At 48.9% G+C, this 57,671-nt stretch carries 59 protein-coding genes and 1 pseudogene (1 of these 60 running past the window's edge); 58 read left to right on the plus strand and 2 right to left on the minus strand.

What is annotated here, in order from left to right; all coding sequences use genetic code 11:
- From M4D81_RS06150 to M4D81_RS06160, 3 genes and pseudogenes are all read left to right on the plus strand, one after another.
- Window positions 1-837 (plus strand): annotated as a pseudogene (locus M4D81_RS06150) (hypothetical protein); the annotation flags it as partial.
- Window positions 834-1,145 (plus strand): EscU/YscU/HrcU family type III secretion system export apparatus switch protein, encoded by a 312-nt coding sequence (locus tag M4D81_RS06155; RefSeq protein ID WP_260065120.1) that lies wholly within the window; start codon window positions 834-836, stop codon window positions 1,143-1,145. The pseudogene M4D81_RS06150 and the gene M4D81_RS06155, both read left to right, overlap by 4 nt.
- Entirely contained in the window at window positions 1,145-1,528 is a 384-nt protein-coding gene (locus M4D81_RS06160; RefSeq protein WP_071220066.1) for a YraN family protein, read from the plus strand. The genes M4D81_RS06155 and M4D81_RS06160 overlap by 1 nt, the downstream gene beginning before the upstream one ends.
- A gap of 153 nt (window positions 1,529-1,681) precedes the next feature.
- Here the strand turns inward: M4D81_RS06160 and M4D81_RS06165 are convergent, their stop codons facing one another.
- Complete coding sequence (locus tag M4D81_RS06165) at window positions 1,682-3,295, minus strand: YifB family Mg chelatase-like AAA ATPase (protein ID WP_260065123.1); 1,614 nt, start codon at window positions 3,293-3,295, stop codon at window positions 1,682-1,684.
- Between the two features lie 378 nt (window positions 3,296-3,673).
- Between M4D81_RS06165 and M4D81_RS06170 the strand changes: the two genes are divergently transcribed.
- The 3 genes from M4D81_RS06170 to M4D81_RS06180 all read left to right on the plus strand — a co-directional run bounded on the left by M4D81_RS06170 (window position 3,674) and on the right by M4D81_RS06180 (window position 7,156).
- A complete protein-coding gene (locus M4D81_RS06170; protein WP_260065124.1) occupies window positions 3,674-5,209 on the plus strand; it encodes an ABC transporter substrate-binding protein in 1,536 nt (511 codons plus the stop codon).
- A gap of 111 nt (window positions 5,210-5,320) precedes the next feature.
- Window positions 5,321-6,280 carry an ABC transporter permease gene (locus tag M4D81_RS06175; protein ID WP_397376663.1) on the plus strand — a complete coding sequence of 320 codons (960 nt, stop codon included), beginning with the start codon at window positions 5,321-5,323 and terminating at the stop codon, window positions 6,278-6,280.
- A 12-nt stretch (window positions 6,281-6,292) separates the two neighbouring features.
- Window positions 6,293-7,156 (plus strand): carbohydrate ABC transporter permease, encoded by an 864-nt coding sequence (locus M4D81_RS06180; protein ID WP_260065708.1) that lies wholly within the window; start codon window positions 6,293-6,295, stop codon window positions 7,154-7,156.
- A 36-nt stretch (window positions 7,157-7,192) separates the two neighbouring features.
- Here the strand turns inward: M4D81_RS06180 and M4D81_RS06185 are convergent, their stop codons facing one another.
- Complete coding sequence (locus M4D81_RS06185; protein WP_260065126.1) at window positions 7,193-9,433, minus strand: helix-turn-helix domain-containing protein; 2,241 nt, start codon at window positions 9,431-9,433, stop codon at window positions 7,193-7,195.
- Between the two features lie 493 nt (window positions 9,434-9,926).
- Between M4D81_RS06185 and sucC the strand changes: the two genes are divergently transcribed.
- The 52 genes from sucC to rseP all read left to right on the plus strand — a co-directional run.
- Window positions 9,927-11,087: an ADP-forming succinate--CoA ligase subunit beta gene (gene sucC / locus M4D81_RS06190; RefSeq protein WP_006211339.1), complete on the plus strand. Its 1,161-nt coding sequence runs from the start codon at window positions 9,927-9,929 to the stop codon at window positions 11,085-11,087.
- Window positions 11,088-11,184: 97 nt separating this feature from the next.
- Window positions 11,185-12,114: a succinate--CoA ligase subunit alpha gene (gene sucD, locus M4D81_RS06195; protein ID WP_071220478.1), complete on the plus strand. Its 930-nt coding sequence runs from the start codon at window positions 11,185-11,187 to the stop codon at window positions 12,112-12,114.
- 122 nt (window positions 12,115-12,236) lie between these two features.
- Window positions 12,237-13,412 carry a DNA-processing protein DprA gene (gene dprA, locus M4D81_RS06200; RefSeq protein WP_260065127.1) on the plus strand — a complete coding sequence of 392 codons (1,176 nt, stop codon included), beginning with the start codon at window positions 12,237-12,239 and terminating at the stop codon, window positions 13,410-13,412.
- A gap of 36 nt (window positions 13,413-13,448) precedes the next feature.
- A complete protein-coding gene (gene topA / locus M4D81_RS06205; RefSeq protein WP_216531861.1) occupies window positions 13,449-15,548 on the plus strand; it encodes a type I DNA topoisomerase in 2,100 nt (699 codons plus the stop codon).
- A 15-nt stretch (window positions 15,549-15,563) separates the two neighbouring features.
- Window positions 15,564-16,898, plus strand: coding sequence for an FADH(2)-oxidizing methylenetetrahydrofolate--tRNA-(uracil(54)-C(5))-methyltransferase TrmFO (gene trmFO, locus M4D81_RS06210; protein ID WP_397376664.1), 1,335 nt, complete (start codon window positions 15,564-15,566; stop codon window positions 16,896-16,898).
- A 29-nt stretch (window positions 16,899-16,927) separates the two neighbouring features.
- A complete protein-coding gene (gene hslV, locus M4D81_RS06215; protein ID WP_006211334.1) occupies window positions 16,928-17,470 on the plus strand; it encodes an ATP-dependent protease subunit HslV in 543 nt (180 codons plus the stop codon).
- Window positions 17,471-17,519: 49 nt separating this feature from the next.
- Window positions 17,520-18,926 (plus strand): ATP-dependent protease ATPase subunit HslU, encoded by a 1,407-nt coding sequence (hslU, locus tag M4D81_RS06220; RefSeq protein ID WP_071220074.1) that lies wholly within the window; start codon window positions 17,520-17,522, stop codon window positions 18,924-18,926.
- Window positions 18,927-19,383: 457 nt separating this feature from the next.
- Entirely contained in the window at window positions 19,384-19,791 is a 408-nt protein-coding gene (flgB, locus tag M4D81_RS06225; RefSeq protein ID WP_071220075.1) for a flagellar basal body rod protein FlgB, read from the plus strand.
- A gap of 5 nt (window positions 19,792-19,796) precedes the next feature.
- On the plus strand, window positions 19,797-20,246 hold the full coding sequence (gene flgC, locus M4D81_RS06230) for a flagellar basal body rod protein FlgC (RefSeq protein ID WP_194543577.1): 450 nt from the start codon (window positions 19,797-19,799) through the stop codon (window positions 20,244-20,246).
- 45 nt (window positions 20,247-20,291) lie between these two features.
- Window positions 20,292-20,600: a flagellar hook-basal body complex protein FliE gene (gene fliE, locus M4D81_RS06235; protein WP_071220077.1), complete on the plus strand. Its 309-nt coding sequence runs from the start codon at window positions 20,292-20,294 to the stop codon at window positions 20,598-20,600.
- Window positions 20,601-20,634: 34 nt separating this feature from the next.
- A complete protein-coding gene (gene fliF / locus M4D81_RS06240) occupies window positions 20,635-22,215 on the plus strand; it encodes a flagellar basal-body MS-ring/collar protein FliF (RefSeq protein WP_071220078.1) in 1,581 nt (526 codons plus the stop codon).
- 11 nt (window positions 22,216-22,226) lie between these two features.
- Window positions 22,227-23,243, plus strand: coding sequence for a flagellar motor switch protein FliG (gene fliG, locus M4D81_RS06245; RefSeq protein WP_071220479.1), 1,017 nt, complete (start codon window positions 22,227-22,229; stop codon window positions 23,241-23,243).
- Complete coding sequence (locus M4D81_RS06250; protein ID WP_260065133.1) at window positions 23,236-24,090, plus strand: FliH/SctL family protein; 855 nt, start codon at window positions 23,236-23,238, stop codon at window positions 24,088-24,090. The genes fliG and M4D81_RS06250 overlap by 8 nt, the downstream gene beginning before the upstream one ends.
- Window positions 24,074-25,393: a flagellar protein export ATPase FliI gene (fliI, locus tag M4D81_RS06255; RefSeq protein ID WP_260065134.1), complete on the plus strand. Its 1,320-nt coding sequence runs from the start codon at window positions 24,074-24,076 to the stop codon at window positions 25,391-25,393. Before M4D81_RS06250 ends, fliI begins: the two co-directional genes overlap by 17 nt.
- 9 nt (window positions 25,394-25,402) lie before the next feature.
- A complete protein-coding gene (fliJ, locus tag M4D81_RS06260; protein ID WP_260065135.1) occupies window positions 25,403-25,846 on the plus strand; it encodes a flagellar export protein FliJ in 444 nt (147 codons plus the stop codon).
- A gap of 39 nt (window positions 25,847-25,885) precedes the next feature.
- Complete coding sequence (locus tag M4D81_RS06265; RefSeq protein WP_071220082.1) at window positions 25,886-26,818, plus strand: MotE family protein; 933 nt, start codon at window positions 25,886-25,888, stop codon at window positions 26,816-26,818.
- Between the two features lie 47 nt (window positions 26,819-26,865).
- Entirely contained in the window at window positions 26,866-28,209 is a 1,344-nt protein-coding gene (locus M4D81_RS06270; RefSeq protein ID WP_260065137.1) for a flagellar hook-length control protein FliK, read from the plus strand.
- A gap of 19 nt (window positions 28,210-28,228) precedes the next feature.
- Window positions 28,229-28,852 (plus strand): flagellar hook capping FlgD N-terminal domain-containing protein, encoded by a 624-nt coding sequence (locus tag M4D81_RS06275; protein WP_071220084.1) that lies wholly within the window; start codon window positions 28,229-28,231, stop codon window positions 28,850-28,852.
- Window positions 28,849-29,235 (plus strand): TIGR02530 family flagellar biosynthesis protein, encoded by a 387-nt coding sequence (locus M4D81_RS06280; protein ID WP_216531869.1) that lies wholly within the window; start codon window positions 28,849-28,851, stop codon window positions 29,233-29,235. Before M4D81_RS06275 ends, M4D81_RS06280 begins: the two co-directional genes overlap by 4 nt.
- A gap of 74 nt (window positions 29,236-29,309) precedes the next feature.
- Window positions 29,310-30,134 (plus strand): flagellar basal body rod protein FlgG, encoded by an 825-nt coding sequence (flgG, locus tag M4D81_RS06285; RefSeq protein WP_260065140.1) that lies wholly within the window; start codon window positions 29,310-29,312, stop codon window positions 30,132-30,134.
- A 51-nt stretch (window positions 30,135-30,185) separates the two neighbouring features.
- Window positions 30,186-30,410 (plus strand): flagellar FlbD family protein, encoded by a 225-nt coding sequence (locus tag M4D81_RS06290; RefSeq protein ID WP_009594749.1) that lies wholly within the window; start codon window positions 30,186-30,188, stop codon window positions 30,408-30,410.
- Window positions 30,407-30,871: a flagellar basal body-associated FliL family protein gene (locus M4D81_RS06295; protein WP_260065141.1), complete on the plus strand. Its 465-nt coding sequence runs from the start codon at window positions 30,407-30,409 to the stop codon at window positions 30,869-30,871. The genes M4D81_RS06290 and M4D81_RS06295 overlap by 4 nt, the downstream gene beginning before the upstream one ends.
- Window positions 30,872-30,906: 35 nt before the next feature.
- Window positions 30,907-31,905 carry a flagellar motor switch protein FliM gene (gene fliM / locus M4D81_RS06300; protein WP_071220088.1) on the plus strand — a complete coding sequence of 333 codons (999 nt, stop codon included), beginning with the start codon at window positions 30,907-30,909 and terminating at the stop codon, window positions 31,903-31,905.
- Window positions 31,895-33,154 carry a flagellar motor switch phosphatase FliY gene (gene fliY, locus M4D81_RS06305; protein WP_260065143.1) on the plus strand — a complete coding sequence of 420 codons (1,260 nt, stop codon included), beginning with the start codon at window positions 31,895-31,897 and terminating at the stop codon, window positions 33,152-33,154. The genes fliM and fliY overlap by 11 nt, the downstream gene beginning before the upstream one ends.
- A gap of 29 nt (window positions 33,155-33,183) precedes the next feature.
- A complete protein-coding gene (locus M4D81_RS06310; RefSeq protein ID WP_006211317.1) occupies window positions 33,184-33,549 on the plus strand; it encodes a response regulator in 366 nt (121 codons plus the stop codon).
- Window positions 33,550-33,560: 11 nt separating this feature from the next.
- Window positions 33,561-34,085, plus strand: coding sequence for a FliO/MopB family protein (locus M4D81_RS06315; RefSeq protein WP_071220090.1), 525 nt, complete (start codon window positions 33,561-33,563; stop codon window positions 34,083-34,085).
- On the plus strand, window positions 34,082-34,834 hold the full coding sequence (gene fliP / locus M4D81_RS06320; protein ID WP_076324981.1) for a flagellar type III secretion system pore protein FliP: 753 nt from the start codon (window positions 34,082-34,084) through the stop codon (window positions 34,832-34,834). Before M4D81_RS06315 ends, fliP begins: the two co-directional genes overlap by 4 nt.
- 40 nt (window positions 34,835-34,874) lie before the next feature.
- Window positions 34,875-35,144, plus strand: coding sequence for a flagellar biosynthesis protein FliQ (fliQ, locus tag M4D81_RS06325; RefSeq protein WP_071220092.1), 270 nt, complete (start codon window positions 34,875-34,877; stop codon window positions 35,142-35,144).
- Between the two features lie 11 nt (window positions 35,145-35,155).
- Window positions 35,156-35,944: a flagellar biosynthetic protein FliR gene (gene fliR, locus M4D81_RS06330; protein ID WP_071220093.1), complete on the plus strand. Its 789-nt coding sequence runs from the start codon at window positions 35,156-35,158 to the stop codon at window positions 35,942-35,944.
- 20 nt (window positions 35,945-35,964) lie between these two features.
- Window positions 35,965-37,053, plus strand: coding sequence for a flagellar biosynthesis protein FlhB (gene flhB / locus M4D81_RS06335; protein WP_260065709.1), 1,089 nt, complete (start codon window positions 35,965-35,967; stop codon window positions 37,051-37,053).
- 24 nt (window positions 37,054-37,077) lie between these two features.
- Entirely contained in the window at window positions 37,078-39,111 is a 2,034-nt protein-coding gene (gene flhA, locus M4D81_RS06340; protein WP_260065145.1) for a flagellar biosynthesis protein FlhA, read from the plus strand.
- Window positions 39,108-40,556: a flagellar biosynthesis GTPase FlhF gene (flhF, locus tag M4D81_RS06345; RefSeq protein WP_260065146.1), complete on the plus strand. Its 1,449-nt coding sequence runs from the start codon at window positions 39,108-39,110 to the stop codon at window positions 40,554-40,556. Before flhA ends, flhF begins: the two co-directional genes overlap by 4 nt.
- A complete protein-coding gene (locus M4D81_RS06350; protein ID WP_260065148.1) occupies window positions 40,553-41,443 on the plus strand; it encodes a MinD/ParA family protein in 891 nt (296 codons plus the stop codon). Before flhF ends, M4D81_RS06350 begins: the two co-directional genes overlap by 4 nt.
- Before the next feature lie 38 nt (window positions 41,444-41,481).
- Window positions 41,482-42,819, plus strand: a complete 1,338-nt coding sequence (locus M4D81_RS06355; RefSeq protein WP_071220097.1) for a protein-glutamate methylesterase/protein-glutamine glutaminase — start codon at window positions 41,482-41,484, stop codon at window positions 42,817-42,819.
- A 23-nt stretch (window positions 42,820-42,842) separates the two neighbouring features.
- Entirely contained in the window at window positions 42,843-44,912 is a 2,070-nt protein-coding gene (locus M4D81_RS06360; protein WP_260065150.1) for a chemotaxis protein CheA, read from the plus strand.
- A gap of 51 nt (window positions 44,913-44,963) precedes the next feature.
- Window positions 44,964-45,425: a chemotaxis protein CheW gene (locus M4D81_RS06365; protein WP_071220099.1), complete on the plus strand. Its 462-nt coding sequence runs from the start codon at window positions 44,964-44,966 to the stop codon at window positions 45,423-45,425.
- 36 nt (window positions 45,426-45,461) lie between these two features.
- Window positions 45,462-46,055, plus strand: a complete 594-nt coding sequence (locus M4D81_RS06370) for a chemotaxis protein CheC (protein ID WP_251035541.1) — start codon at window positions 45,462-45,464, stop codon at window positions 46,053-46,055.
- Entirely contained in the window at window positions 46,048-46,545 is a 498-nt protein-coding gene (locus M4D81_RS06375; RefSeq protein WP_260065151.1) for a chemotaxis protein CheD, read from the plus strand. The genes M4D81_RS06370 and M4D81_RS06375 overlap by 8 nt, the downstream gene beginning before the upstream one ends.
- Window positions 46,546-46,548: 3 nt before the next feature.
- Complete coding sequence (locus M4D81_RS06380; protein WP_071220102.1) at window positions 46,549-46,950, plus strand: hypothetical protein; 402 nt, start codon at window positions 46,549-46,551, stop codon at window positions 46,948-46,950.
- 15 nt (window positions 46,951-46,965) lie between these two features.
- Entirely contained in the window at window positions 46,966-47,754 is a 789-nt protein-coding gene (locus M4D81_RS06385; protein ID WP_071220103.1) for a FliA/WhiG family RNA polymerase sigma factor, read from the plus strand.
- Window positions 47,755-47,784: 30 nt separating this feature from the next.
- The gene (locus tag M4D81_RS06390; protein ID WP_071220104.1) at window positions 47,785-49,194 is read left to right on the plus strand and encodes a flagellar assembly protein A; all 1,410 of its coding nucleotides are present in this window, start codon (window positions 47,785-47,787) and stop codon (window positions 49,192-49,194) included.
- A gap of 58 nt (window positions 49,195-49,252) precedes the next feature.
- Window positions 49,253-49,564 (plus strand): hypothetical protein, encoded by a 312-nt coding sequence (locus tag M4D81_RS06395; protein ID WP_260065154.1) that lies wholly within the window; start codon window positions 49,253-49,255, stop codon window positions 49,562-49,564.
- A gap of 25 nt (window positions 49,565-49,589) precedes the next feature.
- Window positions 49,590-50,135 (plus strand): DUF6115 domain-containing protein, encoded by a 546-nt coding sequence (locus M4D81_RS06400; RefSeq protein ID WP_260065155.1) that lies wholly within the window; start codon window positions 49,590-49,592, stop codon window positions 50,133-50,135.
- Window positions 50,132-50,731, plus strand: coding sequence for a hypothetical protein (locus M4D81_RS06405; protein WP_260065156.1), 600 nt, complete (start codon window positions 50,132-50,134; stop codon window positions 50,729-50,731). The genes M4D81_RS06400 and M4D81_RS06405 overlap by 4 nt, the downstream gene beginning before the upstream one ends.
- 238 nt (window positions 50,732-50,969) lie before the next feature.
- Window positions 50,970-51,668 carry a 30S ribosomal protein S2 gene (rpsB, locus tag M4D81_RS06410; RefSeq protein ID WP_071220108.1) on the plus strand — a complete coding sequence of 233 codons (699 nt, stop codon included), beginning with the start codon at window positions 50,970-50,972 and terminating at the stop codon, window positions 51,666-51,668.
- A gap of 247 nt (window positions 51,669-51,915) precedes the next feature.
- A complete protein-coding gene (gene tsf, locus M4D81_RS06415) occupies window positions 51,916-52,566 on the plus strand; it encodes a translation elongation factor Ts (protein ID WP_071220109.1) in 651 nt (216 codons plus the stop codon).
- A 294-nt stretch (window positions 52,567-52,860) separates the two neighbouring features.
- A complete protein-coding gene (gene pyrH, locus M4D81_RS06420) occupies window positions 52,861-53,589 on the plus strand; it encodes a UMP kinase (protein WP_006211297.1) in 729 nt (242 codons plus the stop codon).
- A complete protein-coding gene (gene frr, locus M4D81_RS06425; RefSeq protein ID WP_071220110.1) occupies window positions 53,589-54,143 on the plus strand; it encodes a ribosome recycling factor in 555 nt (184 codons plus the stop codon). Before pyrH ends, frr begins: the two co-directional genes overlap by 1 nt.
- A gap of 73 nt (window positions 54,144-54,216) precedes the next feature.
- On the plus strand, window positions 54,217-54,984 hold the full coding sequence (locus M4D81_RS06430) for an undecaprenyl pyrophosphate synthase (protein ID WP_071220111.1): 768 nt from the start codon (window positions 54,217-54,219) through the stop codon (window positions 54,982-54,984).
- A 20-nt stretch (window positions 54,985-55,004) separates the two neighbouring features.
- Window positions 55,005-55,805, plus strand: a complete 801-nt coding sequence (locus M4D81_RS06435; RefSeq protein WP_071220112.1) for a phosphatidate cytidylyltransferase — start codon at window positions 55,005-55,007, stop codon at window positions 55,803-55,805.
- A gap of 18 nt (window positions 55,806-55,823) precedes the next feature.
- A complete protein-coding gene (locus tag M4D81_RS06440) occupies window positions 55,824-56,963 on the plus strand; it encodes a 1-deoxy-D-xylulose-5-phosphate reductoisomerase (protein ID WP_260065160.1) in 1,140 nt (379 codons plus the stop codon).
- Window positions 56,964-57,100: 137 nt separating this feature from the next.
- Window positions 57,101-57,671, plus strand: the 5' end (the start) of a protein-coding gene (gene rseP, locus M4D81_RS06445; protein ID WP_397376666.1) for an RIP metalloprotease RseP. Its footprint extends 698 nt past the window's final position; only the first 571 of its 1,269 coding nucleotides appear in the window; the start codon lies at window positions 57,101-57,103; the stop codon falls past the right edge of the window.

Raw genomic sequence — 57,671 nt, forward strand, 5'->3', positions numbered from 1 at the left:
GCTGCAGCGCAGCCAACCGCTGCTGCGGCAGCCCAAGCATCCCTGCCCGCCACTCCTGCCCCTGGGGGCAGTGGCACAGCAGCGAGTATGCCAGGGACCCTCGCTACGCCGGGGAATGCGGCGAATACGGCGAATGCGAATCAGCAAGCTGTCCCGAATGCTCAGGCCGGTGCCGTGAATCAGCAGGGCTTGACGCAGCCGGTTGTGCCATCCGGCCAGCAGAATTCTGTCCAAGGCGTACAACAGGCTGTCATGGCCTCAACGCAAACGGGTGAATCGGCGCTTGCCCTGCAAGACACACTGAAGGGAGTATTGCTACAGGTGCTATCCAGCCAAGAAACGCCGCCTGCACTAAAGGAAGCGGCACAGCAACTCGTTCAGCATTTGACGGGCCAGCAGCTCTTGCTAAACACCGATCGCACGGCACCGTTTGCGCAGGTCACGATGTTCATACCTCTGCATGGGGTCGATGGGGAACAGACGGCATCCGTACATATTCAATCCCGCAGAGGTCGCAAAGGCGAGCTGGATGCGACCAACTGCAGGCTTTTGTTTGACTTGGACATGAAATTTCTGGGCCCGACCTTGATCGATGTGCAGGTTGTTGACCGGATCGTCAGCCTCAGCTTTCGGAATGATCAAAGTTACGCCGCGGAGCTGTTTGAAGGAAAAAAAGAAGAGTTGGCTCAAGCTGTTTCGTCTATCGGCTACCAATTGCTCAGCGTAAAAACAGAACCGCTGCCCCTAGTTGCCCCGCCTAATTCAGATATGTCCGTGCAGGGAACGGCAGCAGAATACACCCCGCAAACCTATAAAGGGGTGGACATGCGGATATGACCAAGCAAGAGAAAGAGCAAGGGCAAATAACAGCCATGAAAAAGGCAGTCGCCCTGAAATATACGCCCGGCGAGAGCGAGGCGCCGGTTGTGGTTGCCAAAGGGCAAGGGAAATTGGCGGAGTCTATATTAGACAAAGCTAAAGAGCATGGCGTCCCTGTCCAGGAAGATGCAGCTTTGGTGGGGATTCTCTCCAAGCTGGATCTGGATCAGCAGATTCCCGAGGAGCTGTACCAGCTTGTAGCGGAAGTGCTGACATATGTTTATCGTGCGGATCGTCAAGCGAAAGATGGAGGGATGATGCCATAATGAACTCGCCTTCCGGCAAAAAGGACAGCCGCAAGCAAAAAGGAGCCGCTGCCGAAGAGCTGGCGGCTGCTGCCCTTATTGAAAAAGGATACCGGGTGCTGGACCGGAATTGGCGCTGCCGGTTTGGAGAACTGGACATCGTTGCCGAAACAGGGGGGACCCTTGTGGTGATTGAGGTCAGAAGCCGAAGCGGTACGACCAGCTTCGGCACGCCTTCCGAGTCCGTGAACGCCCGCAAAGTGATGCAGGTCCGAAACACAGCCCAGCAGTACGTTCATCATAAGCGTTATTATGAACGGCCGATCCGGTTTGATGTTATCTCCATTATTCTTCGCCCAGATCTGACGCCCGTCTCGATGGAACATATCGAGAATGCATTTTAGATGGATATGATCCAAAGCATCTATAGGAATACCAAAAAGAAGGTGATAGGAGCCGAGCTCCATCACCTTCTTTGCGTAGGACAGATTATTTATTCAATAGGAGCGAACTTCCATTCCGTTGTTATCCAGATCATATCACTCTCCGGCTCCATTTCACAAATGAGTGGTTTCATCGGCGGTGATATATTGGCGATCCAGCTGACGGTATTGAATTGCCTCTGCGACATGCTGGCTCTGTATCCTATCGGATGCTTCCAAATCGGCGATGGTCCTGGCCAGCTTCAGGATTCGGTCATAAGCGCGCATGCTCAGGCCCAGCGTATCGATCGTCGCTTGCAGAAGCTCAGCCGAGTCCTTGTCGAGCACCGCATGTTTCCTCAGGAAGCTGCCGAACAGTTCGCTGTTCCAGCTGAACGGTAGCCTGCTGTAACGTTCCAATTGAATCCTTTGTGCCGCATAAACTTGATCCCGCATTTGCTTGGAGGATACAGGTGTTGTGCTTCCAGGCCATTCCCTTGGCCGAGGCACGTCCACCTGAAGGTCGATCCGATCCATCAAGGGCCCCGATATTCTAGCGCGATATTGAGCAATTCGTGTAACGCTGCACGTGCAGCGTTGATGAGGGTGATCACTGCCGTAATAACCGCACGGACAGGGATTCATCGAACAAGCGAGCATGAAGTGCGCAGGGAAGGTAAATACCGCTCGTGCCCGGCTGATGGTTACTTCGCGATCCTCCAGGGGCTGTCGCAGCACCTCCAGCACATGCCTCGAGAACTCAGGAAGCTCATCCAGGAAGAGAATGCCTTTATGGGCCAGACTGACTTCTCCCGGCTTCGGAATGGTACCGCCTCCGATGAGCCCGCCGGCTGATATGGTATGGTGAGGGGACCGAAAGGGACGTCTGGTCATTAACCCATCGGATGGCTTTAGCTTTCCGGCAGCACTGAAGATTTTCGTTGTGGTCAACGCTTCTTGGTCCGTCAGCGGCGGCAGTATGGTGGGGAGGCGCTTCATGAGCATCGTTTTACCCGTGCCCGGGGGCCCAATGAGCAGAATATTGTGCATGCCTGCGGCGGCAATGGTCAGGGCGCGTTTGATATGCTGCTGACCGATCACATCTCTATAGTCTTCCAACTGCTTGTCCTGCAGGCCGTCCGTTTGTGTTCTGCTTGGATGCGTGGCCCGATCGTATCTGAGCTTTGCCAGCGAAACGGCAGCGATGGTTGCTCCTCCAGTTTCACGGTTATCGATAACTCCATCTGATCCATCCTCGACGAGCTCATTCAAGTGCCTGAGCCCATAAACTTCGATCCCCCCGATCAATGCAGCTTCCGGGGCATTTTCGCTCGGAAGAAGGACTCCGGCATATCCTTCCTTTTTCGCTTGCTCCACCATTGGTAGCACCCCGGTGATGGGTCTGAGCGTACCATCCAGTGCGAGTTCGCCTAGGATCAATATTTGCCCGGCATTCGAAAAGGTCCATTGTTCGCTTGTCAGCAATATGCCGACAGCGATCGCCAAATCGAAGGAAGAGCCCTCTTTTCGGAGATCCGCCGGTGCTAGATTGACGGTTACCCGTTTTAAGGGATAGGTAAAACCGCAGTTTTTAATCGCTGCCCGAACCCGCTCAATGGATTCGCGAATGGAGGAATCGGGCAGACCGATGATGGAGGTTTGGGGCAGTCCGTTCGCCAAGTCTACCTCGACTTGGATGACAACGCCGTCAATGCCGTGCAAGCAAGCGCTATGAAGTTTTCCGTACATAAATAAAAGCACCTCATTTCTGATATCAGTGGATTGAATTGCAAAAGAACATCCAAGATTCGAAATGGGTGCTTCCTCATTTTCGCTGGGTGACTCTAGTCCGTATTGTAAAAGTTTACCTCCTGGCTGTCAATTCGCACTCCTCTTCAAGATATTCCATTCAAGGGACAAGGACCCAACCGCGGTGCGGGATCTGAGCGGTGAATGTACCATAATTCAGAAAGTTGTCACTTCTTCAGAATCGTAGCTACAGGCAATAACGGGAAGGAATGTGAATAGTCAATACACGGTTCCGGCAAGTAGAATCAAAATCATAAACGACATGCTGCTGTAAACAGTAGCTGGCGTTACATCATCATACATAAGGGAGAGGGTTGCGTGAACATTTGGAACCGAAAGCTCGGGTTGGTGGCATTGGCCGCCGTTATAACCGGCACATTATTGAGCGGATGCTCAAAAGAAAACGTTGCAAAAGAGGAGAATCCCGAAAACGCCGCCTTAGGCAAAGAAGTCACACTAGAAATGATGACCTTCTCTCATACGAATTGGCCCTATAAGGAAAACTGGCCGATTTACAAGTACTTAAAAGAAGAGACCGGCATCTCCTTCAAGGTACAACCCGTGATGAGCGATTACACCACAACGATGAACCTGGCGATATCCTCGGGCGAAATACCGGATCTTATGATGGTCAACAGCTTGAACGCCGCCAATACTCACGGGGAGAGCGGAGCGTTTGTCGACTATTTCGAGCATTTGGAACAGATGCCGAACTACAAGAAGTTTCTCGAGGACCATCCCGAAGTGAAGGCGGCTATTCTGTCTCCAGAGGGAAAGAACTATTTTATGCCGTTGTATGGACTTGAGCAGCAATCCAGGCGGTCATGGCTTTACAGAGACGATATATTCAAAAAACACAATCTGACGCCGCCGACGACATACGACGAACTGTACACCGTCGCCAAAAAATTAAAGGGATTGTACCCGGACAGCTTCCCGATTGCCGTTTTCAACGGTTTGAGTCCACTGGTCAATATGGCACCTGCGTTTAATACCAACAGCAGCTACTATTATGATTTCGAGAAGAATGAATGGCGCTATGGTCCGACAGAGGACAACTACAAGAAACTGGTTGAGTATATGAATAAATTTTATATGGAGGGCTTGGTTGCGCCTGACTTCATGGCACATAAACGCAAGCAATTTAACGACCTGCTGCTTCAGAACAAATCGTTTATCGCCAGCGATTATATCGGCATCATGGATGAACTTCCGTTAATGCTTGGGGATAAGGCAGCTGAGTTCAGTCTCGATTATATGGTTCCTCCTGTTGGAACGCCGGATGGCAAATCCCACAATGTATTTGCCGGATTGCAGTCCGACGGCTTTGCGGTGGCGGCAAATTCCAAAGAGCGGGATCGGCTGCTGAAGTATCTTGATTTCTTGTTCTCTCCCGAAGGAATGGAGCTGGCAACCTGGGGCAGGGAAGGCGAGACGTTCACAACTGAGAACGGGGCTCGCAAATTCAAACCGGATTACAAAGAGTTCGGCGACTTGAGAACCAAGACGGGCATCGCAACAATCGGAGCGCATACGGTATTGGATATGACGGCTTACGAGTCCATGTATTCCCCAAAAATGCGGGAAGCGATGAAAATCGCGCCAAACCATGAAACGAAACCCCAGCCAAGGCTTGCGTATACGAATGAAGAAAATGAAGTGCTCAGCATGGTCGGCGAAACGGTGAAAAAATTCCATGAGGAGCAGATCGCCAAGTTCATTCTAGGACAGAAACCGATGGATGATTGGGATGCTTACGTTACTGAAGTGAACAAGCTTGGCGTGCAGCAGGTGCTGGATGTGCATAAAAGTGCTTATGAGCGGACGCAAAAGTTCTTAAACGAAACCAAGTAATGGATATCTGCGCGGCATACGGCAAGATGAGCGCACTGCTTTCTTTTCCCGGACCGGCTCTCGGCTAAGTAATGGCTGGTCCCGGTCCTTATGGGGGAAGCAGCCTGATGGATGAGTTTTGAACTAACGGGTAAAGGAGGATACGTTTTTTTGCAACCACAGAAGAATCCGGGTTTCTTGACGAAAGTGAAGCGGGACAAATACCTGCTGCTGCTGCTTCTGCCCTGTGCTCTGTATTACATCATCTTTAAGTACGTTCCCATATTCGGCATTTCGATCGCCTTTATGGACTACAACCTATTTAAGGGGATCACGGAGAGTGACTGGGTGGGTTTCAAATATTTCAGCATGTTTTTTAATACGCCTGATTTCTGGCCTGTTCTCAGAAATACATTCCTGCTGGGTTTATACAAGCTGATCTTCGGCTTTCCGGCACCTATCATCCTTGCTTTACTCATTAATGAAGTGAGCAAGTCGTTTTTGAAACGGTTTGTCCAAACGGTCAGTTATCTCCCGCACTTCATATCCAATGTCGTTGTAGCGGGGATCGCGGTTATGTTCCTGTCCCCGACAGGCGGGGTAGTCAACCAGCTGCTGAGTGCCGTCGGACTCGAACGAATCAACTTTTTGGTTGAGGCCTCCTGGTTCAGGTCGATCTATGTAACGACCGACGTATGGCAGCATATCGGATGGGGGACCATCATCTATTTGGCTGCTTTGACGGCAATCGATCCGCAGTTATATGAAGCGGCACGGATGGATGGTGCTAACCGGTGGAAGCAGGCGCTGAACATTACGCTTCCCGGCATTGCGCCTGCAATCGTGATTATCTTGATACTTGATATCGGAAAAATACTGGAAATTGGCTTTGAGAAAGTATACCTGCTCGCAACTCCCGCCACTTATGAGACAGCTGATATTATATCGACCTACGTGTACAGGGTCGGCTTAACGCAAGGCAACTACAGTTATGCCACAGCGATTGATCTGTTTACCGGCATCATCAGCTTTATCTTCATTATCGCGGCGAATTCGTTCAGCCGGCGGGTTAGCGGAAACAGCATCTGGTAAAGGAGGAACATGATGAAACCGAAATGGAATTGGTTTGACGCGCTCAATGCCTTGATCCTTTCCGGGATCGTGCTCGCGTGTCTATATCCGTTTGTTTATATGCTGGCCGTGTCCCTGAGCGATTCCGCATCCATCGCCTCCGGGGAAGTATGGCTATGGCCGAAGGGTTTTAACCTGGATATGTATCAGTATGTGTTCGAGGACGGTCGGGTGCTGAAAGGATATAAGAACACGCTGATTTACGTGATTTCAGGGACCGCCATATCTTTGATTGTAACGGCACTTGGGGCTTATGCGCTGTCCAAGACCAAGATGGTCATAGGCAAACCGATCCTGATGCTGATCGTCTTTACGATGTTTTTTAACGGCGGGATGATTCCGACGTTTCTGGTCGTGAAGGAGCTGGGCTTTGTCAACACCATATGGGGCATGGTACTGCCCGGAGCGGTAGGTACCTGGAATCTGCTCATCATGCGGACTTTCTTCATGGGCATGCCTCAAGAGCTCGAGGAATCCGGAAAAATAGATGGACTGTCCGAAATCGGGATTTTCTTCCGGATTGTGCTCCCGCTATCCAAGCCGGTGCTGGCCACCATCGGCTTGTATTATGCCGTCGGGATGTGGAATAACTTTATGGGGCCGCTGCTGTATCTGCGGGATGCCGATATGCAGCCCCTTCAGGTCATTTTAAGAAACATCGTGCTGTCGGGGCAATTGACGGGGACGGATGGTCCGGTTGTAGGCGATATCGTGGTGGTGGAGGATGGCTTGAAATTCGCTACCATTATGGTCTCTACCTTGCCGATCCTGCTTGTCTATCCGTTTATACAGAAGTATTTTGTAAAAGGGGCTTTGATAGGCTCGGTTAAGGGTTAGCGTTAAAGGTAAAGCGGTCGGCCGCTCACCTGTGTGTTATCGGATCCAGCTGGTTTTCCGGTAATCACCCGGTGTTTGGCCGGTTATTTTTTTGAACATGCGGATAAAGGAAGTGACATTACGGTAGCCGATCCGGTTGCCTACTTCCTGAATCGGCATATTTGTCGTCTGCAGCAGTTCTTTCGCTTTTGTTATTCGAATCGCATTCAATTGGTCGCTAAAATTGCTCCCCGTCTTCTCTTTAATATACCCGGACAGATAAGTTGGCGACATGTTGAGTTTAAAGGCGAGCTGTTCGAGTGATATATCTTCAGCGTAATGGGACTCCAAATAATGAATGACATATTGAATGATATCGTAATGTTCCTCCCGTTTCAGACGGATCGCATGGGCTGCATGGGCAAGCTCGTCGAGCAGGATATCCCGGTATTGCGCGGGTGTTACGCTATAAGCAAGCTTTTGTGCGTAATCCGGAAGGGCGTCGATATTGATTTTCAGCAGTTCTACTGTCCTTCTCATGCGGACCGAGACCGATTTGGCAAAGTGGCTTAGTTGATCGGCCGTGGCCTCTTGCCGCTGCAATCGATCCAGTGCGCGCTCAATGAGCGATTGGCAGCTGCTCTCGTTGCCAGCCTGTAAATTCACGTAAAATTCGTGTTCCTGCTCGGCAGTGAATCCTGTTACATCTTCACGGTGTTCCTTCTCCCAGATAATCTGGGTTTCCTCTATCGGCATGGCTTGCTGCAGGAGCGACATGGCTTCTGCATAAGCCCGGTCAAAATCAGAGGTTTGCTGGAATACGGACGAAACTGCAATATTCACGAGATAGGTGCTTTGATCCTGATCAAAAATCTTTTTGAGCTGATTGAGACACTGCTGCAGCATGTCAGATTTTTCTTGTGTATACACAATGGATAAAATCTGCTTGCCCTCCATCTGAAGGGTATGGGATATGGGAAACGATTCTTGGAACTGCAGCGTGATCATATCTTTGATCTTGCCGGTTGTCCTTGTCATTAAGGCATCAAGCTGACGCGAAGGGACGTGCCGGTACCTCAACTGATAAACGATAACCATAAATGCACCCTCGCCGACCCAAAGCTCTTTGGAAGCGTTGGTATCAAGGGCAATGTTTTTGAACTGGGCCAAATAATGGTAGCTTGTCAGCAGCGGTTTGGTATGGTCCATCCATTCCTTGATGATCTTACGTTCATGCTGCAAACCCTTCAGATGGTTGGAAATAGCGCTGAATTCGGCAATACTCCCTTGATATAGCTCCATCTCCGCTTGGCCCAGACCCGTAACCATTCTCTTGAGCGGCAGGTTGATTTTTCGGGAGAAAACCCATGATGCCAGAATACCAATAAGCAGGGTAGCTGCAAATAAGAGTACAGCCATCCAGTTCACGCGGCTGATGCTTTGATTGAGTTCCTTATGCGGAATAACAGAAACGTAGGTAAGACCGGAGCGGGCGCCTTTTTCGAAAAAGTAATAGGTTCCCTTCTCCATCATCCATTCCGATTGGCCGTCCCATTCCGGCAGTGGCAGGGATTTAGCATCCGGGGCGGATTCATACAGGGTTGTTCCCTCCGAGTCCACCAGCAGAAAACGGGAATCGGCCATTCCTTTATATGATTCATACCAGCTTTTCATATTTACGAAAGCGATGATCCTCCAGGGACTGCCCTGTACATTGGTAATGAGCGGCATCAGCTGCAATTCACTCTTCTCGGTTCCGATGGTGAACGTGCGGCTGGGAAGCATGTGCAGAAAACCGTTTGCGTGATCTCTACGCTTCCAGAATTCGTATGAATAGGAGTCGCTTTTGTAGTAATGCTTAAACATGCGGTCATCATCGACGATGCCATCCCGTTCAAGCAGGAAGGAATGATTTTGGTAGTAAATCATGACATTATTTAAGTGGTAGTAGGGCTGGCTTACCAGGGTCCGAATCTGATCCATCACCGTATCCACCTGCAGATAATTGATGCCTTTCTTTCCCCCGGAATCGGCCTGCCTGCTGATATTGCCGACAAATTCATCGTGCTGAAGGTTAAGGAGAAGATTTTTCCATGTGGAGTATTGTTTCTCAAAATGATCGACGGTGTTTCGAATCAGGGTCAGATTATATTTGACAATTTCATTGTTAACATTGCGGGAGTAGAAGGTCATCGACCATAGATTATAGGAGGAGAGCAGGAAAATCACGACGAGAAAATACACGAGCATTTTGACAAATAATGAATGCAGCGGAAAAAATGACTTCAACCAACTCATGCTGAATCTCCTTATAATTGCGTTCACTAATCTTTCAATCATTCTACCGGATAGCAGAAAAAGGATAAAGAGTTTTATTTTACGACACAGTTTAATGCGAACAAAAAGGGATTTAATGGTATAATAGTAATCAATGTACTAATTATTATGGGGAGGGGAGAGGGGTTCGGTATGACAATTTTATGGGAAAATATCATCATTACACTAGTTGCAGGATTGTTTGGCATTGCCGTTGTCGTATTGGGGATTGTCGGCTTGATAAGCTTTGCACGAAAAAATAAATGAATTTTACATAATTCTCCAATTTATATCTGGAAGGAATCATACCCATGCCAAATCGAGTGGATAAACTGTGAACTTTTTAAGGTAAGCGTTTTAAAAACATGTTACAATAGCTTGGGTTTAATATATAAAGGTTGACAGGGTAATCTTTCATAGATTAGTTCCGTGTTAGCCAGCCTTGTTCCAGTCATGTTGATAGGAGGATTCGAGAATGAATATCCATGAATATCAAGGAAAACAAGTACTGAAGCAATATGGAGTAGCTGTTCCGAACGGCAAGGTAGCGTTTACGGTAGAAGAGGCAGTTGAAGCTGCACAATCTTTGGGAAGTCCCGTAACCGTTGTCAAAGCACAGATCCACGCAGGCGGTCGGGGTAAAGCTGGCGGCGTTAAAGTGGCGAAGAACCTGGATGAGGTTCGTGCTTATGCTGAAGAAATTCTGGGCAAGGTGTTGGTGACTCACCAAACGGGTCCGGAAGGCAAGGAAGTCAAGCGTCTCCTCATTGAAGAGGGCTGCGATATTCGCAAAGAGTATTATATCGGTGTGGTCGTTGACCGTGCTACCGGCCGTGTCGTTTTGATGGCGTCCGAAGAAGGCGGTACCGAGATCGAAGAGGTTGCAGCAGCAACTCCCGAGAAGATTTTCAAAGAGGTCGTAGATCCAGCGATCGGACTTCAAACGTTCCAAGCACGGAAATTAGCGTATTCCATTAATATTCCGAATGAACTGGTAGGAAAAGCCGTTCAGTTCATGCTGGCCTTGTATAAGGCATTTGTAGAGAAGGATTGCTCTATCGCTGAAATCAATCCGCTTGTCGTAACCGGGGACGGAAACGTCATGGCTCTAGATGCCAAACTCAACTTTGACTCCAATGCGTTGTTCCGTCATAAAGACATCCTTGAGCTGCGCGACCTGGACGAAGAAGACGAGAAGGAAATTGAAGCATCCAAATACGACTTGAGTTACATAGCTCTGGATGGCAACATCGGCTGTATGGTTAATGGCGCCGGTCTTGCCATGGCTACGATGGACATCATTAAGTACTATGGCGGGGACCCTGCAAACTTCCTTGATGTTGGGGGCGGTGCAACAACGGAGAAGGTAACGGAAGCCTTCAAGATCATTTTATCCGATCCTCAAGTAAAAGGAATCTTTGTCAACATTTTCGGCGGCATTATGCGCTGCGACGTTATCGCTACCGGTGTTGTCGAAGCTGCTAAACAGTTGGGCTTAACTCGTCCGCTTGTTGTACGCTTGGAAGGGACGAACGTAGACCTCGGCAAGCAAATTTTGGCTGAGTCCGGTCTTAACATCGTACCTGCTGATTCCATGGCCGACGGAGCACAGAAGATCGTCTCCCTCGTTCAGTAATATTTCATTCCTGAAGGGGCATGGCACGATGGGCTTTGAAAGCCCTGCCGTGCGGTTGCTTTCATTTTCAAATAACAATAGGGGATGTGAATCAATCGTGAGTATTTTGATCGATAAAAATACAAAAGTTATCACGCAAGGGATTACAGGTAAAACAGCCCTTTTCCATGCAAAAGGCGCCTTGGATTACGGTACACAGATGGTCGGGGGAACTTCACCCGGCAAAGGTGGAACCGAAGTCGAAATTACGCTTGAGAACGGTGAAACCGTCAAATTGCCGGTTTACAACACCGTTGAGGAAGCCAAAGCCAAAACAGGCGCAACCGCTAGCGTAATTTATGTGCCCCCGGCTTTTGCTGCGGATTCCATTCTGGAAGCTGTTGATGCCGAGATGGATCTGGTTATCTGTATTACGGAAGGCATTCCGGTGCTGGATATGGTCAAAGTATCCCGCTATATGGAAGGCAAGAAGACTCGTTTGATCGGACCTAACTGTCCGGGCGTTATTACGCCGGGTGAATGCAAAATCGGCATCATGCCTGGTTACATCCATACGCCAGGACATGTCGGAGTTGTATCGCGCAGCGGTACCCTGACATATGAAGCCGTTCATCAGCTGACTGCTCGCGGCATTGGACAATCCTCCGCCGTAGGGATTGGCGGCGACCCGGTTAAAGGGACGGAGTTTATCGATGTATTGAGACTCTTTAATGAAGATCCTAACACCAAAGCGGTTATTATGATCGGTGAGATCGGCGGTACAGCGGAGGAAGAAGCGGCTGAATGGATCAAAGCGAACATGACTAAACCAGTGGTAGGCTTCATTGGCGGGGCAACGGCGCCTCCAGGAAAACGCATGGGCCACGCAGGCGCGATTATTTCTGGCGGTAAAGGGACAGCCAAGGAGAAAATCTCTGTACTTGAAGCGTGCGGTATCAAGGTAGCTCCTACACCTGCTGAAATGGGCTCAACCCTGGTTAGCGTGCTTGAGGAGAAGGGTCTCCTGGAGTCTTGCACGACTCACTAGATCCAGATTTTTATGCAATTCTAGCTAAGGCATAACTTAAGGTAAGCAACCTTTTATTTCCTAAACAGGAAATGAAGGGTTGCTTTTTTGTTTTTGATTTTATATTTTAAGGAGGTCCCGTTATGAAGGTGGATAGCTTACTGCTGATCGCATTGCATGAAAGCGAAGGTGTCGGATGGAAGACCATTAACCGAATCATATCGAACGGTGAGCTGCATGAGGGGTTGCTGTCTTATGATGCGAATGATTGGAGGGCATGTGGTCTGTCTGTCGAAAAAGCGAACAAACTGGCCAAGGACTTTCCTTCCGATGTCGAAAGAAAGCAAATCGATCTGTCGAATGCGGATGATGCCGGGTATCGGCAACATGAAGCCGGGGTATGGAATTTGACAAACCGTTCAAAAATACGTATTATAACAGCCCTCGATGATATCTACCCGGACACGTTACGATCTTCGCCACAGGCTCCTTGGGTGTTGTATTGCATCGGCGATCTACATCTGCTGTCGAGGCCTGGGATTGCGATGGTAGGTACAAGAATGCCTACGGCATATGGGCGCAAAATTGCAACGATGCTATCCGAGGAGTTGGTACGATCAGGGTTCATGGTTGTCAGCGGCATGGCCAGAGGCATTGATAGCGTAGTCCACGATACGGCTTTGCGAAGCGGGGGACTGACAGTGGCGGTTCTCGGAGCCGGCGTTGACGTTATATATCCACCGGAGAACCGATCGCTGTATGAGGAGATCGCGGCTAAGGGGCTTATCATTTCCGAATACCCGCCAGGCACCAAGGCGCTACCGGGATTCTTCCCGCAGCGTAACCGGATTATCGCGGGACTCACGCTAGGTACCGTGGTGGTGGAGGCGGATGCCCGCAGCGGATCGTTGATTACGGCGGATTTAGCCCTGGAGGCGGGAAGGGACGTGTTCTCCGTTCCGGGACCTGTTACTTCACCCAAGAGCAGAGGGACTTTGGATTTAATCAAGCAAGGAGCCAAGATGGTCACGGAAGCAAGGGATATAATAGAAGAATATGATTCCCTGTTGCCAAAAGTGGCCTCCGGTACATACAATAAGGAGCGGCGGGCCCCTCGTCAGGAGCAGCCGGATGAACTAGCCGGGTTGACAAATGACGAACGACAAATATACCATATGCTCGAACAGGGTCCCGGGTCGCTGGATGATATGATCGAGCGAACCCGGTGGGATTTTGGACATTTGCATTCAGTTCTGTTATCTTTAATCATAAAAAAGCAGATTACCCAATTACCCGGTGCTATATATAAGATCATTTAATGGGAAAGTTTGAATGTTGGAGAGGAGGATGAACCTGTGGCGGATTCACTCGTCATCGTAGAATCGCCTGCTAAGGCGAAAACGATTGGCAAATATCTCGGCAGCAAGTATATCGTGAAGGCTTCGATGGGTCATGTTCGCGATTTGCCGAAGAGCCAGATCGGGGTTGAAGTGGAAAACGACTTCAATCCGAAATACATTACGATCCGCGGAAAAGGTTCTGTCTTAAAGGAACTTAAGGATGCTAGCAAAAAGGTGAAAAAAGTGTACCTCGCAGCTGACCCCGATCGCGAAGGAGAGGCCATTGCATGGCATCTTGCGCATGCGTTGGAGCTGGACGATACTCAAAGCCTGCGGGTTGTATTTAATGAAATAACGAAAACAGCCGTGAAGGATGCCTTCAAGACGCCGCGCAAAATTAACATGGATCTGGTCAACGCGCAGCAGGCAAGACGTATCCTGGACCGATTGGTTGGTTATAAGATCAGCCCTATTCTATGGAAGAAAGTGAAAAAGGGACTCTCTGCCGGCCGTGTTCAATCGGTAGCCGTCAAAATCATTCTCGACCGCGAGAATGAGATAAGCGCTTTCGTACCGGAAGAATATTGGACCATTACGGCCAAGCTGGCCATTAAAGGATCTGCATTCGAAGCCAAATTCACGCAGCTTAATGGCGCAAAGAAAGAGCTGACCAATGAACAGGAAGTAAATGAAATTCTCGAAGCGATTCGGGATGCTTCCTTCCAAGTCAGTGAAGTAAAAGAGCGAGAGCGTCAGCGCCATCCGTCTCCACCGTTTACAACGAGTTCCTTGCAGCAGGAAGCTGCACGTAAACTTGGTTTCCGGGCTGCTAAGACCATGTCGGTTGCCCAGCAGCTGTACGAGGGCGTCGAGCTTGGCAAGGAAGGCACCGTCGGTTTGATTACCTACATGCGTACGGACTCAACGCGCATCTCAGGGACGGCTCAAGAAGAAGCAAAAGAATACATCACCGAGAAGTATGGTGATCCGTTCGTTCCGGAGAGCCCGAGACAATACTCGAAAAAAGCAGCCAACGCTCAGGATGCGCATGAAGCGATTCGTCCTACATCGGTGCTGCGGGATCCTGAATCCATGAAGCCGTTTATGAGCCGTGATCAGCTCCGCTTGTACAAACTGGTCTGGGAGCGTTTTGTGGCAAGTCAGATGTCTTCTGCAGTGCTGGATACGCTTTCTGTGGATATTGCCGCAGGCAAGACCGTCTTCCGCGCAACAGGTTCGAAGGTTCGGTTCCCTGGATTCATGAAGGTTTACGTTGAAGGCAACGACGACGGGACGACAGAGGAAGATAAATACCTGCCGGAGCTTCATAGTGGCGACATTCTGGAGAAACAGGATATTGAGCCGAAGCAGCATTTCACGCAGCCGCCTCCGCGTTATACGGAAGCACGTCTAGTCCGGACGCTGGAAGAGCTCGGCATAGGGCGACCTAGCACGTATGCACCGACACTGGAGACGATCCAGAAGAGAGGCTACGTTGCCATCGAAGAGAAAAAATTCATGCCAACCGAGCTCGGTGAACTTGTCATCGAGCAGATGGAGCAGTTCTTCCCGGAAATTCTCAATGTGGAGTTTACGGCTAACATGGAAGAGGACCTCGACCATGTGGAGGAGGGCTCCGAAGATTGGGTCAAAGTATTGGCAGAGTTCTATGAATCCTTTGAAAAGCGCCTTGAAGTAGCAGAGGAAGAAATGAAGGAAATCGAAATCGAAGATGAGGTTTCCGACGAGATCTGCGAAAAGTGCGGAAAGCCGTTGGTCTATAAGCTGGGCAGGTTTGGCAAGTTTCTTGCATGCTCAGGCTTCCCGGATTGCCGGAATACCAAGCCGATCGTGAAAGATATCGGTGTGGCGTGCCCGAAATGCAAGGAAGGCCATGTCGTGGAACGACGAAGCAAGAAGGGGCGCGTCTTCTTTGGGTGTGATCGTTATCCCGAATGTGATTTCGTATCATGGGATAAACCGTCAACGAAGCCGTGTCCGAATTGCAGCAGCTTAATGGTAGAGAAGAAAAGCAAGCAAGGCATCAAGCTTCAATGTACTTCTTGTGATTATTCCGAAATGGTCGAGGAACAAGACGACGCAGCAGATTTGTAAGGCATACAGGGGGTAATGACGTTGACAGATTCACAGAGGGTTACGGTTATCGGTGCAGGGCTTGCCGGCAGTGAAGCTGCCTGGCAGATCGCTAGCCGGGGCATACCCGTTACATTATATGAGATGCGGCCGGTCGTTAAGACGCCGGCTCATCATACGGACAAGTTCGCTGAGCTTGTATGCAGTAATTCGCTTCGGGCGAACGGTTTAACCAACGCAGTAGGGGTATTGAAGGAAGAAATGCGGATGCTGAACTCGCTTGTCATCGGTTCGGCAGACCGCAATTCCGTCCCGGCTGGCGGCGCATTGGCCGTTGACCGTGACGGTTTTTCGGGAGAAATTACGGAAACTCTGCATCAGCATCCTTTAATTGAGGTTGTAAATGAAGAAATTCAGCATATACCTGAAGAAGGCATCGTTGTTATTGCTACAGGGCCGCTGACCTCGCCCGCGTTGTCATCACAGATTCGTGAGCTGATGGGTGAGGACTATTTCTATTTTTACGATGCGGCTGCTCCGATCGTGGAAAAAGATTCAATTGATACGAGCAAGGTTTATCTGGCATCCCGTTATGATAAAGGCGAAGCGGCTTATCTGAATTGTCCCATGACAGAAGAAGAGTTCGACGCTTTCTATGACGCTCTTATCAATGCCGAAGTCGCTCAATTGAAAGAGTTTGAGAAGGAGATTTATTTCGAGGGCTGCATGCCGATCGAGGTCATGATGAAGCGTGGTAAGCAAACCGCCTTGTTTGGCCCGATGAAGCCTGTTGGATTGGTGAACCCGCATACAGGCAAGCTGCCGCACGCTGTGGTGCAGCTCCGTCAGGATAATGCGGCAGGTACCCTCTACAATCTTGTCGGTTTCCAGACTCATTTGAAGTGGGGCGAACAGAAGCGGATTATTTCCATGATTCCGGGACTTGAGAACGCCGAAATTGTGCGATACGGCGTCATGCACCGCAACACATTTGTCAATTCGCCAAAATTGCTGGAACAAACCTATCAGGTGAAAACGCGGCCTAATCTGTATCTGGCGGGACAAATGACGGGCGTAGAAGGATATGTGGAATCGGCGGCATCCGGATTGATTGCTGGGATCAATGCAGCAAGAGCTGCTCAGGGGCAGGAGGGGATCGTATTCCCTCAGGAATCAACCATCGGGAGCATGGCCTACTACATAACCCATGCAGATCCAGATAACTTCCAGCCGATGAATGCGAACTTCGGTCTTCTTCCGAGCCTTGAGAAGCGCATTCGCAACAAGAAGGAGAAAAACGAAGCGCTTGCAAGCAGAGCTCTAGACGAAGTACGCGTATTTATTAATGCTAACGAACTAAATACAATCTAATCTTATTTTCTTAGGGAGGTCTTGCCATCATGGAAATGACTTTTCACGCCACTACAATTTGTGCAGTACGGCATAATGGCACAGCAGCTATTGCCGGCGATGGTCAAGTTACATTTGGTGAAAGTGTAGTCATGAAGCAGACCGCCAAGAAAGTGCGCCGTCTTTACCGGGGACAAGTTGTCGCCGGTTTTGCCGGTTCTGTGGCGGATGCAATCACGTTATTTGAGAAATTCGAAGGCAAGCTGGAAGAGCATCATGGAAATCTGCAGCGCGCCGCTGTTGAACTCGCGAAGGATTGGCGTCAAGACCGTGTGCTTCGCAAGCTTGAAGCTTTGATGATTGTTATGGATAAAACCGGGATGCTGCTGATTTCAGGCGGCGGCGAAATCATCGAGCCTGATGATGATGTGCTGGCCATTGGGTCAGGCGGCAATTTTGCCTTGTCGGCAGGACGGGCGCTTAAGCGTCATGCCGGACATATGGAAGCGAAGGATATCGCCAGAGAAGCGCTTCAGATCGCTTCTGAGGTGTGTGTCTATACCAACAGCAATATTATTGTCGAAGAGCTGTAAGGATGCCATACAGCAACATATAGCCATATCAGGGGTGGAGGTATTCGCGATGAGTAAAGAATCGATGACGCCAAGACAGATTGTATCCGAGCTGGATAAATACATCGTAGGCCAGAAGGAAGCTAAAAAATCGGTCGCTGTAGCACTTCGGAACCGCTATCGCCGGAGCTTGCTTACGGATGACGAGCGGGATGAAATCGTACCGAAGAACATATTGATGATCGGTCCCACCGGCGTCGGCAAAACGGAGATTGCAAGAAGGCTTGCCAAGCTGGTTCATGCTCCGTTCGTTAAGGTCGAAGCGACAAAGTTTACCGAGGTTGGATATGTCGGCCGTGATGTGGAATCCATGGTACGGGATCTTGTGGAAACCGCGATCCGGATGGTGAAGCTGGAACGTACCGAGAAGGTTAAGGACAAAGCCGAGGAAATGGCGAACGAGCGGATCGTTCAGTTGTTGGCGCCTTCAACCAAAGGGCAGAAAAGTCAGCGAAATCCCTTTGAGATGCTGTTTGGCGGTGCGAATAACGATACCCAGACCGAAGAAGAGGATGCGGACGATAAGGACGTTAGTCTCAAAGAGAAGCGGAGACAGGTGCGCTTTAACCTGCTGTCCGGTAAGCTTGAAGACGAAACGATTGAGATTGATGTCGAGGATGCTGCTCCAAACATGTTCGATATGTTTGCGGGGCAGGGCAATGATCAGATGGGCATGAACATGCAGGAAATGTTCGGCAATCTGATGCCAAAGCGCACAAAGCGCCGCAAGCTGTCAGTGAAAGAAGCCAGGAAAGTGCTGACGCAAGAGGAAGCAGGCAAACTCATTGATATGGATGATGTCATCCAGGAATCCATTCGTCGGGCAGAGCAATCCGGCATTATCTTTATCGATGAGATCGACAAGGTTGCCAGCCAGGGCCGCCAATCGGGTCCGGATGTGTCCAGAGAAGGTGTGCAGCGCGATATTTTGCCGATCGTGGAAGGCTCAACGATTATGACGAAATACGGACCGGTAAAAACGGACTTTGTCCTCTTCATCGCGGCAGGTGCTTTTCATATTGCAAAGCCATCGGATTTGATTCCCGAGCTTCAGGGGCGTTTTCCGATTCGGGTGGAGCTCAGCAGCTTGTCACTCGACGATTTTGTATCCATTTTGACCGAGCCGAAAAATGCACTAACCAAGCAATACGTCAATCTGCTGCGTACCGAGGATCTTGAGGTTGAGTTTTCACCGGAAGCAATACGGGAGATTGCCCAAATTGCGGCTTCGGTTAACCAGAACACGGAGAATATAGGCGCGCGGAGACTTCATACGATTTTGGAGAAGCTCCTTGAAGACCTGTCATTTGAAGCGCCTGAGTTGACGTTGGACCGCATGGTGATCACGCCGCAGTATGTTCGGGAGAAACTTGCCGGCATCGCCCAGGACCGGGACCTGAGCCAGTATATTCTGTAGTCGCATGCATATAGGTCTATATGCCGGGTATGCGAAAGTAAATAATTGTCGATATTCATCCCACTCCTTGCAGCAAGTTGTCGAAGCGCTTTCGCATGTTGGAAGGGATCGGGACGGATTTCGTAATTTTTTGTGAATTTTATGGTCCCCATCAGGACCTACCCTTCGGGAAAAATCGCTTAAATTTTACAGATTTAGTGATACGATTTGCAATAATATAGAAAAAAACCGGATAAAAATGAACACAAAGCCCTTCTTTTTGGTAAAAGATAGGGCTTTTTTCTTATTGTAAAAAGTCCCAATCTTTAAGAAACTTAGTTTATGTGACATCATGTTGTCTTTTTCTACTTAAGACCTAGGTTAGTTCATACGGATTATATGATTTGTCGAAAAAAGAGGATTTAGCTAGGAAGAGTGGAATACCTTTCTGCAAAGTCCAGTCAGGAGGAATGAGCTAGTGAATCTGTTGAATAATAGTTCTTTTCAACGGCTTCAAAGCGGTTTGGATGCAGCTAATCTCAGAAACAATGTGATTGCAAACAACATCGCCAACGTGGATACTCCTCATTTTAAGAGATCCGAGGTATCCTTTGAGAGTCTTCTGAAAAAAGAAATGGATGGGGCCCAATTGTCATTACAGGGCAGAAGAACAGATCCCAGGCATTTTGTCATTGGTTCAACCGGGGGGATTCCTGAGGCTTCGGTCATGAAGGATGGCAGCAGCTCCATGAATAACAACCAGAATAATGTCGATGCAGACAGAGAAATGTCGCTGCTTGCAGAGAATCAGCTCCGTTATAATTCATACATACAAGCTGTCAATGAGCAGATTCGAATGATGCGTACAGCTATTGAAGGGAGATAGGGTTCATGAATATTAGCAATAGCTTCGGTATTAATGCATCAGCTCTAACAGCACAACGGCTTCGAATGGATGTCATCTCCTCCAACATAGCCAATGCGGAAACCACTCGCGCGCGAATCGAGAACGGCCAAGCCGTTCCCTATCGTCGAAAAACGGTAGTGTTACAGCCGCAGCAGGAATCATTTGAAGGACTTCTTAGAGCTCAGATGAATGGTCAGAATGCGGGACAAGGGGTAAAGGTTGCGCAGGTACGGGAAGATCAAACCCCGCTGAAACAGGTATATAACCCTACACATCCCGATGCGAATGCGGAAGGCTATGTCTTTATGCCTAACGTGGACATTACGAAGGAAATGGTGGATATGATAGCAGCTACCCGTTCGTACGAAGCTAACGTTACGGCGATCAATGCTTCGAAAGCGATGATTATGAAGGCGTTGGAGATCGGTAGATAACAAGTGGAAAATACATAAGCCCATATTGTAGGAGGAGAGAGAGAAATGATTCAAAATGCAATGTTCAGTGTTCAGGGCGTGCAGCCGCTTCAACTGCAGGAGCAAGTGAAAAATGGTGCGACTCCATCCGAATCGATTCGCGATTTTGGCTCTTACCTGAATGAAGCACTGAACTCTGTGGCATCACAGGAACAAAATGCACATGTCATGAGCGATAAACTAATGATTGGACAAGTAAACGTAGATCAGGCGATGATATCCGCCCAACAGGCTCTGTTGAGCATTCAGCTCACAACACAGGTCCGAAACAAAGTGGTAGAAGCCTATCAAGAGATCATGCGCACGCAAATCTAAATGTTTCTAGCAAAGTTTCGGATGGGGTGACAATGTGAACGAGAGAATGACCCAGTATCGGGAGAGAATGACCCAGTATTGGAACCAATTCAGCAACAAACAAAAAATAATGTTAATTGCTACAATAGCATTTGTTTTGATTGCTCTAATCGTACTAACGATGCAGTTCTCCAAGACGAAGTACGAAGTAGCATTCAGGGATTTAAATTCCAGCGACGCTGCAGGAATCATCAGCCACCTGGAGACCCAAGGGATTTCCTACAAACTGAGCGAGGATGGCAGAAGCATCCTGGTTCCGAGTACGAGCGCAGCTAAAGTCCAGATTGATGTAGGGTCGCAAGGACTTGTACAGAATGGTACGATCGGATTCGAAACCTTCGAGAAGAACGCATCAGCCATCGGGATGACAGATAACGAATTCGAAGTGAAATATGTAAATGCACTGAATGGCGAAGTAGAACGACTGCTCGAGAAGATGCAGGGCGTCCAGGATGCAACGGTATTATTGAATTTGCCAAAAGAAAGTGTATTTGCAAAAAACGGAAACGAAGATCAAGCCAGCGCTTCCGTAGTTGTGCAATTCAAACCAGGCTATCGGCCTAATCAAGAAGTCATTGACGGGTATTATAACCTCGTGAAGACGGCCATTCCGAACTTACCGGTTGAGAACATTACAATTACCAATGACGAAGTCGAGCTGCTCGCAACAGCTAAAGGCGGTCAAGGCGGATTGATCGGTAAGGTGGAAGAAAACTTCGCGCTACAGAAAAAATTCGAAAGCGACGTTAGGCAAAATGTTCAGCAGTTTCTCTCGCAGTACATGGGATCGAATAAAGTCAATGTTCTGGTCGCTTCCAAACTGAACTTTGATCAGGTGCAGAGCAAGGAAAACATCGTAACCCCTGTTGATGAAGAAGAAATGAAGGGGATTGAGCTCAGTGTTCAGGAGATCCAGAAGAACTATTCGGGAACCAGTAGTCCAACCGGCGGAGTGGCCGGTGTAGGCGAAGAAGCTGTCCCGGGATATCCAAGCGATTCTGGAAGCGGGGAAACGAACTCGGAAGAGCTCTCCAAAACCGTTAACTATGAAGTTAACCGGATTACGAAGGATATCATAGCAAGTCCATATACTGTTAAAGATTTAACCATTAATGTCTCGGTTGAACCACCTGCCGGTCAACAAACTTTGGATGACGCGACAAGAACGGCAATACAGAACATTCTGGTTAATATCGTGCGTGCATCGCTCTCGGATACAGGCTCTACTTATACAGACGCTGATTTGTCCAAAAAAGTTTCGGTTATTTCACAGGTATTTAATGTAAATGCGGATGAAAATCCGAAAACCGTTCTTTCACAGCCTGTATTATGGGGGATTGGTATCGCTGCGTTGGCGTTAATTGCGGGAGGAACCTATTTCATAATCCGCAGACGCAGAAAGCAGCAGGAAGAATTTGAAGATGATATTCAGCTTCCGCCAGTTACGGAATTCCCATCGATTAATCTCGAAAGTATAACCAATGAAAGCCAGGTTCGTAAGCAGCTCGAAACCTTGGCGAAGAAGAAGCCAGATGAATTCGTGAATTTACTTCGCACATGGCTAGCTGAGGAATAGAGGTGGAAGCATTGGCTAAGGGAAATAACCAAATGTTAAGCGGACGTCAAAAAGCGGCTATACTGCTCATTACACTTGGCCCGGAAGTGTCTGCTCAAATATTTAAACATCTTCGAGATGAAGAAATTGAACAATTGACGCTGGAGATTGCGAATGTTCGTAAAGTCGACAGTGATGAAAAAGATAGCATTATTCAGGAATTCCATCAAATATGCCTGGCCCAGGAATACATCTCGCAAGGCGGAATTAATTACGCTAAAGAGATTTTGGAGAAGGCGCTTGGACAGCAAAAAGCGATGGAAGTGATCAACAGACTGACGGCAACGCTTCAAGTAAGACCGTTTGACTTTGCTCGCAAAGCGGACCCAAGCCAAATTCTGAACTTTATCCAGAACGAAAATGCACAGACTATTGCACTCGTCTTGTCGTATCTTCAATACGAGCAGGCATCTGCGATCCTATCTTCGCTTCCGCAAGAGAAGCAGGCCGAAGTAGCGCGTAGGGTTGCGGTCATGGACAGTACTTCACCAGAAGTCATCGCCCAGGTGGAACGGGTTCTGGAACAGAAGCTGTCGGCGACGGTTACCCAGGATTACACGAGTGCGGGTGGCATTGAATCCATCGTTCAAATTCTGAACGGTGTGGATCGCGGTACGGAACGAACGATCCTCGATTCCCTGGAAATCCAGGATCCTGAGCTCGCCGAAGAAATCAAGAAGCGGATGTTCGTATTCGAGGATATCGTCAACGTGGACAACCGTTCTATCCAGCGTATTATCCGCGATGTCGAGAATGCCGATCTACAGCTTGCACTCAAGGTGGCAAGCGAAGAAGTACGGGACGTCATTTTCCGCAACATGTCCAAGCGTATGGCCGAAACCTTCCGCGAAGAGATGGAATACATGGGACCGGTACGGCTGCGTGATGTGGAGGAAGCTCAGACTCGGATTGTAAGCACGATCCGAAGACTCGAAGAAGCGGGCGAGGTCATTATTGCCCGTGGCGGAGGAGATGACATCATTGTCTAACTTGATCAAATCGTCCCACTATAAACCGATGGATGTGTTGAAAGAGTTGGATCTTGCTCGTCGTTACGCTTCGCCAACCGAGGAAACGGTAGAGGAATATACTCCCCCGACTTCCGAGCCGGCTGTCGTACAAACACTGGCTGAAGCCGAACGCTTAAAGCATGAGATGCTAAAAGATGCTCAGGAGTTTGCCGAACGACAAATCCGCGAAGCTTCGGAAGAGGCGGAACGGCTGTTGGCCGAAGCGCAGCAGCAGATTGAAGCGTGGTGGACCGACAGAAGGCTTCAGGACGAGGATTTGTCCGAAACGCTGAAGATGGAAGGCTTTAATCAAGGATATGCCGAGGGTTCAGCCAAGGCAGAGCTTGAGATGAAGGAATTGATGGAGCAAGCGACATTACAGGCGAGCGAATTGCTTCAGCTTGCCCATCAAGCCAAGGAAGATCTAATTCAGGAAGCGGAGCCTTTTTTGGTGGAGCTCAGCTGCAGCATAGCGGAGAAAGTACTGGATCGTCAGCTTACGATCGAACCTGATTTCACGCTGGAGCTGATTCGAAAGAATCTGGCACGCAAGCGGGAAAAAGGGGTCATCTCTCTCTGCGTAGCTCCTGAACAGTTCGAATTTGTATACGCGGCACGGGAAGAGCTCGGATTATCGATCGACTCTCAGGCAGAACTTCAAATTTTGCCGGATTCCACGGTTAAGGATCGAGGCTGCGTGATCAGGTCTTCTTTCGGAAGCGTGGATGCCCGGATCGATACACAGCTATCCGAGATCAAAAAAGAGCTCGTGCGGTTCGCTCTTGATGACGAGGAACGGAGAAATCAAGATGAAGAAGCTGAATAGCGCGCGGTACTTGGATCATCTGAAACATCTGGACCCCGTTCGCATCAACGGTAAAGTTACACAGGTTATCGGACTGATGGTGGAGTCCGAAGGACCGGATGCAAGTATCGGCGATGTTTGTTATATCTATCCCACGAAGCAAACCAAGCCCCTCAAGGCGGAGGTCGTGGGTTTTAGAGACAATAAGGTGTTGCTAATGCCTCTCGGCGAGCTTCACTCGATTGGTCCTGGCTGTGATGTAGTCGGTACCGGCAAACCGCTAAGCGTGCAAGTAGGTTCGGAACTGCTTGGCAAAGTGCTCGACGGATTGGGACAACCGCTGGACGGATCCATCATTCCGGCGCGCATGCCGCACTATTCAACCCATAATGTTCCGCAGAACCCGCTTAATAGGCCGAGGGTTCAGGAGCCGATCAGCATCGGCGTCCGCGCGATTGACGGATTGCTCTCCATCGGCAAAGGCCAGCGGGTCGGTATATTCGCCGGATCCGGTGTCGGGAAGAGTACCCTGATGGGAATGATCGCCCGAAACACTTCTGCCGATGTCAATGTCATTGCTTTGATCGGGGAACGTGGACGCGAAGTGCTGGATTTCATAGAACGGGATTTGGGTCCCGAAGGGTTAAAACGGTCCGTCGTAATTGTTGCGACCTCGGATCAACCGGCACTCATCCGCATTAAAGGGGCCTTGATCGCTACAACGATCGCCGAATATTTCAGGGATCGCGGCCTGAATGTGATGCTGATGATGGATTCCGTAACCCGCTATGCGATGGCGCAGCGAGAAGTAGGACTGGCCGTAGGAGAGCCGCCGGCCATGCGCGGTTATACGCCGTCTGTATTTGCCAGTCTGCCGAAGCTTCTGGAACGCGCAGGCACAGGGCCAACGGGCTCGATTACCGCCTTTTACACGGTGTTGGTAGATGGTGATGATATGAACGAACCGATCGCGGATACAGTCAGGGGAATACTTGATGGTCACATCGTACTAAACCGGAATATCGCAAACAAAGGGCATTTTCCGGCAATCGATGTGCTGGCCAGCATTAGCCGGGTGATGAAAGATATATCTCCAGAGGAACAAATCGATGCTTCCGAGAACGTAAAGCGACTGATGGCGATATATAAGGACTCGGAGGATTTGATCAATATCGGGGCGTATCAACAGGGCTCGAATGCCGATATCGATGAATCGATTGAATATATCGGGCGAATATGGGATTTCACGAAGCAAAAAGTGAATGAGAAAACAACATTGAATGAGGTTCAGGAACGTTTGATTTCCGAGTTTTCAAGGAGATGACTTTGAAGAATGAAATTTCATTATGCATTCCAGAAAATCGTAGACCTGAAAAGCAACGAGAAAACGCAAGCCGAATGGATGCTGTCAAGCGCCATCGGGAAGCTGCAGGCGGAAGAGAAAAGTCTGAATGAGCTGTATGAGATGCGGGATCAAATGTATCACGCTCAGCAGGAAGCTGCATCACGGTGCGTGCCGGTCGCTGAGATCCGAAACATTCAGGTATATGCAGAGCACTTGGAAGAATGCATTGAGCGTAAGAGGAATGACATACGGATCGCTCATGTCAATGTAACGAAGAAACAAAAGGTATTGTCCGACAAGATGCTAGACGAAAAAGTGTGGCTGAAAGCAAGAGATAAATCCCAAGAAAAGTTCCGGCATGAAAGTCTCCTTCGGGAACAAAACGAGCTGGACGAAATGGCGACGGTACGTTTTGCGATCAAAGCCCGATAAGGTTTGCAAACACCGAAGGGTTATGACCGCGAAGGAGGAATGAGAGTGGCACGAAAAGACATGCCGCTTGATAAGGAAGAATCAGGCGGAGGATTTGAACGGATACTGTTGATTTTGGTACCTGCTATATTCACGATCGTTCTGCTCGGGGCGCTTGCCGTATTTTTTAGAGCCGATGTGCGGGATGGACTAATCGATGTAGCCAATAAAATTCCGGTCGTCAAGAACTGGGTCCCGGATCCGGTGCTGACCCCGGAAGAACAGAAACTCAAAGAAGCGAAGCAGCAGGAAGAAAGCGCGGAAGCAACGATTGTTGAACTTAAGAAGCAGCTTGCCGAACGCGAAGAAACATTAAATGAAGTAACGGAGCAAAAAGCAGCGCAGGAAAACAAGGTGAAAGAGCTGGAAACCCAAATTGATTCGATGCAAAGTACATCGACAAGCGGTGAGGCCGAGGAGGAAGACGCGTATACCAAGCAGATTCGCGAACTGTCCAAGCTCTACGCCGACATGAGTCCAAGCAAAGCGGCACCGATCATGCAAAACCTTACGCTGGAAGAAATGGTGCTTATGCTTAGTCAGATGAAGAGCAGCAACCGGGTTGCCATTCTGCAAAAAATGGATCCGAAAACGGCCGCGGATGCAACCATGATGCTTAAAGATGCCGAGACTTCTGAAGATATGGCCATCGCGGCTCTGCAATCCAGGCTCAAGAAGAACGAATCGGAGGCAGCGCAGAAGAAGACATCCGACAATCTGGATAAAAATCAGTTGAATCAGACTTTTGCCGGAATGACACCCGCCAACGCTGCCGAACTGCTGATGCAAACGTATAAGATCAGCCCTGCTAAGACCATGACCATTCTGAATACAGTGGATGATGCTACTCGTTCACGGATTTTAAATGCGATGTCCTCGAAAGATGCGGAGCTGGCAGCAAAGATATTGAATCGCCTGATGGGCTCTAAATAAGCTCTGAAATGAATCTCCATCCCCAGGAAAGGAGGTGAAATAAGACGATGACAATAACGGTACAAAACATGTCTTCATCCGTAAGCAGTCCCTCGGGAAGCGGAAAGGCAAGCGCGGCGGGTCAGACGACAGCGGGTGTATCCTTTGATGCGACACTGGCTTACCAGATGAATAGCAGCGGGAACAGCGCTTCAACAACATCGACGGAAGTCGCTGCCAAGCTGGAATCCTTGCTAACGCAGTATTCTTCGGAAACCGATGCATCGCTTGAAGGCTTGATGGAATTGCTTCAAGGTTTGCTGCAGGAGCTGGACACCATGGACCAGGCATTAATGGAGGATCCATCCCTTTTGCAAGAGCTGCAGAATTGGCTCACGCAAGCGAATATTATGCTGAGCGGAGCTGCTTCCCAGGCACAAGAAAACGCGGGCGGGAATGAGATGTCTCCATTGGCTTCCAGACCGGAGACTATTCGATTCGCGGTACAGGATACGATCAGCCAGCTGGCATCCATGCTTCCCAAATCTGGTCAGCTTGACCTCCAGACGGAGGCAGCCGTCAAACAGCTTGTCCACTCCTTCCAAAGTTTGCTTGGTCAAGGAACGGGGACCGGCGAGACTAAAGCAAGCGGCAGCTTTGATCATATCCTTGCTCAAAAGCAGCCGGATGCCGCTCAGCCTACCGTATCCACGAATAGTTCAGGACAGTCGGCTTCATCTCAAACAACGGGACAGGCGAATGCCAAGTGGTCATCGCTGACGACGAGCGCTCAAGTAGAGGGTACAGCATCTGAGTTCGTGATGAATGAAGGAGATTCGCTGTTGGAGCAAGGAACGGTCACTGCCGGTCAGCTAGCCCTGCGTTCAGGAACGCAAGTTGCAGTAAAACCTGCAGCTCCGCCGGTGCCTGTTGAGAATTTCTCAAGCGAAATGACTTCTTTCATTATTAATAAGCTTGAAATCGTGAAACAAACCGGTTTTACGGAAGCGAGAATCTCCTTGAATCCGGAACATCTGGGACAAGTAGATATCAAACTTACGATGCAGAATGGCCAATTAATCGCCCAGTTCATGACAAGGTCGACAGATGCTAAAGAGCTGATTGACCAGCAAATGGCACAGCTTCGCAGCGCATTGATTGCACAAGGACTGCAGATCGAGAAAATTGAAGTTACACAGAGCAGCCAACCTTCCAATGCGAATCTTTATCAAGACGGCCGTCAGCCTGGATCAGGCCAGCAGCAGTCACAGCATCGCTCGAAGGAGAAGGACAGACCATCCGATGATGCCGTGCTGGCAGCAAATCTGACAGAAGAACTAAACGATTGGATTGCCGAGCACCAAGCCGACGATGAACGGGTACAAGCAGGAACATTTACCGCTAAAGCCTAAAGTGAGGAGGTGAGCTTGGATGGCAACAAATCCGGTGTCTACGAATAATATGTGGCCCAATTATGCTAAAGGGAATGTCAGCAGTAAAAGCGGGAATGGCCAGGAGCTTGGAAAGGATCAGTTCTTGAGCATCCTGATTACGCAATTAAGGCATCAGGATCCGCTTCAGCCAATGCAGGACCGGGAATTTATTGCCCAAATGGCCCAGTTTACTTCCCTGGAGCAGCTGATGAATATCAATACTCAATTAACGGCAATGAGTCAGTCTTTGGGTGCTGCTTCAAGTTTGATCGGTAAACAGATCAGCTGGATGTTCAAGCCCGAGGATGGTTCGGATTCCGTCATGAAGAGCGGTATCGTAGATTCCATCATTGTTCGTGAAGGCGTACATTATGCCAAAGTCGGCGACAGTGAAGTATCGCTTGACCAGATCGTGAAAATCGAGAACGCCGTAACCGAGAATGATCCAGAAGCGTTGATTTCTGGTCCTGCAGTACCTGACACAAGCAGTCCAGGTCCGACAGAACCTGAAATAACAAATCCCGATCCTTCCGTACCCGAAACAGGCAATCCCGATCCGTCAGCTCCTGAGGCCGTAGATCCTGGACAAGGGGGAGAAGAGCCTGGGGGAGTAGCGCCATGAGTGACCGCATGATGATAGGGCATTTATACCCTGGGAAAATACATCCAGCGGCACTTCATAATGAGCGTAAAACGCAAGCTCACGCTAACCCGCCCGCCGGGACGTTTCAGGAACTTTTAAATGAGAATCTGCTTAAAATCAGCAATCATGCGGCGAAGAGACTTCAGCAGCGCGGCATTGAATTAAAGGGCGATCAGCTTGCGCAGATCCAGAGCGCAGTGGATAAAGCTGCCGCGAAGGGGAGCAAGGAGTCACTCATTCTGATGAAGGATATGGCTCTCATTGTGAATATTCCGAATCGGACCGTAGTCACTGCAATGGATGGCAACGCGATGAAGGATAACGTATTTACGCAAATTGATAGTGCAGTAATTATTTCATAAATCTGGCTGGCCCGTGAGGAAGCCAGGCGGCCGCTGATCGACAGAAGCGGTCCATAACTGAAGGAGGAAAATCGATGTTAAGATCCATGTATTCCGGTATTTCCGGAATGAGAGGTTTCCAAACCAAGCTTGATGTCATTGGTAATAACATTGCCAACGTAAACACAGTTGGGTTTAAAGCGGGACGCGTGATGTTTAAAGATATCCTCAGCCAAACGATGTCCGGTGTTACGCCGGGAACCGACGATCCTACCGGTGGTGTGAACGCGAAGCAGATCGGTCTTGGTGTATCGATCGGTTCGATTGATACATTGCATACACCAGGTAGCGCAATGACAACCAATAATCCGACGGACCTGAGAATTGACGGAGACGGATTTTTCATGGTAAAGCTTAGCGAGGATCAGGATATGGCTTTCTTGACCCGTGCAGGCGATTTTCATGTAGACGTAGCGCGTAACCTGGTAACCTCGGACGGTATGCTTGTTCTCGATTCGAATGGGGATCCTATCCAGTTGGACGATGAAGTAACGGCATTCACGATAGCGCAGAATGGCGCCATCATTCAGAAGATGAGTGACGGGACAACGGAAGAGGGAGCCATCATCGGCGTTGCGAAAATTCCGAATCCGGAAGGTCTGGAGAAAATCGGCGGCAATATGTATCGTGTGACTCTTAATGCGGTTCCTGATGGCGATCTGGATGCTGTCATGTTCGAAGCTAATAATGCCGAAGAAGGAACTGGCGCTATTATTTCAGGACAGCTCGAAATGTCCAACGTTGACTTGACAGGTGAATTTTCGGAAATGATCGTCGCTCAGCGCGGCTTCCAAGCTAACTCCCGCATAATCACGACTTCGGACGAAGTGCTTCAAGAAGTTGTCAATCTGAAACGATAAGGATGGATAGGGAGGGGCAATCCCCTCCCTGATTAAACAAGGAGGCTGTCCATGATATCGGTAACGAGGTTAAATGGTTCGCAGTTGTGGCTTAACGCGCTGTTGATAGAAATGGTTGAGGAGACTCCTGACACCTACATTACTTTGATTAATGGAAAACGCATGATTGTGCTTGAAAGTGCAAATGAAATCATCGCTTCCGTTAAGGCGTATCATCACGAGGTAGGCATTCATCAAGCTACCATTAAAGTGCAGCAATTGGAGGAACCTTCATGAAAAAGATGCTCCCCTGGTTAATTACGATCCTGTTATCCATTACGCTGATTGTCCTGGCGATCTTCCTATTGTCGGATAAATTACTTGGCGATAACGGTAAAAGTCAGGCTTCAGCCAATGCAGCGGCTTTACCTAAGTATTCTGCCGATGAGATCGTCAATATGACATCGGAAATAACCGGAATTAAGACGAATCTCGCAGATCCTGAATTTGTTGCCCAGATGGCATTTGCTTTTCAGCTTAATGACAAAAAAGCAAAGGAAGAATTCGACAAAATCAAGGAAATTAAGATCAAACCGATTATTATCAAAACTTTGGCCGACACGAAACCCGAGTTGCTCAATGACTCCAAAGGGCGCGAACAGTTTATTGCCAAGCTGCAGAATCTGATCAATAAGTCGTTAACGTCAGGGACTTTGATTCAAATCGAAATGACGGAAGTAATGATCGTAGGTATCTAGACTGTTCGTCGGACGACCTGTAAGGGGGTGAGTAGATGGTTGATGTTTTATCGCAGAATGAGATCGACGCCTTATTGGCCGCTCTCTCTTCAGGGGAAATGGATGCTGAAGAACTGAAAAAAGAGGAAACGCAAAAGAAAATTCGTTCTTATGATTTTAAGAGGGCACTCCGGTTTTCCAAGGATCATATTCGGAGCTTGACCCGCATTCACGAGAACTTTGCACGATATTTGACCACATATTTCTCAGCACAATTACGTACTTTTGTGCAAATTAACGTGGTGCAGGTTGAACAGCTTCCATATGATGAATTTATTCGCTCCATACCCAAAATGACAGTTCTTAATATATTCGAGGCGGAACCGCTTGTCGGGCGCATGGTGCTCGAGGTCCATCCCAACATTGCTTACGCGATGCTGGACCGTTTGCTGGGAGGAACAGGCATTGCTCCTACTTCCATCAGCTCGATGACCGAAATCGAGACGATCATCATGGAACGCATTTTCAGCCGGGCATTCGACAGCCTGCAGGAAGCATGGAAAACGGTGCTGGACATCTCACCGCGGCTTGAAGCATTGGAAACGAATCCGCAATTTATGCAGATTGTTTCTCCAAACGAAACCATTGCGCTGATTTCCCTTAGCACCAAAATCGGCGATACCACGGGGATGATTAATCTGTGTATCCCGCACGTTGTGCTGGAACCGATCATGTCGAAGCTATCGGCGCATCAGTGGTTTATCTCGGAGAAAAAAGCGAGTGTTCCAGAGGAAGTAGATGCTCTTAAGCAGCGTGTAAGCAAGGCCAAGCTTCCGATTGTTGCCGAACTGGGCGTTTCACAGCTTACCGTGTCCGAATTTTTAGGACTGAGCGTCGGTGACGTCATCTCATTAAACAAGCCGATGCATGATGGACTTTCCATTAAGGTTGGGGACAGATTAAAGTTTATTGGCAGTCCCGGAACGATAAAAGACCGGGTTGCTGTACAAATCGATGAAATTGTCATCGAAGGAGCTGAAGAATTTGACGAGTAAAGACTATTTATCCCAGGAAGAAATCGACGCTTTGTTAAAACAGTCGGAAATGGCATCACCAGCATCAATTCCTTCGGCGGCGACTGTCGATGATGTATTAACACCTTTGGAGCAGGACGCGCTCGGCGAGATTGGTAACATTACCTTTGGCAGTGCTGCAACCGCTCTGTCTACCTTGCTGGGCAAAAAAGTGGATATCACAACACCCAAAGTGTCGATCATTAAGCGAAGCGAGTTTGAGGAAGAATTTCCGAAGCCGCATGTAGCGGTACATGTTACTTATGTGGATGGATTTGAAGGAATTAACTCGCTAGTCATTAAAACGCGCGATGCTCAGGTCATTGCCGATCTGATGTTAGGCGGGGAAGGCAACCCCGTGGAAGAGGAACTGAACGAGATTCATATCAGTGCCGTTCAGGAAGCGATGAACCAGATGATGGGCTCTTCCGCAACGAGCATGTCGACGATTTTTAACCGGTTTGTCAATATATCGCCGCCAGGCATTGATATTCTGAACATGGCAAAAGGTGAAGGGGTTAGCAACCTTCCGCCAGATGAAACACTGATTAAGATTTCATTCCGATTAATTATCGGTGACCTTATTGATTCAACCATTATGCAGCTGCTTCCCGTTCATTTTTCCAAGGATATGGTGCACATGCTTATCAATGGAACGGAAGAGCCTCAGCCTGCGAAGCAGGAAGCCGCGCCGGCGGTGGAAGCACCTGTTAGTACCCAGGAACCGGCTCAAGCACCGGCTAACTCTGTGAATGGCAATGATATAGGCCAAGGATACGACTACGGACAAGGCTACGGCCAGCCAATGCAGGGACAGGGAGGGCCGATCCCGCAATCCATGCCATATGGACAGCCGCAGATGCCTTACCAAGCGCAGCCGCAACAATATGGCGGCATGCCGAATCGCAATGTGAATGTACAGCCCGTACAGTTTGCGAATCTGCAATCTGCGCCGTACACCCAGGTGGATGAAAACAATCTGAACTTACTGATGGACATTCCCCTTAAAGTCACCGTAGAATTAGGGAGGACTCAAAAGCAAATTAAGGATATCCTGGAAATGTCGCAAGGTTCGATCATCGAGCTGGACAAGCTTGCCGGTGAGCCTGTAGATATCCTTGTCAATCATAAACTGATTGCCAAGGGCGAGGTCGTTGTCATCGATGAGAACTTTGGTGTACGCGTGACGGATATCGTGAGCCAATGGGACCGGATTCAAAAATTACAATAGCACAAACATTTTAGGGAGGATTTTTATCAATGGCTAACCGAATTCTGATTGTGGACGATGCTGCATTTATGAGAATGATGATCCGTGACATATTGGTCAAAAACGGATTCGAGGTTGTGGGAGAAGCACAGGACGGTGCGCAAGCAATCGAGAAATTTAAGGAACTTCGTCCAGATCTGATTACGATGGATATTACGATGCCGGAAATGGATGGTATCGCAGCGCTGAAAGAGATTAAAAAAGTCGATGCGAATGCAAAAGTGATTATGTGCTCTGCCATGGGCCAACAAGCGATGGTTATTGATGCGATCCAAGCTGGAGCCAAGGACTTTATCGTTAAACCGTTCCAATCGGACAGAGTCATTGAAGCCATCAATAAGACGCTTGGCGTATAAGGATTCTTCTTATGATGATGGCAGCTTCTGATGGATTAGGCTCAAGTAGTACTACCGGGTATTATTTACAGTTATTTTATGTCTTTATCGTACTTGCCATCATCGTTGCGTTGATCGTGTTCCTGATTCGCTTTCTCAGCAGAAAGAATCAGAGCTGGATGCAGGGCCGCTCCATTCGTACTTTGGGTGCGGTTGGGATGGGCCCTAACAAATCCCTTCAGCTCGTCGAAATTGGGGGCAGCATCTATGTGATCGGAGTTGGCGAAGACGTCCGGTTGGTGGACAAAATTTCTGATCCAGCTGAAGTTGCGCTTATCCAAGCTGCATTTGAACAGGATTCTGGAATACATAATGGGGCACTGCCGCCTTTTATAACGAAACTGGCGGCAAAACTCCGTAAAGACAAACCACCGGAAGAAATGGAATTGGACGATACATCTTCTTTCCATGAAGTGTTCGAGTCCAAGCTGCGCAGCGTACCGAACCGGAAAGAAAAGGTCGAAGAATTGCTGCGGGAGGATCATAAAGATTCATGAATAAAAAGATCTCGTACGCTATCGCGATTTTCATATTGTTTGGATTTCTGTTTTCTCATACGGCATTTGCGGATCCGATTCCAAACATCGATATTCAAATCGGCAATGAGGGAGATACACCGGGGACAAGCTCCTTGTCCTTGATACTCCTGATCACCATACTTAGCATTGCACCGGCGATACTGGTGCTGATGACTAGTTTTACAAGGATTGTTATCGTGCTTGGCTTTGTCCGTACTTCGCTCGGCACACAGCAAACACCGCCAAACCAAGTGTTGATCGGCCTGGCTCTGTTTCTTACCTTATTCGTAATGGCTCCGACGTTGTCTTCAATGAATGATGTAGCGCTGCAGCCCTATCTTAAAGGTGAGATTACCCAAGCGGAAGCGCTGGATAAGGCTCAAGATCCCATGAAGAAGTTCATGTTCGCGCACACACGGGAAAAGGATCTATTGTTGTTCATGAATTACACAGGCGCAGAGAAACCCGAATCTTACGAGGATATCCCATTAACGGTTCTGGTACCGGCATTTGCCATAAGCGAGCTGAAGACGGGCTTTCAGATGGGCTTTATGATCTTCATTCCGTTTCTGGTCATCGATATCGTGGTTGCCAGCGTGCTGATGGCGATGGGTATGATGATGCTGCCGCCGGTCATGATCTCGCTGCCATTCAAGATTTTGCTTTTCGTTCTGGTAGACGGCTGGTATTTGGTAGTGAAATCCATGCTGATGAGCTTTAACACGTAGCAATAAGCGGCAAGTAATTCGAATACAGGGGGACTTAGCCGTGAGCGCTGAATTTATTATCGGTCTGGCAGGACAAGCGGTTTATATTGTGCTCCAGGTGAGCGCACCGATGCTGGTTCTCGCACTGGTTGTCGGACTTATCATCAGTATTTTTCAAGCGACAACACAAATCCAGGAACAGACGCTGGCTTTCGTACCAAAAATTATTATCGTTCTTATATCATTATTGCTGTTTGGTCCTTGGATATTAACGACGTTAGTGGATTTTACCCACGGAATTTTGGACAATCTCTACAAATATATCGGATAGGCTGAGTGTCCATGGAATGGTTGCAGCAAAGTTTACCTGTTTTTATGCTTATATTTTGTCGAATAACAGCTTTTTTTGTAATATCGCCAGTGTTTACTTCACGCGGTATACCCCCTTCTTACAAAATAGGCCTTTCGGCCATCATCGCCCTGATCGTATATTTTTCGTTCGGGATCGGAGAAGTGGTTCCGCAAGATCTGTCTTACGTCATATTAATTGTCCAGGAAGTATTGGTTGGACTGCTGCTTGGTTTCACTGCTTATCTTATTATGACCGTCGTCCAAACGGCAGGCGCATTTATTGACATTCAGATCGGGTTCAGCATGGCAAATGTCATCGATCCTTTTACGGGGACTTCCAGTCCATTAATCGGTAACTTCAAGTATTATCTTGCTCTACTGGTGTTTCTGAGCATGAATGGCCATCACTACCTGTTTGATGCGATTATGTACAGCTATGATTGGATTCCGATTACGGGGGATGTGTTTGGGAAGATTCATGACGGTAATGTGACGGATTTTCTCGTACGGACATTCTCGCACTCTTTTGTATTGGCACTTCAAATGGCCGCTCCGCTAGTAGCCGCTTTGTTCCTGACCGATGTCGGGCTTGGCTTTCTGGCAAGGACGGCGCCGCAGTTCAATGTATTTGTTATCGGTATAATCGTCAAAATCATCGTTGGACTCGTGCTGCTGATGCTGCTCATGCCGATGCTGGTGTCACTATTTGATCATCTGTTTGCCAAAATGTTTGAAGCACTCCGGCAGCTACTCGGCGTTCTTGGCGACGGGCCGACTTAAGGAGGATGGAGGTGAAGCGGATGTCATACCGGTATCCGGTCGACTTACAGTTGTTCGCTGGCGAAAAGACGGAGAAAGCCACACCGAAGAAACGCCAGGATACACGTAAGAAAGGCCAAGTTGCCAAGAGTATGGAGGTATCGGGTGCATCGGTTTTGCTGGCCGCATTCTTTTGCTTGTTAATTTTCGGCGGGTATATGAGAGACCGCACTGTTCGACTGTTTATTGACATTTATATTAATCGGCTCTCCATGGACGTAACGAAAGACAATGTGATGCAGTTATTCGGGGAGTACGGTGTTCAAATCTTGCTTCTGCTGGCTCCGTTGTTTATCTCGATCTTCGTTGTTGCGCTGATCGCCAATTACTTGCAGGTCGGGTTTATGCTGACGGGCGAGACTTTGAAAATGAAGTTCAGTAAAATCGATCCCATCAAAGGGTTCAAGAACATATTCTCGATGCGTTCCTTGGTCGAGTTTTTGAAATCGGTCATTAAACTGACCATCATCGGCTACCTCGTGTACACCACCTTGTGGGCTGCCAGGGAAGGATTATCGTCCTTGTCGACGATGGGTCCCGACACCATTTTTCATTTCGTGGCGGATATCACCATGTCACTGGGTTTTAAGATTGCCATCGGGCTGATCATTCTGGCCGTTTTGGATTACATGTATCAGAAATATGATTATGAGAAAAACATTCGAATGTCCAAACAGGACATCAAAGACGAGTACAAGAAGATGGAGGGCGATCCGCTGATCAAAGGGAAGATCAGGGAACGCCAGCGTCGGATGGCACTGCAGCGGATGATGCAGGAAGTCCCGAATGCCGACGTTATCATCACGAACCCAACCCACTTTGCAGTGGCGATCAAGTATGACGGGTCCATGATGGAAGCTCCGCAGATCATTGCGAAGGGTCAGGATTTCATGGCCTTGCGGATTAAGGAAATAGCGAAGGAACACGGAATTATAACGATGGAAAACAAGCCGCTGGCACGCGCTTTGTACCAACGGTCGGAAATCGGGGATTCGATTCCGGGAGACCTGTTCCAGGCCGTAGCGGAAGTGCTGGCCTATGTATATAAACTAAAAGGTAAAGTGAAATAATTAGGGACCGGAGGCGTCATTGCAGTGAAAATAAAAGATCTATCTGTCCTTGCGGGTGTCATTGGCATCGTACTCATGATGATTCTTCCGATCCCGGTATGGCTGCTCGATGTACTCCTGATTATCAATGTCTCGCTGGCGCTTATTATTTTGCTGGTGGCCATGAATACGAAGGAAGCCTTGGACTTCTCCATCTTCCCTTCCTTATTGCTCATCACGACACTGTTTCGCGTAGCGCTTAACATTTCGACAACGAAGCTGATTCTGTCGGAAGCTAGTGCGGGCGAGGTTGTAGCCACGTTTGGTAAGTGGATAGCGAATGGCGAAATTGCGGTTGGATTCATCGTCTTTTTGATCCTCGTTGTTGTACAGTTCATCGTGATTACCAAAGGCTCGGAGCGGGTAGCAGAGGTTGCGGCAAGATTTACGCTCGATGCGATGCCTGGTAAACAGATGAGTATCGATGCGGATCTGAACGCAGGTTTGATCAATGAGCAGCAAGCCAGGGAGCGGAGAAGAAAAATCGAGCGGGAAGCCGACTTTTACGGGGCTATGGATGGTGCAAGTAAATTCGTTAAGGGTGACGCCATCGCTACGATTGTCATCATGCTGATCAACCTGATCGGCGGATTTATCATCGGGATCTCGATTCACGGAATGTCATTCGGAGACGCGATGAGCACATACTCCATCCTGACGATCGGGGACGGATTGGTCAGTCAGATTCCGGCGCTTTTGATTTCCACTGCAGCGGGGCTGATTGTTACAAGAGCTTCTTCGGAAGGGAACCTGGCGGAGGATCTGACAGGGCAGCTCTTCTCATACCCTCATCTATTGTACATTGTTTCAGGTACCGTTCTGTTGCTAGGGATTTTCACACCCATTCACCTGATTACGACCGCACCGATTGCGCTCATCTTATTTATTGCGGCACGGAGGATGCAGAACAATCTGGATCGCAAGCAGGTCGAGGTGGAGCAGATGGAGGAGGAACAACAAATCGAAGAGGTTCGAAGTCCGGAAAGTGTGATCAACCTGCTTCAGGTTGACCCGATCGAATTCGAATTCGGGTATGGGTTGATTCCGCTCGCAGATGCGCAGCAGGGCGGAGATTTATTGGACCGGATCATTATGATTCGGAGACAATGCGCACTTGAGCTGGGACTTGTCGTACCGGTTATCCGAATTCGCGACAATATTCAACTAAAACCGAATGAATATGTCATAAAAATAAAAGGGAATGCTGTCGGCGGCGGTGAATTATTATTAAATCACTACCTTGCCATGAGCCCTGGGTACGAGGATGATTCCGTAACGGGGATCGAAACGACCGAACCGGCCTTCGGGCTCCCTGCGCTTTGGATAGATGAGGCCATGAAAGAGCGGGCGGATCTTGCCGGATATACCGTTGTCGATCCACCGTCCGTTGTCGCTACCCATTTGACCGAGTTGATTAAGAGACATGCCCATGAGCTGATTGGACGCCAGGAGACCAAGGCATTGGTTGATAACATCAGAGAAAGCTATCCGGTCCTTGTGGACGAGCTCATTCCTTCCGTGCTGACTATTGGAGAGGTGCAGAAGGTATTGGCTAAGCTGCTCCGCGAAAAAATCTCGATCCGGGACATGGTCACGATTCTCGAGACCCTTGCGGATTATGGACATTACTCGAAAGATCCCGATGTCCTTACCGAATATGTAAGACAAGCTCTCTCGCGGCAGATTACCCAGCAATATGCTCAAGAGGGAGAGGCTATGCGGGTCATCACGGTTGGACCGCAGCTTGAGAAGAAGATCGCCGAAAGCGTCCAGCAGAGCGACCAAGGAAGCTATCTTGCCATGGACCCGGCATCGACACAGAGCGTGTTTCAGAAGCTCAGTGAACAGGTTAACCGGATCATTCAGATGGGGCAGCAGCCTGTTCTGCTTACCTCACCGGCCATAAGAATGTATTTAAGGCAGGTTATTGAACGAAGCATGCAGGATATTCCGGTGTTGTCTTATAGTGAGCTGGAGCCGAACGTCGAAATTCAAAGTGTCGGAGTGGTGAACTTATGAGAGTGAAGAGGTATATCGTCGACACGATGCCTGAGGCGATGCAGCACATTCGTACGGATTTAGGTGCGGATGCCGTCATACTGAGTACGAAGGAAACCAAGGTGGGCGGATTCCTGGGTATGTTTACCCGCAAGAAGATCGAGGTAATCGCCGCAGTAGAGCAAGCGGAGAAATCCAAAGGCTCTGCTCCGATGAAGTCCAAAGTTACGCCTGCCGTACCTTCTGGTGCCGTACCCAAGGCCTATCAACGAACGGCTGAAATTTCAAAGCCTGGTTCACAAGCCTCCACGAATTCCGTGAATAACACGGATACAACCTCCGGCGTACAGCAGGAGGATGACTATAGTCGTTTTGCAGATATTCTTAGCCAGGTTGCTGCTTCCGAGGAGGCCGTTAACAGTTACAAGGATGAAGCGGGTCATGGGCAACAGCCTGCAGCACCTGCACAAACCGCGATGCGATGCGATCAAGCGCAAACGGCTGCATCAGTTGAATCTGTGAAGTCTGATAAGTCTTCTCGTGGAGGACAGGAGGAGCCATTAAGCTCCCGTTTGGGAATTAGTGAATCCGAACAAAGAGTCCTTGAAGAGCTTAAGGAAATGAAGGAATGGATCGCGCGATTGTCCAGGCAAAATCTCGAAACGCAGCAGCTTCCCGAGCCGCTGCATTTCATTCGGGATCAGTTGCTTAAGCAGGATCTTTCGGCCAAGCTGACGGAAGAGTGGCTCACTGCCGCTGAAGAAGCCTGGCAAGCCAGTCATATGCAGATGAGCGAGGCCGAGCTGCAGAACGTGATTTACAAGCAAGCCGAGGCGTTCCTTGAGGGACGTATTGGCGGCGGTGTTCAGCCCGAGACCCGGATTGTATATATTGCCGGACCGACAGGGGTCGGCAAGACAACCACGATCGCGAAGATCGCAGCAGAGCAGCTGTTCCGTAACCAACGCAAGGTAGGTTTTATCACTTCCGATACGTATCGGATATCTGCCGTTGAACAGCTGCGCACCTATGCATCCATTCTCAATGTGCCGATGGAAGTCGTGCAATCGCCCGGTGATATGCAGCGAGCCCTTCAGAAGCTGCAGGATTGTGATTTGGTGTTGATGGATACTGCAGGTCGGAACTATCGGAATGAGCTGCTCGTTTCCGAGCTTCAAAGCCTGTTCTCCCATTCCGATCAAAGCGAAACCTATCTTGTGCTCAGCCTGACCTCCAAGAGCAGCGATATGATCGAAATCGCGGATCATTTCAGCAAATACGAACTTGATAAGGTCATCTTCACAAAGATGGATGAGACCGGCAGCTACGGCTCCTTGTTTAATCTGATTGATGCCCATAACCTTCGCTTGTCCTATATGACCAATGGTCAAAATGTGCCGGATGATCTGCTGATGGCCGACTGCGAGCGGTTATGCCATCTGCTGCTGGGAGAGATTCGTACATGACGGATCAAGCTCAATCGCTCCGCCAGCTGGTTTCTTCTCAGCAATCAGGAAACAGCGTTAAACCAACATCCCCAAGAACCGCCAAGATTATTACGGTCAGCAGCGGTAAAGGCGGGGTTGGGAAATCCAATTTCACATTGAATTTTGCGCTGACTTTACAGTCGATGGGCAAAAAGGTATTGGTGTTTGATGCCGACATCGGGATGGCAAACATTGACGTTCTTATGGGCGTGAGCTCCCGGTACAGCTTGTATCATCTCATTCGCCGGGAGAAGAGCATTGAAGAAGTAATTCAATACGGACCTGACAAGCTTCCTTACATTGCCGGAGGTTCCGGTTTGGCTGACATGATGTCCCTGTCTGAAGAGGAAATGAATTATTTTATTTCACAGATTGAAATTATTTCCTCGGAAATGGACTATATCATTTTTGACACGGGAGCTGGCTTGTCCAAGGAAAATATGAGGTTTATTACTTCCGCTGATGAATGCCTAGTCGTCACGACGCCGGAACCGACGTCCATCACAGATGCCTATGCCTTAATCAAGGTGGTGCACGGCACGGAATGTCAGGTTCCGTTCAGCCTGATTGTCAATCGTGCGGGAGATGAAGAGGAGGCAAGTGAAGCAGCGGGCAAAATTATTTTGACGGCCCAGCGTTTCCTGGATATCGACATCAAGCTGCTGGGTTCGATTGCCGATGATACGCATGTTGTCCAGGCGGTTAAACGGCAGGTCCCATTTACAACAGCTTATCCGCGATGTAACGCCTCCAGCGATATCAGACGGATCGCGCTTCGCTACATGACCGTCCCTGCTGCCACAGAGCCTGAAGCTCCGAAGGGAATCAAAGGATTTATGCATCGGTGGCTCAAACGTACGAAATGATTCTTTGCTTGGATTAATGGAAACTGAGGTGGACATCTATGAAGCCTTTTCGTGTGCTTGTCGTTGACGATTCCGCATTTATGAGGAAAATCTTTTCCGATTTCATCGAGCGTGACCCATCTTTTCAAGTTGTCGGAACAGCTGATAACGGTCTTGATGCCGTTCGGAAAGTAAAGGAATTAAATCCGGATGTCATTACATTGGATGTAGAAATGCCGGAAATGAACGGCCTTGATGCTCTGAAGCTGATAATGGAATCGGGTCCCCGTCCGGTCATTATGTTGTCCGGCATTAATGAGCAAGGCATGAAAGAGACCATTCTTGCCCTTGAGGCAGGAGCATTTGATTTTATACGAAAGCCTTCCATTTCTAATGCGCTTGATATTGAGCAGGTGCGTTCAGAACTAATGAAGCAACTGAATGCGGCGATGCAGGCTAAACAGCGGAGGGCATTGTGGGAAGAAGAAGAGCAGAGACGACGGAGTGCGGACATAACGGTTCCTCTTTCGCCAAAGCCTTCTGACAAAACGCTGATCAAGAAGCCGCAGGTGATTGAGAAGAGAACAACGGTCAGCCAGACTGACCAACGGAGCAAGCTAAAGGAGTCGCCCCGTATCCCGCCATCTCGAACTGTGGAAAAGAAGGTGTCTACTGCTGCGGAAGGAGCAGAGCACGCTGGACCAAGGCGAAAACAAGCAGATCGCAAGCCGGTTGCAGACTTTGTTCCAGTCGCGCTTCCAGAGAACGAGAGTCTTCAGCTCCGTGAAGCAAAGATACCGCAATCAATGGAATTGACGGATTTGGTTGCGGTGGGCTGTTCGACCGGCGGGCCAAGAGCATTGAAAGCTTTTCTCGAGCCCATTCCCGGTGACTTCTGTGCCCCGATTGTCATCGTTCAACATATGCCGCCGAGCTTTACCAAATCGCTTGCACAGCGCCTGAATTCATTCAGTCAGCTGGAAGTCATGGAAGCTGAACAAGGGATGGTATTGGAACCGGGCAAAGCCTACATTGCTCCGGGAGGCAGCCATATGAGGGTTTGCCGTTCGGACAGCGGCGTTTACCAAATCAGGATCAGTGAGGATGAGGCCCGCAACGGTCACCGTCCATCTGTAGATGTGCTGTTCGAATCCTTACTGCCATTGACCATGATTAAGCGTCATCCGGTACTGATGACCGGCATGGGAAGCGATGGAGCGAGAATGATGAAGAAGCTTTATGATACAGGAGTGACATCCACCTACGCGGAGAGCGAGCAAACCTGCGTCGTATACGGGATGCCGAGATCAGCTGTTGAGCTCGGATGTGTAAGCCACGTTCTGCCACTACATGATATCGCACCTAGAATGGTTCAAGCTGTAAATAACGGAAAGTGAACTTGAAGAGGAGGTGTCTCTCAATGGACATGAATCAATATTTGACAATGTTTATTGATGAGTCAAATGATCATCTGCAATCATTAAATGAAAACATGCTTCAATTAGAAAGCAACCCGGACGATATCGGGATCGTACAGATTATTTTCCGATCGGCTCATACATTGAAGGGTATGGCAGCAACGATGGGATACGAAGATCTGGCTTCGCTTACCCACCAGATGGAAAACGTGCTGGATCTTGTCCGGAACGAAAAGTTAAAGATGCAGGATTTTATCTTTGACACGCTCTTCAAAAGCTTGGACGCTCTTGAATCGATGGTGCAGGATATCACCAACGGCGGAGACGGGACAGCGGATGTTTCCTCTATCGTGGCATCTTTGCAGGCGATTGTGCGTGGAGAAGGGGCAACACCTGCTGGGGAAGCTGCCGAAGGGGATAACTCTGTTGCGGCCGTTCAGGGCATTGAATTGGATGAGTTTCAATTCTCCGTGCTTGATCAATCGATTTCGGAAGGACATAAGGTTCTATATATCCAAGTGACATTGCGAGAGGATTGCCAACTCAAGGCGGTTCGTGCCTACATGGTATTCGAAACGCTGGAAAGATCCGGGGAAATCGTCAAGACGTATCCGGACGTTCAAGAGATTGAACAAGGTGAATTCGATCGCGTATTTTCGTTGTATTACATAACGCAAAGAGAAACGCAAGATATTGAAAGCCAGATTCTGGGCGTTTCGGAGATCGAGACTACCACGGTTGTGGCGCTCGATCATGAAACTTTGCAGCAAATGGTACAGGAGAGCGCGGCTACAGCAGAAGCTGTCAAACCGCAAGTTTCAGAAGCATCCCAAGCAGCTGCAGCTTCACCGGAAGGCAAAGGAACTTCAGCGCCTGTCAAAGAATCCAAGGCACCCGCCCGAAATGCTGGGGGAGGTAATCCTTCAAGAACGATCCGGGTTGATATTGAACGGCTCGATGTTCTAATGAATCTGTTCAGCGAGCTTCTGATTGATCGGGTGCGCCTTGAGCAGCTGGCCAGCGAGTCCAAGAACCAGGAGCTGACGGACACGGTTGAGCACATGAGCCGCGTAAGCAGCGATTTGCAGAATATCGTCCTGAAACTGCGCATGGTGCCTGTGGACACGGTGTTCAACCGTTTTCCTAGGATGGTGCGGGACCTTGCCAAAACCTTGGACAAAAAAATTGATTTGATTATTACCGGAGCTGAAACAGAGCTGGATCGTACGGTTATTGATGAGATTGGTGACCCGCTGGTCCATTTGCTGCGAAACTCGGCAGACCATGGCGTCGAACCTGTTGCCGACCGTATCGCTGCCGGTAAACCGGAGACCGGTACCGTGCATCTGCGTGCGTTCCACAGCGGCAACAATGTCTTCATTGAGATTGAGGATGATGGACGCGGTATCTACCGTGACAAGATTCTGAAGAACGCGCTGGCAAAAGGCGTTGTGACGGAGGCCGAAGCAGCGACCATGACCGATGACGAGGTCAATCAACTGCTATTCGCGCCGGGATTCAGCACCGCTGAGAAAATTTCGGACGTATCCGGCCGAGGCGTTGGGCTTGACGTTGTTAAATCCAAAATCGTTGCCCTGGGCGGTAACGTCACCATCTACTCGACGCCGGGAAAAGGCACGAACTTCTCCGTTCAGCTTCCATTAACGCTCTCTATCATAGCAGCTATGCTGATTCGGATGGGGTCCGAAAAATACGCGATTCCGCTTTCCTCCATTGTTGAAACGGGCATCATCAAGCGCGGGCAAATCAAACATGTTCACGGCAGCCGCATGATCCAGTTCCGTGAATCGCTGATACCGGTCATCTCGCTTAGCCGTTTGTTTGAAGTTCCAGATTTTGATGAAGAGCTGGAAGAAGAAACGGAGATCGTTGTGATCCGCAAGGGGGATCGTTTAGCGGCACTCACCATCGATGATTTTATCGGTCAGAGTGAAATCGTCATTAAAAATCTCGGTAAATATCTGCCTGCCATTCAGGGAGTATCCGGAGCAACCATCCTCGGGGATGGACAGGTCGCTCTTATCATCGACGCAAATGCATTTATCAAATAAATCGATGCTATCAAGCACGGCAGGCCACACATTTTGAAGGAGGACTTATTCATGGGAGAAGAAATCAAGGTTATTGTCTTTAAACTTGGCGAGGAAGAATACGGCATTGAGGTAGACAAGGTTCAAACCATTGAGCGAATGATGCCCATTACGCGTGTTCCGAAGACTTATGCTTTCGTAAAAGGTGTTATTAATCTTCGAGGCGTCGTCATTCCTGTAATCAATCTGCGCGGCCGTTTTGGATTGGACGAGGTGGAAGCAACCGATCAAACGCGGGTTATCATCGTAGCTGTCAATGACATGCAGGTAGGCTTTATCGTAGATTCCGCTAGTGATGTCATCGATCTGAATACGGACAGCATTGACTCTCCGCCTGAGGTGGTCGGCGGGATTAAAGCGAAATATCTTCGCGGTGTCGCGAAGGTAGGAGAGGAGCGCCTTCTCGTCATGCTGAATCTGTCCGAAGTGCTGAACAAGAGTGAGATTATTCAGCTGGAAGGCCTTGAGGAGTAGACAGTGGAGCTGTTTAAGCATGGCAAGGAAATCAAAATGGATGTTTTGAAGGAAGTAGGAAACATCGGAGCGGGCAATGCGGCAACCGCCCTCTCCCGCTTGCTTAACAAACCAATTGATATGGCTGTACCCAAAGTTCAACTCCTGCCTTTTGAGCAGATTGCCGAAAGTGTAGGAGGAAGCGAACAGCTCGTTCTTGCCGTATTTTTACGGGTGGAAGGCAGTGCGCCGGGCAATCTCTTCTTTATTATGAGTCCGGAAGCCGGGAAGAATTTACTGCAGAATCTGGCGGGCTTTGAAGTGTCGGATGAGGAACAATTCTCCGAGATGGAGCAGTCCGCATTATGCGAGATCGGAAACATATTGTCAGGCTCGTACTTATCGTCGCTTGCCGATCTGACCAATCTGTCCATGACACCTACGGTGCCGGCCCTCGCGATGGATATGGCAGGTGCCATCTTAAGTTATGGATTGCTGCAGTTCGGAGAAATGGGAGATGATGCCCTCTTAATCAACACGACGTTCCTAGAAGGGCAGAACGAGGTGGAAGGCCAGTTCTTCCTGATACCTGATCCACAATCATTTGCTCAAATTTTCGAAGCTTTAGGAGTGCCTTTAGAGCATGATTGAAGAACAAAGCATAGTGAAAGTAGCCATGGCGGATCTGAACGTCGCAGGTCCGAACGGTATTTTGCGTACAACGGGACTCGGCTCGTGCGTCGGACTGACGTTGTATGATCCGGTGACGAAGATTGGTGGAATGGCGCATGTAATGCTTCCATCTTCAGCGATTGCCAGAGAAGGGCAGCTAAACCTGGCCAAATACGCCGATACGGCTCTTCCGATCCTGTTGAATCAGATGAGGAATTTGGGTGCGTCTCCGGCACGTATGGTAGCCAAAATGGCCGGGGGAGCTCAAATGTTTGCTTTTGCCGGCTCGGGTGACACCATGCGCATTGGTCCGCGTAATGTAGAGTCTTGCAAGGCTGGGCTCGAGCAGATGGGGATTACGCTAATTGCCGAGGATACCGGAGGAAATTATGGAAGAACCGTTGAGTTGGACTGTGCAACGGGTAAGTTTACAATACGAAGCGTACAAAAGGGCATAAAGGAATTGTAGCTAATGGGAAAACTCCGTTTTTATCTGATGACTGGAATTGCCGGTTTTGTGTTCACGTTTATATTCTCCATACGTAACAATCTGTGGATGACTAGCATGTATCGGGCTCTCCTTGCATGTGTGATTTGGTTTCTTCTGGCGTTCCTGCTGAATTGGATGTTTGCTGCCATTACGGGTCCGCGAGCCGTTGTTCAAGGGGACGTCGACACGCAGCGGGAGCAAGACCGAGGAACTGTTCTTGATTTATCCACGCCTGATGAGGATCGGGAATTGATGGATTTAATCCATTCCGAATCCAGCAGCAAAGAGAATGGAGACTTTGTACCGCTAAATCCTCCTAAGCTGGTATCAACGAAAGAACCCGAAGAACTGGCCAAGGCCGTTCGTCACCTTACGGAAAAATAAGGAGGGTGAAGGCAATTGGACGAACGTAAAGCTTCTGTGCTAAACCATGCGGATTTGTGGAGCGCATGGAAGGAAGATGGAGACCATGAAGCGAAGAAGAAACTAATCGAATATCATTTGCACATCGTTGACTATGTTTCAAGCCGCTTGGCTATCGGTCTTCCGAAGAACGTTTCTAAGGGAGATTTGGCCAGCAATGGGGTAATGGGTCTGATTGATGCCATCGAAAAGTTTGATTACAAACGAGGGCTGCAGTTCGAAACCTATGCTTCTTGGCGTGTGCGCGGGGCTATTCTGGACTCGCTGCGCCAAGGGGACTGGGTGCCGCGTTCCGTCCGCGAGAAAGCGAAGAAGATTGAAACTGCATATCAGCAGTTGGAACAGAAGTATTTACGCAGCGTCAGTGATTCCGAGATGAGTGATTACCTTGATGTGACTGAGAAGGAGTTCCGGCACATGCTGCAGGAAGTAGCGGTCATGACATTGACATCTCTGGAGGATCCGATCCGCGAGGAGGAGTCTGAGACCCGAATGTCGCTCCTGGTTGATGAGAAAGCGAAAAATCCGGATCACAAGGTCCATGAATTTTATCTGCGAGAAGCCCTGATGAAGGGTATCGGTAAATTAACCCCGAAAGAGCGGACCGTAGTTTCCTTATTATATTATGAGGATTTATCACTCAGCGAAATTGCTGAGGTGATGTCGCTATCACCTTCACGAATATCTCAGCTTCATTCCAAAGCGATATTGAGACTTCGGGGCGCGCTCGATAAAGATCGGGATTTGCTGATGCAAAACGATTGACGCTTGCCATTTATGAAGGGGGTTCCTGGATTGTCTGTAGATTATGCATTGGATCAGTACTTTAGCGTTACGCTATCGGATGACAAGGTCGTCGCCTATATACAGTTCACCAAGTGGGAGAAGGATTTCTCTTGCTCTGTAGAAGCTCTTGAACAATTTCTGAGAAGTCACCAGGTACGATATGGACTTCAACATGATACGTTGCGGCGAATCGCAGAACATGCGGAGGAATATCAATATAGTAGAACGCCGATTGCCATGGGAACGGAACCTATGCACGGACAGAACGGCAGAATCGAATTTACCGTTAATTTTGGGAATGAGACGAACCTGAAGCCGCTGGAGATCGAAGATGGCAAAGTGGACTATAAAGAAGTGATTCGTTTAAATAATGTAAAGAAAGGCCAGCTGCTGGCAACCCGAATCCCGCCAACAAAAGGAGTCCCCGGAACTGCGGTGACCGGAGAGGAGATTCCGAGCAAACCGGGTAAGGAAGCTCATTTCAAGGTGGGGAAGAACGTCGTTGTTAACGCCGAGAAAACTGCAATGTACGCTGCCCTTGACGGACTCCTCACCAAAACTGAAAAAGGAAAAATTAATGTGTTTCCGGTATATGAGATTAACGGGGATGTTGATTACAGTATTGGCAATATCGATTTTGTCGGTACGGTGGTCATTCGCGGCAATGTGCTTACCGGATTCAGAATCAAGGCAGCAGGGGATATTCGAGTTACCGGCTTTGTGGAAGGAGCCGAGCTGGAGGCTGAAGGTTCGATCGATATATCCGGCGGAATCATCGGTTACAATAAGGGCTATGTAAAGGCGGGCCAGGATGTCAAAAGCTCGTTCATCCAGGATGGAAATGTCATAGCCGGCGCTAGCGTATTCGTCTCACAGAGCATCATGCATTCCAATATCCGCGCGGTTCAGAATATCGAATGCAACGGGATGAAGGGGCTCGTGGTGGGCGGCATTCTGCAGGCCGGGGAAAAGGTCGTTGCGCGAACGATCGGAAACAGCATGTCGACGGCTACTGTTGTTGAAGTCGGCGTGCTGCCTGAGCTGCGGAATGAACTGGCGGATCTCAGAGCCCAATTGAAGCAATCTTTAGAAAGTATGGATAAAACCGATAAAGCGCTTTATCTTCTGAATCAATTAGCTTCCTCGGGTCAATTGTCGCCAGACAAGCTAGCGCTGCGGATTAAGCTGAATGCGACCAAGAAATCAAACATGGCAGAACAAGCCGATATCAAGGACCGTATGCTGGAAATCGAGAAGATGCTGGAGGATACCGGCAAAGCAAGAGTGAATGTGGTAAAGACGATCTACGGCGGAGCCAAAATTGTCATCGGGCGGTATACCCGCTTTGTTAAGGATCCCACGCAGCGGGTTTCTTTTTACTATCATGAAGGGGATATCACCATGGTGCCGCTCTTGTAGGTCAAAACATACGTTTTAAATGCTTGTGGACATGATCCTATATTATGAGGTGATTCCATTGAGTTTGAAATCGGTTGAGATGCAAATTGCGGTCCCCAGAACCAATGAAGCGGGCAAGATGCATAATGAAACCCAGCAGCGACCGATGAATGATCAGACACTGCTTACGGGTGAATTAACGAAGAACAGCCGTGCGGAAGCCCAGCGAAGCACGGAAGTGAGTGAGACGGCGGAGACAGCCGTGCGCGATGACGGTAGCCGTCAATCCTCTGGGCAGCAACATGGCCGGGGAGCGGCAGAATCAAGCGAAACAGTGGAGCAGCCGGCTGAGCATCCTTATAAAGGCAAAAATTTCGATGTTTCGCTCTAGATAATTTATAGGCATAAAGGAGTTAATGGATTTGAAACCATGGATATATATCGTGCTGCTTGGCATTGCCGCCGTGCTGTATGCTTTTATGCTGCCGAAACGCCGTGAAGAGAACGTGTCCAGCGAGCGGGTTGTAAAAGAAGTGGAGAACACGCTTGAAGGATACATGGCGGAAATCCAAAATGAGAACGAACAGTTGGTGGAACTGGTTAGCCAGATGAAAAAAGAACTGGATGCCAAGCAGCAAGCACATCAAGAGCAGGTCAGTGATTTGCGGCACCGCATGCTGGCCATGGAGGAGAAGATGACCGATTCGCAAACGCGTCTTCGACTGGCGGAAGAGAAGCTTGTGCAAGCCGCTGCGACCGTTTCTTTGTCCGCAGGAGCAGCTGCAGCGACTTCCGAAGCTGAACCTGCACCTCCTGTACATTCCATCAAATCCAGATACGCGGAGCTGTTTGATCTATATGAACAAGGAAAGTCCATCGATATGATTGCCAAGACCACGGGTCTTCAGCGAGGCGAAGTTCAACTTATTATTCAGTTGGCCAAACAGGAGGAGTCCGTGTGATCAAGAACCGTACATTTATGATGGGCCTGGGAAGTGGTCTCGTGATCGGTGCAGTGCTGCTTCAGCTGATGTGGATCGGTCAAGGCACAACTGCATCACAGACGCAGGAATTAACGAAGGAGCAGCTGGTTGCTGCAGCGGAAGCTTTGGATATGCAAGTCGTCGAAGGTTCAGACGAGCTGTTGACGGCGGAGCAGTGGGAAGAGAAGAAGCTTGGTGAGGGCGGCGAGTCCGAAGGAGCCGATCCTGCACAGAAGACGGGAACGGAACAGCCGGAAGCACCGGAGCAGCCGAAGAAGCCTGAACCGGGCGAGGAGAAGAAACAGGAATCCCCCCGGGTAACGAATCCGGCGAAGCCGAAAACACCGGCTAAAGCGGAAGCGCAGATTAAAGTAATCATTCCATCCGGAAACAATCTCAGCGATGTAGCAAACAGCCTTATGAATGCCGGCGTCATTGACAATAAACAGGCATTCATCACTAAAGCTACCGAGAATAAAATCAACACCAAGATCCTGAGCGGTACATACTCGTTTACGGCAGGCGAGAGTTACAATTCGATCATCACGAAAATCACGACAAAACCCTCCAACTAGCACTCCGGTTGAGAGAGGTTTTTTTCTTTATAGGAACTCTTCAAGCTCTTGATTGGCTGGACCTGATGAAGTACATAAAAGACATTGCAACCTGCCCATGGTTATGTTATAGTAATTGACGGTGTTAAAACACACGCCAGAGTGATTTCGTTGAGGGTGCTTCCAGGATTGGGAGTCTTAATGAAAAATGATCTCGGCGGAGGGACACACAAAAACCAAACTTAGGAGGTGCGTGAAGATGGCAGTAATTTCCATGAAACAGCTTTTGGAAGCTGGCGTTCACTTCGGTCACCAGACTCGTCGCTGGAACCCGAAAATGGATAAATTTATCTTCACTGAAAGAAACGGTATCTACATTATCGACCTGCAAAAAACGGTCAAGAAAGTTGAAGAAGCTTTCAACTTCGTAAAAAGCGTAGCTGGAGAGAACGGTACAATCCTGTTCGTCGGCACGAAAAAACAAGCTCAAGATTCCGTGAAGGAAGAAGCAGAACGTTGCGGTATGTACTACATCAACCAACGTTGGCTCGGCGGAACTTTGACTAACTTCGAAACGATCCAAAAGCGTATCAACCGCTTGAAGCAGCTCGAAACTTGGGAAGAGGACGGCACGTTCCAAGTATTGCCTAAGAAAGAGGTTATCCTTCTCCGCAAAGAGAAAGATCGTCTTGAAAAATTCTTGGGCGGTATCAAGAACATGAAGGGTCTTCCAAGCGCATTGTTCGTTATCGATCCTCGCAAAGAGCGCATCGCAGTAGCGGAAGCTCGCAAATTGGGTATCCCAATCGTTGGTATCGTTGATACGAACTGTGATCCGGATGAAATCGACTATGTAATTCCAGGTAACGATGACGCGATCCGCGCTGTCAAATTGTTGACTGGTAAAATGGCCGATGCCGTTGTTGAAGCTCACCAAGGCGAAGAAACAACTGCTTAATCGGGATTAAACGTATAAACCATGAATTAAATGAAAAGGGTGGTTGGTAGGTGTATAACCTCTCACTGCCCTTTTTTTAAGATGTTAGAACGGATAACGTGCGAATACGTGTGAAATCCGGAGCCTGGCATCTCAGGGGAAGAACAACTACTTAATGCGGTCTGGAATCTTGGAGAGAACAAAAGAATGATGGTTTTCTTGAGGACCAAACGCAAAACTTCATCATACCAATTTGGAGGGAATTCTAATGGCAGTAACAGCTAGTGCGGTAAAAGAACTTCGCGAAAGAACAGGCGCGGGCATGCTGGATTGCAAAAAAGCGCTGGATGAAACAAATGGTGATATCGACAAAGCGATCGCAGTACTTCGCGAAAAAGGTTTGTCTGCAGCAGCTAACAAAGCTGGCCGTATTGCAACTGAAGGTGTTGTAGAGTCTTATATTCACGGTGGCGGACGGATCGGCGTTCTCGTTGAAATCAACTGTGAAACCGACTTCGTAGGTAAAACAGATCAATTTAAAGAGTTCGCTCGCGATATCGCTATGCATATTGCGGCTGCTAACCCTAAATATGTTCGTCGTGAAGAAGTGCCGACTGAAGATCTTGAGAAAGAAAAAGAGATTTTGAAAAACCAAGCCCTGAACGAAGGCAAGCCTGAAAAAATCGTTGAGAAAATGGTTGAAGGCCGCATCAACAAATACTATGAAGAATATTGCTTGCTTGAGCAATCCTTCGTCAAAGATCCTGACAAAACGATCAACACGCTGCTTAACGAAAAAATCAGCACGATCGGTGAGAACATCTCCATCCGTCGTTTTGCCCGTTTTGAACTTGGCGAAGGCTTGGAGAAAAAACAAGACAACTTCGTTGAAGAAGTTATGTCCCAGGTGAATAAATAAGCCGAATGGGCTAATATAAGTTATAGAAAAGAGTGGAACACACCTGTGTTCCTTCTTTTTTAAGAGATATAAAGGCATAAGAGAGATAAGATTGTTATAAATTCGGAGTAAGGCACCCTTATCTCACAAGAAAGAATGGACTTTAGTCTTGATTAGACGACCAGAAGTTTCTACTTGAGACGGATGTTTTTACCCGATTTTTATAAACCGTCAAGCAGTGCCGGTGTGTCTGTCTGTCGTTTTTCAAACGGGCGTCGTATACTTAGGCGCCGTCTTAAAGTGGAGGGTTATCATTTGGAACAGCCAGTATATAAACGAGTGATATTGAAAGTCAGTGGGGAATCCCTTTCAGGGCAGAATGGATATGGTATTGATGCTGAGACGATCTCATCGATCGCTGAGCAGGTTCGCGAGGTGGTTGAGCTTGGTGTGGAGGTCGCCATCGTATGCGGCGGCGGAAACATCTGGCGCGGTATCGCCGGCAGCGCGAACGGAATCGACCGTGCGACAGCAGATTATATGGGAATGCTGGCTACGGTGATGAACTCTTTGGCTCTTCAGGATGCCTTGGAGCAGATCGATGTGCCGACTCGGGTGCAAACCTCTATCTCAATGCAGCAAATTGCGGAGCCGTATATTCGCCGCAGAGCCATTCGGCATTTGGAAAAAGGTCGTGTCGTAATTTTTGCGGCAGGAACGGGTAACCCATACTTCTCCACCGATACGACTGCAGCGCTTCGCGCAGCGGAAATCGAAGCAGAAGTGATTCTCATGGCGAAGAACAAGGTGGACGGAGTGTACTCCGCTGATCCATTTAAGGATGAAACTGCCGAGAAGTACGAGCAGCTTACGTATCTAGACGTATTGAACAAAAACCTTGGGGTAATGGACTCTACAGCTTCATCGTTATGTATGGACAACAACATCCCGCTCATCGTCTTCGCTATTACGGAGCAAGGTAATATCAAGCGCGTCGTTCTGGGCGAGAAAATCGGAACGATCGTCAAAGGGAGTGTAGATTAATGCCGCAATCGGTGAAAAAGAATGCAGAAGAACGCATGGAAAAAGCGATCTTGTCTTTGAAGCGTGACCTGGCAACGCTGCGCGCAGGACGGGCAGCGCCAGCGCTGCTCGACCGGATCACGGTTGAATACTACGGAGCACCAACCCCGCTGAATCAGCTGGCTAACATCAGCACGCCGGATTCAAGAACGCTCATGATCCAGCCTTGGGACAAGTCGTCCTTGGCCGATATCGAGAAAGCGATCATGAAATCTGATGTCGGATTGACGCCGGCGAATGATGGTAATCAAATTCGTCTCGTCGTACCTGCACTGACGGAAGAACGCAGAACCGAACTGGTGAAAATGACGAAGAAATTCGGCGAGGAAGCGAAAGTGGCCATCCGCAACATTCGCCGTGATGCCAACGACGACATCAAAAAATTGGAGAAAACAGATATTTCCGAGGACGAGTCCCGGAGACATCAGGAAGATATCCAAAAAGCGACGGATAAATTTATCGCAGAAGTCGACAAAGTCCTCGTTGCTAAAGAAAAAGAGATTATGGAAGTATAAGAGACTTGTGGCCCCTCCTGTCAATGGTGGGGTTTGTCTCTTTTTTTGCAGAAAGATGCCTGGAGGAAATGGAATGATCAAACGGGTTCGATCGTGGTTGAATCAGGAGGACAGTCAGCAGACGCATCAGCTCTCTCCGGACAACATCCCACATCATGTCGCCATCATCATGGATGGTAATGGACGCTGGGCAAAACGGCGCGGTATGCCGCGAATCGTTGGCCATCAGAATGGCATGAAGGCTGTCAAAAGAGCGGCCATTGCCGCCGATGATTTGGGAATCAAAATATTGACGATGTACGCTTTTTCGACAGAAAATTGGACGCGTCCGAAGGATGAGGTCGATTTTCTGATGAAGCTTCCGCAAGAGTTCCTGGCTATTGAGCTGGAAGAGCTGATCGAGAAAAATGTCCAGGTCCGCATGATGGGACATCCGGAAGACCTTCCGTCCCATACCGTGTCTGCGATGGAAGAAGCAGTTGCGAAGACAGCCGGCAATGACGGACTTGTGCTTAACTTTGCACTCAATTACGGAAGCCGGAAAGAGATCACCGAAAGTGTCAAGGCGCTCGGACGAGAAGTGCGCGACGGGATTCTTCGTCCTGAGGATATTACAGAGGAACTGATTGGCCAGCGGCTCCTCACAGGCGAATTGCCGGATCCGGATTTACTGATCCGCACAAGCGGCGAGCTGAGGCTAAGTAATTTTATGCTGTGGCAGCTCGCGTATAGTGAGCTTTGGTTTACGGATGCCTATTGGCCGGAATTTACCAAAGACCATTTGGTGGAGGCCGTAGCCGATTATCAACAAAGAACAAGGCGCTACGGTGGACTTTCGTAGCCGATGGAGGATGGAACGTTTTGAAACAGCGATTGATTACCGGAATTATAGCGGGAGCGGTCTTTTTAGGATTATGTTTCATAGGCGGTCTGTGGTACCATCTTCTGATTCTGGCGATGGCGCTAATCGGTTATTATGAGTTTGTGCGCATGACCAATACGGCACCGTTCGGGGGAACGGCGTGGATTGGATATGCGGGGGTGCTGTTGCTTGTATTTCCATGGGGTCCGCTTGATTTGAATATTCAGATCCCGTGGGAACATGTACTTTGGCTCCTGCTGCTTTTATTTTTACTGGCGACCGTGACGACGAAGAATGTAATTGATATCAAACGGGTTTCCTTATTGTTTATGGCTTCAGCGTATATCGGAATCGGATTTTCCTTTATTGCCGAATCACGACATGCTCCTGACGGCCATGGCGTATTCTGGACTTTTCTGCTTCTGGCCTCGATCTGGGCAAGTGATGCGGGAGCGTATTTTGTCGGACGCGCCATGGGGCGCCATAAACTGTGGCCGTCCATTAGTCCGAACAAAACGGTTGAAGGTGCTCTCGGCGGTGTGGTCATCGCCGTGTTCACATCTCTGCTCTTTTCATTCTTCTCAGATGGATTCCTGACGGCTGGACAAGCGATTCTGATCGGGCTTTCATGCGCTGTTATCGGTCAACTCGGGGATTTGGTGCAATCCGCCTATAAACGGGTGTATGACATCAAGGATTCGGGTAAACTGCTGCCGGGCCATGGAGGGATACTGGATCGATGTGACAGTTGGATCGTTGTGTTTCCGTTTGTACATATATTGAGTCTCCTGCCTTACTGATGAAAGGAAAGATGTTGCATGAAGAAGATCAGCGTACTCGGCTCCACTGGCTCCATAGGTACCCAGACTTTGGACGTTGTGAGGAAACACCGGGAACATTTTCAGATTGAGGGCCTCGCTGCAGGGAGTAATAAGGACCTGCTGCTTCAGCAGGTCAAAGAGTTTTCTCCTCGCAAAGTGTCCGTTGCCACGAAAGAGCTTGCTGACAGCATAAGGCAAGATCTTCCTGCCGGAACCGAAGTGTTCCATGGTCATGAAGGCTTGATCGAGATTGCGGCAGCGACAGATGCGGAAATGGTGGTTACAGCGGTTGTTGGAAGCATGGGTCTGTCCTCTACGCTTGCAGCGATTGATGAGGGGAAGACCATTGGGCTCGCGAATAAGGAAACATTGGTAACGGCAGGTCATCTGGTTACGGCCCGAGCGGCTGCCAAAGGGGTAAAACTCTTGCCGATCGATAGCGAGCATTCCGCCATATTCCAATGCCTGAACGGGGAGCGGCATGAAGATATTGAACGGATCACGCTGACGGCTTCCGGAGGCTCATTCCGGGATTACACCCGGGAACAGCTGGTCAACGTTACGGTGGAGGATGCGCTAAAACATCCGAACTGGTCCATGGGTGCCAAAATCACGATTGATTCGGCCACCATGGTCAATAAAGGGCTTGAGGTGATCGAGGCCCATTGGTTGTATGGTATTCCTTACGACAACATTTCTGTGCTGCTTCACCCGGAAAGCATCATTCACTCTTTTGTGGAATTCCGCGATTCGAGTATCATTGCCCAGCTCGGCAACCCGGATATGCGGGTTCCGATTCAATATGCGCTGACCTATCCGGAACGGTGGACTTCGCCTGCACCAAGGCTATCTTTGGCGGAAGCGGGCAAGCTGCATTTCCGGGAGATGGACCTTGAACGTTTTCCTTGTTTAAGGCTTGCTTATGAATGTGGTAGAATGGGTGGGACAGCGCCAACGGTATTCAACGCAGCTAATGAAATTGCGGTCGCCCGGTTTCTCCGCGGCGAAATCTCTTTTCTGCGAATTGAAGAGATCATTGAGGAAGTGCTGCAAAGCCATCATGTTGCGCCGGAACCGGCACTGGAAACGATTGAAGAGAGCGATCGGATCTCACGTGAATTAGCTTCCCGACTATAGGATTTGAAGTGTTTTTGAAATCTCCCTTGAAAAAAAGCGGACAGCTTGTGATTCTCTTGTGGACGACAGGAGAATAATGATAATCTATAGGGACATACTGCGTTCTCAGAGGAAAAGGGGGATGTAAAGAATTGGAAATGGTTCGGGTCGTTTTTTTAACGGTGCTCATGTTTTTTGTGATCGTTACCGTGCACGAATGGGGTCACTATTATTTTGCCCGGCGTGCCGGAATCTTGGTACGCGAGTTCGCGATTGGATTTGGTCCAAAGCTGTTCTCATATAAACGCCATGAAACGCAGTTTACGCTACGTCTTCTTCCATTCGGCGGATATGCCCGTATGGCCGGGGAAGATCCGGAACTTGTCGAGATTCAGCCCGGTCAGACGATTGCGGTTCGATTGAATGCAGAGAATCAAGTGAAAAAGATTTATCTGGATCAACTCGACAACCGTAAAAATGTCATTCGCGGCGAAGTCCAGTTTATGGATATGGTGGATCGTTTGTCGGTTAGGCTTGATGTGGATGGTGAGTTCCAGCAATTCGAAATCCATCCGCAAGCCTTGACGGTAGCCAAAGGTGTCGAGACGCAGATCGCACCGAGAGACCGTCAATTCGGCAGCAAAACAGTCGGCCAAAGAGCGCTTGCGATTTTTGCCGGTCCTGTCATGAACTTCATTCTGGCCTTCGTGCTGTTTGCCCTTCACATTC

The organism is Paenibacillus sp. p3-SID867 (assembly GCF_025142895.1).
Classification (GTDB): Bacteria; Bacillota; Bacilli; order Paenibacillales; family Paenibacillaceae; genus Paenibacillus_AQ.

Bases quoted from the DNA above. Each gene is read 5' to 3' on its own strand.
- M4D81_RS06155 (WP_260065120.1), top strand. From the start codon at position 834: ATGACCAAGCAAGAGAAAGAGCAAGGGCAAATAACAGCCATGAAAAAG.
- M4D81_RS06160 (WP_071220066.1), top strand. From the start codon at position 1,145: ATGAACTCGCCTTCCGGCAAAAAGGACAGCCGCAAGCAAAAAGGAGCC.
- M4D81_RS06165 (WP_260065123.1), bottom strand. From the start codon at position 3,295: ATGTACGGAAAACTTCATAGCGCTTGCTTGCACGGCATTGACGGCGTT.
- M4D81_RS06175 (WP_397376663.1), top strand. From the start codon at position 5,321: ATGAGTTTTGAACTAACGGGTAAAGGAGGATACGTTTTTTTGCAACCA.
- M4D81_RS06180 (WP_260065708.1), top strand. From the start codon at position 6,293: ATGAAACCGAAATGGAATTGGTTTGACGCGCTCAATGCCTTGATCCTT.
- M4D81_RS06185 (WP_260065126.1), bottom strand. From the start codon at position 9,433: ATGAGTTGGTTGAAGTCATTTTTTCCGCTGCATTCATTATTTGTCAAA.
- sucC (WP_006211339.1), top strand. From the start codon at position 9,927: ATGAATATCCATGAATATCAAGGAAAACAAGTACTGAAGCAATATGGA.
- dprA (WP_260065127.1), top strand. From the start codon at position 12,237: ATGAAGGTGGATAGCTTACTGCTGATCGCATTGCATGAAAGCGAAGGT.
- trmFO (WP_397376664.1), top strand. From the start codon at position 15,564: ATGACGTTGACAGATTCACAGAGGGTTACGGTTATCGGTGCAGGGCTT.
- hslV (WP_006211334.1), top strand. From the start codon at position 16,928: ATGGAAATGACTTTTCACGCCACTACAATTTGTGCAGTACGGCATAAT.
- hslU (WP_071220074.1), top strand. From the start codon at position 17,520: ATGAGTAAAGAATCGATGACGCCAAGACAGATTGTATCCGAGCTGGAT.
- flgC (WP_194543577.1), top strand. From the start codon at position 19,797: ATGAATATTAGCAATAGCTTCGGTATTAATGCATCAGCTCTAACAGCA.
- fliE (WP_071220077.1), top strand. From the start codon at position 20,292: ATGATTCAAAATGCAATGTTCAGTGTTCAGGGCGTGCAGCCGCTTCAA.
- fliI (WP_260065134.1), top strand. From the start codon at position 24,074: ATGAAGAAGCTGAATAGCGCGCGGTACTTGGATCATCTGAAACATCTG.
- fliJ (WP_260065135.1), top strand. From the start codon at position 25,403: ATGAAATTTCATTATGCATTCCAGAAAATCGTAGACCTGAAAAGCAAC.
- M4D81_RS06265 (WP_071220082.1), top strand. From the start codon at position 25,886: ATGAGAGTGGCACGAAAAGACATGCCGCTTGATAAGGAAGAATCAGGC.
- M4D81_RS06270 (WP_260065137.1), top strand. From the start codon at position 26,866: ATGACAATAACGGTACAAAACATGTCTTCATCCGTAAGCAGTCCCTCG.
- M4D81_RS06275 (WP_071220084.1), top strand. From the start codon at position 28,229: ATGGCAACAAATCCGGTGTCTACGAATAATATGTGGCCCAATTATGCT.
- M4D81_RS06280 (WP_216531869.1), top strand. From the start codon at position 28,849: ATGAGTGACCGCATGATGATAGGGCATTTATACCCTGGGAAAATACAT.
- flgG (WP_260065140.1), top strand. From the start codon at position 29,310: ATGTTAAGATCCATGTATTCCGGTATTTCCGGAATGAGAGGTTTCCAA.
- M4D81_RS06290 (WP_009594749.1), top strand. From the start codon at position 30,186: ATGATATCGGTAACGAGGTTAAATGGTTCGCAGTTGTGGCTTAACGCG.
- M4D81_RS06295 (WP_260065141.1), top strand. From the start codon at position 30,407: ATGAAAAAGATGCTCCCCTGGTTAATTACGATCCTGTTATCCATTACG.
- fliM (WP_071220088.1), top strand. From the start codon at position 30,907: ATGGTTGATGTTTTATCGCAGAATGAGATCGACGCCTTATTGGCCGCT.
- M4D81_RS06310 (WP_006211317.1), top strand. From the start codon at position 33,184: ATGGCTAACCGAATTCTGATTGTGGACGATGCTGCATTTATGAGAATG.
- M4D81_RS06315 (WP_071220090.1), top strand. From the start codon at position 33,561: ATGATGATGGCAGCTTCTGATGGATTAGGCTCAAGTAGTACTACCGGG.
- fliP (WP_076324981.1), top strand. From the start codon at position 34,082: ATGAATAAAAAGATCTCGTACGCTATCGCGATTTTCATATTGTTTGGA.
- fliR (WP_071220093.1), top strand. From the start codon at position 35,156: ATGGAATGGTTGCAGCAAAGTTTACCTGTTTTTATGCTTATATTTTGT.
- flhB (WP_260065709.1), top strand. From the start codon at position 35,965: ATGTCATACCGGTATCCGGTCGACTTACAGTTGTTCGCTGGCGAAAAG.
- flhF (WP_260065146.1), top strand. From the start codon at position 39,108: ATGAGAGTGAAGAGGTATATCGTCGACACGATGCCTGAGGCGATGCAG.
- M4D81_RS06350 (WP_260065148.1), top strand. From the start codon at position 40,553: ATGACGGATCAAGCTCAATCGCTCCGCCAGCTGGTTTCTTCTCAGCAA.
- M4D81_RS06355 (WP_071220097.1), top strand. From the start codon at position 41,482: ATGAAGCCTTTTCGTGTGCTTGTCGTTGACGATTCCGCATTTATGAGG.
- M4D81_RS06360 (WP_260065150.1), top strand. From the start codon at position 42,843: ATGGACATGAATCAATATTTGACAATGTTTATTGATGAGTCAAATGAT.
- M4D81_RS06365 (WP_071220099.1), top strand. From the start codon at position 44,964: ATGGGAGAAGAAATCAAGGTTATTGTCTTTAAACTTGGCGAGGAAGAA.
- M4D81_RS06370 (WP_251035541.1), top strand. From the start codon at position 45,462: ATGGATGTTTTGAAGGAAGTAGGAAACATCGGAGCGGGCAATGCGGCA.
- M4D81_RS06375 (WP_260065151.1), top strand. From the start codon at position 46,048: ATGATTGAAGAACAAAGCATAGTGAAAGTAGCCATGGCGGATCTGAAC.
- M4D81_RS06380 (WP_071220102.1), top strand. From the start codon at position 46,549: ATGGGAAAACTCCGTTTTTATCTGATGACTGGAATTGCCGGTTTTGTG.
- M4D81_RS06400 (WP_260065155.1), top strand. From the start codon at position 49,590: ATGGATTTGAAACCATGGATATATATCGTGCTGCTTGGCATTGCCGCC.
- rpsB (WP_071220108.1), top strand. From the start codon at position 50,970: ATGGCAGTAATTTCCATGAAACAGCTTTTGGAAGCTGGCGTTCACTTC.
- tsf (WP_071220109.1), top strand. From the start codon at position 51,916: ATGGCAGTAACAGCTAGTGCGGTAAAAGAACTTCGCGAAAGAACAGGC.
- frr (WP_071220110.1), top strand. From the start codon at position 53,589: ATGCCGCAATCGGTGAAAAAGAATGCAGAAGAACGCATGGAAAAAGCG.
- M4D81_RS06430 (WP_071220111.1), top strand. From the start codon at position 54,217: ATGATCAAACGGGTTCGATCGTGGTTGAATCAGGAGGACAGTCAGCAG.
- M4D81_RS06440 (WP_260065160.1), top strand. From the start codon at position 55,824: ATGAAGAAGATCAGCGTACTCGGCTCCACTGGCTCCATAGGTACCCAG.